Genomic DNA, 44,163 nt, shown 5'->3' on the forward strand with positions numbered 1-44,163 from the left:
CATGCGCCGACACGCCGCGTATGGCATGCGCCACATCGCAGCCGCACAGAAGGCCCGTCACGTCGACGTTTCCGCCGAAATACTCGTTTTTCACGAGCAGCGGAATCAAGCGGCCGGCAAGCTCGCTTTCGTCCATCATGGCCGCCATGCAATCGCGCTGCGCTTCGCCGAGGGCGTAATAGACATGCGCATCGTATTCCTCGAGCACCTTCGCCAAACGCGCGATGTCTTCGGCCGCGTCGTCCCATTCCATGATCTGGCTTCTCACGATGCCGATGCCGTCTTCGAACATGGAGAAATCGCCGTAATGAGACGCCGGCGGAATATGGGCCAGCACGTCGCCTGGATAGGCATTGCAGTAGAACTCGTCAGCCAGATGCACCCATGGATGGCCGCGCTCCTCCAAGGCATAGCGCTGGAAAGGCTCGACCGCGTCGACCACCGCACGGGCGTCGTCGGGATCGTTGAAGCTTTTCTCGAAACGCGTCTGGTGCTTGGTGAACCCGAGCGGCACGATGCCGACGTTTTCGATGCCCGGATGCGTATACGCCCATGCGAGCGTCTTTTTCAACTCGTCGCCGTCGTTGATGCCGGGAACGAGCACGATCTGGGCGTGCACCTCGATGCCGCCTTCCAGCAGGCGCTCGAGCATCGCGACTCCGTGCGGAGCGTGCTTGCCGATCATCTTCTTACGCAGCTCAGGCGTGATGGCATGCAGGGAAACGCGCAGGGGCGACACCTGGCGCTCGATGATGAGCTCGGCGTCTTCCTCACTTAAGTTGGTCAGCGTGACGAAGTTGCCTTGCAGAAAGCTCAGGCGCCAATCGTCGTCGCGCAGCACGAGCGTGTCGCGCGATTCCTCGGGAAGCTGGCGCATGAAACAGAACACGCACGCGTTGCGGCATGTGCGGATGCCGTCGAACACCGCGCCGTCGAACGTGATGCCCCAGTTCTCCCCCTCTTCGCGCTCGAGAACCACGGTGCCGCTTTCGCCGTCGAGATCGATATAGGAAAGCTCGATTTCGTCGTCGGCGCTATACCACTGCCAGTCGATGACGTCGCGCAGCGGATGGCCGTCGACCGCGCAGATCTTGCAGCCCGGCTCGAAACCCGCATCGTAGGCGGGAGAATCCTCTTCGACCTCGATGATCACCGCAGCGGTTCGCGCCGGATCGCCGGGATATTCCCGCACGCCGGCGCAAGCTTTGCATTCCATTGATGCTCCTATCGAAAAAGGGGCGGCCCGCATGAGGCCGCCCTCTGAGGTACGTAGTCGTTACCAGCCGAAATACGCCGTGGGATTGACCGCCGTGCCCGTGACTCCGTTCGGAGAGTTCACATTGATCTGGAAGTGCAGATGGGCGCCGGTGGAAAAACCCGTATTGCCGGAAACCATGATCTGCTGGCCCGCCGAGACCTTCTGGCCCACGCTGACCAGAAGCTGACTGCCATGCAGATACCAGCTCACGATGCCGCCGCCGTGGTTGACCGTGACGGCCTGGCCGCCCGTACCGAACCAACCGGACGTGGTCACCGTGCCGTCGGCCATGCAATAGACGGGCTCGTACTTGCAGCTCAAATCGACGCCTTGATGGTAATCGCCGATCGAAGCGCGCCATCCGAAACCGCTGGTGATGAACTTGCCGGGAGCAGGGTTCACCCAGCCCGACACGCTTGTCGAAGGCGTCGAAGAGGTTGACCCGCCGTTGGAAGGAGACGAGGGACGGGAAGCGGCGGCCTGCTGCTTGGCAAGCGCCTCTTCTGCGGCCTTCTTGGCGGCTTCCTCCTTCTCGCGCGCGGCGTCGGCATCCATGCGAATCTGCTCGATCTCGGCATGGATGGCGATGATGTCTTCGCTCATGCGGTCGTATTCCGCCTGAAGCGAAGCCTGAGCGCTTTCGAGCTCCTCTTTTGCGGCGCGCGCCTTCGAGAGCTCCTCGGCCGCGATCTGCTCCTGCTTCGAGTACTCTTCGCGGGCCGCTTCGGCCTCGGCCTTGGCGTCCTTGCTTTCCTGGACCAACTTGGCGTCCTGCTGGCCGATCTTTTCCATGGAATCCCAATTGGTCACGAAGTCTTCAAACGACTCCGAGCCGAAAAGCACGTCGATGAAAGACGGCTCGCCCTTGCGATAGATAGCCGTGGCGCGATCGCTCAGCTGTTCATGGAGCTGGGCGATACGCACGGTGGCCTCATCGATGCGGTCCTGGGCTTCGTTCATGGCGTCGACCGCGGCCTCATGGGCGTCGTTTGCCACATTATAACGTTCGAGCGCCTCATTGAACTGGGCCTGAAGCGCTTCGAGCTTCGCAGCCATTTCGTCTGCCTGGGCCTGCTTTTCGGCGGCGGAGGCTTCGAGATCGTTCGCCTTGGCGTCCAATTCATCGGATTCTGCAGCGTAGGCAAGCCACGGGAACAGCATCATGGCTCCGGCGGCGCCGGCTGCTTTAAGAAAATTACGGCGCGTCCAGCCGTGCAAGTGAGAGCTTGTTTCGGTCATAGTGTGATCGCTCCTGATCTGTCGAGCATTGCCGAGCAATGTCTTTGAACCCTATGATGATAGCAGGAGCGACACGCCCGCTTCCACTTTTACAATGTTTCCAAATAATCGACTACTGCACAGATCTGGTCATCAGGCGTCGAGGCGCCGGCGGTCACGCCCACCGTCTCGCAGCCTTCAAACCATGCGGAATCGATTTCATCGACGTGTTCGATGAAATACGAACGCTCGCAGTGGGCCTTGCAGATGTCGTAGAGATGCGTGGTGTTCGACGAGTTCTTTCCGCCGATAACCACAATGGCGTCCACTTCATCGGCCAAATCGGCCGCGGAATTCTGCCTCTGGCGCGTAGCGAAGCAGATCGTGTTCTTCACCACGGGTTCGATGCCGCGCGCGCGAATCGCCTCGACCACGGAATCGAGCTTCTCCTTGCTCTCCGTGGTCTGCACGACGATACCGACGGGTTCGATGAGCTCGTCGGGGAGCTCATCGACGTCGGCCACCACCACGGCACGCTCGCCCGCATGGCCGCACAGGCCTTTGACCTCAGGGTGCTCGGCGCGGCCGATCACGACTACCGTGCCGCCCGCATCGCGCAGCTCGCCTGCGGAACGCTGGGCCTTCGCCACATGGGGACATGTGGCGTCGATTACCGTCAAACCCTTGTCCTTGAGCTGCTGCAGCACGTGGGGCTCGACCCCGTGGCTGCGAATGACAACGATGCCGCTCTCGATATCGTCGACGCATTTCGCCGCCTTGACGCCCTGTTCTTCGAGCTGTTTGACAACGGTAGGATTATGAATCAGAGGGCCGAGCGTATAGGTATCGTCCTCGTCCATCATGGCTGCGACGGCCATATCGAGCGCACGCTCGACTCCGTAGCACACTCCTGCATGCTTCGCCCTGACAACGCGCATATCGGCTACTCCCCTTTTCGTGACATATCGCACCCCGCGAATGCGGAGGCGAAATCCTTCGCATCGGGGAAAAGCTCCCCCATATCGACCTGCTCGCGATCGATGTCGCGAGCAAGCGCATAGCACTCCCTCATGACATACCACGACGCGGCATCGAGCCTGTCTTCTTTGGGAAGAAAGTCGAAATCTTCCAAGAAAACCGGCGCCCCGAAAACCACCTCGATTTTCGGGAAATGAACGAGCTTGCTCCCCTTCGGCTTGATCTTCTCGACGTTGCGCACGCTCGACGGAACGATCGCGGCCTTGCCCATGCGCGCGATGAACGCCACGCCCGCATGCAGCTCGGGATCGGCCGTACCGCGTCCGCGGCGCGTGCCCTCGGGAAAGATTCCGACGACCTCGCCACGCTTGAGCATCGAGGAGGCGCGCTTGATAGCGGTCCTGTCGGCGCTCGAACGCTTGATGGGAAACGCCCCTACGCGCGAGATGACCTGGCCTGCCAGACCCTTCGCATTCGCGAACATGTTGTCGCGCGCCATGAACCTGATCCACTGGCTCGGGCGCGCCGACAACCACAGAAACACCGGATCGAGATACGACACGTGGTTCCCGGCGACGACGCATCCTTTTCCGTCGCGAAACGCGCGCACGTGCTCGACGCCTTCGACGGAGAACCTGAAGGCGACCTTGAACGCTGCGAACAAAACGCCGTAGACCACGTTGCCCACCAGATGAGGAATGGGCTTGACGCCCTTTCCTTCGCGCTCGGCCGAAGCCGCATCCATGGGCATGTCCCACATTTCCTTATATGCAAGCATCGGCGCCCCTAGAAGCCGCGTGCTGCGCGGGCGCGCCCGCAGATGTCGTCGATCACGTCTTCGATGGCGCGGCCCGTGGAATCCATCTGCACCGCATCTTCCGCGGCCGTCAGAGGAGCGGTCGCGCGGTTCGAATCGAGCTCGTCTCGACGCACGATGTCGGCGAGCACCTCGTCGAAGTCGACCGAGCCGACACCGCGAGCCTCGTTCTGCAGGACGCGACGACGGGCGCGCTCTTCGTTGCTCGCGGTCAAGAACACCTTGACCTCGGCATTCGGAAAAACCACCGTACCGATATCGCGGCCCTCGATGACGAAATCTCCCTCACGGCCGAGCCTGCGCTGCTGTTCGACGAGCGCTTCGCGCACGAGCGGATGCGCCGACACGATGCTGACCGAACGGTCGACCCGCGCGGTACGGATAGCATCGGTCACTTCGACGCCGTCGACGAAGACGCGCTTGGGAACGGGATCGCCTTCGACGTGGCCGAACGAGATGGCCTTTTCACGGGCGATGGTCGCGCAGCACTGCTCATCGGACAGGTCGAATCCTTCCTCAAGCGCGACCAGCGCGACGCAGCGATACATAGCACCGGTGTCGAGGCAGCTGAAGCCGAGGTTTTTCGCAACGGCCTTGGCGACCGTCGATTTTCCCGCCCCCGAAGGGCCGTCTATAGCAATAATCATGAAATGCCTTTCTTGAAAACCGTGCGCGCTATCGCAGACGCACTAGTATAAAGCGAAACGCGGAAATATGCCGCGGTCGCTTTCAGAAAGATGGCCGCATCAGGCGCGACGCGAGAGCGAGGCGATGTCGTCGAGGAAGCCGGGGTAACTTACCGATACCGCCTCGAAGCCGTCGACCTGTACCGGCACGGTTCCCGTCAGGCCGACAAGAGCCCAGGTCATGGCCAGGCGATGGTCGCCACCCGAGGAGAATCGGAGCCCTTCGGGCACCTTCAGGCCTGGATCGCCTTCGATATAAAGGTCGTTTCCATCCATCCATGCGTTGACGCCGAGCTTGGCGAGCCCGTCGATGATAGCCGCGATACGATCCGTCTCCTTCACGCGCAGCTCGCTCACTTCGCGGAATACCGTGATGCCGCGCGCATGCGCCGCCACGAGAGCGAGTACGGGAACCTCGTCGACGAGCGATGCGATCTTTTCCGCAGGAACCTCGCAGCCGTGCAGGTTCTCGCAATACTGGACCGAAATGATGCCCGAGAGCTCTTTGCCCGCCGACGCCACGCCACGACGAGACGCGTCGACGCCCATCTGCTCAAGCGTGCGCAGGAAGCCGATGCGAGCGGGATTGAGCGAAACGCCTTCGATCTGGATGGCGCTTCCGGGCATAAGGGCCGCGGCGCACGCAAGAAATGCCGCCGATGACGGATCGCCCGGAACATCGATTTCACAGGCCTGCATCGAGGCGGGGCCGCTCACCTGGGCCATGCCCGACGCCGCCGTGGTCTGCACGCCGAAACGCGGCAGCATGAGTTCGGTGTGATTGCGCGAAGGAGAAGGCTCGACGACGCGCGTGACGCCCTCCGCTCCGATACCTGCAAGCAAAACAGCCGTTTTCACCTGGGCGGACGCAACGGGAGAATCATAGTCGATCGCGCGCAGCGAACGCGTGCCGCGAACCGTCAAAGGAAGCGTTCCCCTGTCTTCGGGATAGAACCGCGCGCCCATCCTGGAAAGCGGGGCGGTCACGCGCAGCATAGGGCGGCGGCGCAGCGAATCATCGCCCGTCAGCTCGACTTCGATATCCCACGGCGCGAGGATGCCCATGAGCAGTCTGACGGTCGTTCCCGAATTGCCGCAGTCGATCGGCGCGTCGGGCGTTCGCGGACCCCGTGCGCCCCAGCCGGTGATCCCGCCCGCAAGGCTTCCATCCGCCATCTTCTCCAGCACGACACGAGCGCCGAGCTGCTGGACGGCGCGAACCGAGGAGCGCACGTCATCGGAATCGAGCACGCCGGAAAGGCGGGTCGTGCCTTCCGCCATGGCGGCGAACAGCACCGCCCTATGAGAAATGCTCTTGTCCCCCGGCACATGCGCGCTGCCCATCAGGGGGCCTTCGAGCGGTTCGATAGTCGTGGTTTTTGCCTGCGTATCCATAATCGCTCCTCGTCGTCGACCGACACGCGTCTAAGCGCGCCCTGAAGCGGATTCTACCACTGCGCCCTCGAGCCCGGCAGCACGACGAAGCGCCGCCACCTCATCCTCGTCCAAGACACGCCATGCGCCTTCCCCGAGGCCGCGGAGCCCGAGCGGGCCGAAGCTTTTCCTATGCAACTCGACCACTGGATGCCCTACGAAGGAACACATTCTTCTGACCTGGCGTTTCCTTCCTTCATGGATGGTGATGGAGACGAGCGAGCGACCATGCGACGCATCGAGCAGCTCTACTTCGGCCGGAAGCGTCATGCCGTCGTCGAGCAGCACGCCCTCGCGAAGACGGCGCGCTTCGTCAGGCGTCATGATGCCGTCGACCAGCGCCTCGTAGGTCTTGTCGACGTGCTTGCGCGGATGAAGCAGCCCGTTGCCAAGCTCCCCGTCCGTCGAGAACAGCAGCAACCCCGTGGTGTCGTAGTCGAGCCTGCCGATCGGGAAAAGCCCCGGATAGCGATCGTGCGGCACGAGGTCGGCGACCGTCGGGCGGCCTTGGGGGTCCGACATCGTGGTGATGTAGCCTGCAGGTTTATGCAGCATGATCGTCACGGCGCCGTCGGCCAGGCGCACCGTCATGCCGTCCACGGTCACCGTGTCCACGCGGGGGTCGACCTTGCTGCCCAGCTCGGTTGTCACCTTGCCGTTCACGCGAACGCGACCCGCAGTCATGAGGTTTTCGCTCCCCCGCCTGCTCGCAACGCCCGCACGGGCGAGAAACTTCTGCAAGCGCATCGGCACGATACGCGTCTTTTCGGTCTCATCGGACAAGGCCGTCCTCCTTTGCATCATAGGGCTCGAACTCGAACTCGTCGGCAAAATCCGATACGAAGCCCGCATCGAGCGCAGCATCTTCGTCATTGCAGGACGCAGCAGCCTCGTCGGCCTGCGCCCTGGTTATACCGAGCCTCTCCCCGATAAGCTCGCGTGTCCGTTCGTCGGGAGCGAACTGCTCGAGGTCGGGAAGGTCGGCCGGGCTGGCAAACCCGAATTTCTCGAGAAACGTGCGCGTGGTCGCATACAGCATCGGCTGCCCCGGGCTGTCCGCATCCTTGCCCGCCTCTCGAACCATCCCCTTTTCGACAAGCGAATTAAGGGGGCTATCAGAATTCACGCCGCGAATCGACGCCACCTGGGAGCGCGTGACCGGCTGACAGTACGCGACCACCGCGAGGGTCTCGAGCGCCGCCTGGGAAAGACGGCGCGTATCCCACGAGAGCACGTAACGCTCGACAAGAGCGTGATAACGCGGGTGGGTATACAGCCGCCAGCCGCCAGCCACCTCGCGCAGCTGGATGCCCGATTCGCCCGCCGCCAAACGGTCTTGCAGCGTTGCAAGCGCCGCAACGACTCGCATGCGGTCGATTTCGAGCATCTCGGCAAGCGTCGAAGCGGCAACGGGCTCGTCGCTGACGAACAGCAACGCCTCGATTGCTCCCGGGATGTCGGAATCGGGCAGGTCTTGAAACGTCATGACCACTCCTTTTCATCCTCTTCGCCGAAGACGAGCTCGCCGCTGTCCTCGATGAAGTCGATGGCTATATCGGCGAAAGGCCTGTCCTGACCAAGATCGACCATCGTGCGCTTGTAAAGCTCGAGCAGAGCGAGAAAGCTCGCCACCCGCACCGCAAGCGTCGGCGCATCGGCCAGAACCTCGCTGAACATCATATGCTTGCGTTCGCTGATACGGCGATGGATCGAGCGCACATGCGTCTCCACCGGAATAGGCTTGGCGGCGATATGCTCGCTTTCCAGCAGAAACACATCACGACGCGCGAGGGCGCGGGCCGCCAGGCGCCCGAGATCGTCGAGCGAGGTCTTCTTGAGATAATCCGGCGCCAAGTCGCGGAATTCCTCATCGGGCCCGAACAAGCGAGGATGCATCAGGCCTTCGTGCTCGAAGCGCGCACCGAGGGCCGCGGCCGCGTTTTTGAACTGCTTGTAGACGATAAGCCGCTCGACCAGCATGTCGCGCGCCTCGCTAGGCGAAAGGTCCTCCAACTCGTCGACGCCCTCCTCCTCTTCGCATGGCAGAAGCGCCGCCGCCTTGATTTCGAGCAGCGTCGACGCCACCAGGAGGAAATCGCTCGCGACGTCAAGATCGAGCTGCTGCATACGGTCGACGTAGGCCAGATACTGATCGACGATCCGCGCCACCGAAATGGAGCCGATATCGACCTTCTTACGGCTGACCAGGTAAAGCAGCAGATCGAACGGCCCCTCGAAGCTATCTATGCGCACGCGATAGGACATAGTCCCCCTATATCGCGAACGGGAAGAGCAGGCGCGCCAACGTACCTGCCGTGATGTCGAGATAAGCGCCGATCGGATTGACGTGAAGGATGTACGGAACAAGCAGCACCACGACCATGAACACCGGCAGCGCATATTGCTGGATACGGTAGTAGCGAATAAGCTGCTTGTCGCTGAGGAACAGCGCGATCACGCTGGAGCCGTCGAGCGGCGGCAGCGGAATCAGGTTAAAAAACATGAGATACAAGTTCACCAGCGCGAACATGGGCAGGAAGAACAGATAGAAATAGAAGAACAGCTCGCTTTCCGCCACGAGTTCGGGCGCCGAAGGATAGAACAGCCATGCGACGACGCCGGCAAGCAGCGCCATGACTAGATTGGCAGCAGGACCGGCGAGGCCGACGATGGCCTCGCCGGTCCTTTTGTTCTTGAAATACGACGGATTGTACGGCACAGGCTTCGCATAGCCGAAGATAGGGCCGCCAAGGGCCAACAGGAGCAACGGCATGAGCACGGTGCCGAACGGGTCGATGTGCTTGAGCGGATTAAGGCTCAGGCGTCCGCGGTTCTTCGCCGTCGGGTCGCCGAGCTTCGCCGCCGCGAACCCGTGGGCCACTTCGTGGAACACAATCGCAGGGATGAAGCTGAGTACGGAACAAATAAGGTAAGGAATAGAAGTCATGATCTCGCAGTCTATCGCAGGGGCGGTTCTTCCCGCATGGAGCGGGCATTTTCCTGTAACAAGCGGGGTACTTATTCGAGCCCCGCGAAGGATGTCTGGCGCATAGCCTCATACGCGCCGATGGCGACGGCGTTGCTCAGGTTGAGGCTTCGCAGGTCTCGGCGCATGGGAATGCGTACGCAGGCATCGCTGAAGCGCTCCAGGTATTCGAAGTCGAGCCCGCGGCTCTCCCTTCCGAACACGAGGTAGGCCCCCTCGCCGTAAGTCACATCGGAATACGAACGCAACGCGCTACCGGTGAACAAATGCAGCTCGTCGTTCGCGTGAGCCTCGAAAAACGCCTCGGCGCACGGCCATCGGATTATTTCGACTTTGTCCCAGTAATCGCAACCGGCGCGCTTGATATTGCGGTCGGTCAGGCGAAAGCCCATCGGCTCGACGAGATGCAACCGAGCGCCCAGACACGCGCACGTACGGGCGATATTGCCCGTATTCTGCGGAATCTCCGGCTCGACGAGCACGATGTTCAAAGGCTCCATTGCCTTCCTTTCTTACGATTGCGGTCAAATCCCGAAAGCGCGGACGCCTTAGGCATCCTGCTGGCGGGCCATCTCCTCCTCAAGTTCCTCCGTGAGCAGGAACCACTCCTCCTCGGCTTCGGCGAGGCGCTTCTTGAGGCGAGCATGCTCGGCCACGGCATCGGAGCTTGCCGATTCGTTGATATAGAAATCAGGATCGGCCATAAGCTCGAGAAGCTCCTTCATGCGCATGTTATCGCTTTCCATCTGTGCATCGAGTTCCGCAATACGCTTACGATGGTGCTTCAAGGCGGCATAGGCCCTGTTGCGAGCCTCGGCCTCGCGGCGCTTCTGTTCTTTGGACTTCGGTGCGCTGGCGCGCGGAGCGGTCAGCTCGACCTGTTTGCCGGAAACCGCAGGAGCAGGCTGGGCCGCCTTCGCTTTCGCACGCTTCTCCTTCGCGGCGCCGCGCTTGGCGCGGGAGCGCACATCGCCCTCAGGCTGATCGAGAAAGTCTTCGAGCGAAGATGCGGACAGGTCGCCGCCCTGTTCGAGCTGGCCCGACTTGAACAGGTAATAGTCGTAATCGCCGTCGTAGACGGTCATCTTGCCTGGAACGACCTCCACGATTTTGTTCGCAACGCTGCGGATAAGATGACGGTCGTGCGTAATCAAGACGATCGTGCCTTCGAAGCGGTTAAGAGCCTGTTCAAGGATGTCGGCGCTCGCGATATCCAAGTGATTGGTGGGCTCGTCGAGGCACAGAAGCGGCGCAGGGGCGACGAGCATCTTCGCCAAAGCGAGACGGCATTTCTCGCCGCCGGAAAGCACGCCGACCTTCTTGTCGACGGCATCGCCCTGGAAGAGGAATGCGCCCAGTAAGCTTCTGACTTGGCTGATCGTCCAGCCAGGAGCCACGCGGTCAAGCTCCTCGAACACCGTGTTGCCCGGATAGAGCTCTTCGAGCTGATGCTGAGCAAAATAGGTCTTGCTCACATGCACGCCGTATTCGACAGAACCCGTATCGGGTTCCAGCGCGCCCGCTATCATCTTGAGCAGCGTCGACTTGCCGGCTCCGTTCGGACCGACCAGGGCCACCTTGTCGCCGCGAAAAATCGAGAAATCGAGGTTTTCGTAAACGTGCTTTTCGCCGAAGCTCTTCGACACGCCTTCGAGCTGGACCACCATGTCGCCGGTGCGAGGCGGCTGCACGAAGTTGAAATGCACCGTTTTCTTCTCCTGGGGCACTTCGATGCGCTGGATCTTCTCGAGCTTTTTCACGCGGTCCTGGACCTGCTTGGCCTTGGTGGGCTTGTAGCGGAATTTCTCGATGAACGCCTCCATATGGGCGATTTCTTCGGCCTGCTTCTCCGCCTCCTGCTTCAGACGCTCGATATGCTCTTCGCGCTGGCGCAGGTACGACGAGTAGTTGCCCTTGTACAGCTGCAGACGGCCGCCGTCGATTTCCGCGACGCGATCGACCATGTTGTCCATGAAGGCGCGGTCATGCGAAACCACAACCACGGCGCCTTCGTAGCCGCGCAGGAAGCCCTCGAGCCATTTCACGCTCTCAAGGTCGAGGTGGTTGGTCGGCTCGTCGAGCAGCAGCACGTCGGGCTTGCGAATCAAAAGCTTGGCCAAGGCGATGCGCATCTGCCAGCCGCCCGAGAACTCGTTCGTCGAGCGAGACATATCCTCTTCTTTGAAACCGAGACCGAACATGACGCTTCTGACCTGGGATTCAAGAACGTAGCCACCTAGCGATTCGTAGACGTCGCGAGCGCGGCCGCACGCCTTGAGCGCTTCAGGCGTCGGATTGTCTCCGAGGCTCTCTTCAAGCTGTTGCAAACGACGTTCCGCATCGAGCACCTCGGACTGGCTGGAAATGACCTCCTCGAAAATGGAGCGGTCGTCCATCTCGATAGCCTCCTGCTCGAGGTAGCCCGCCACGGCACCGCGAGCGAATACGATCCGGCCTTCGTCCGCATCCTCATGGCCCGTGATGATATTGAGCAGCGTCGTCTTGCCGGCGCCGTTCGGACCGACCAGCGCAAGCCGGTCGTGCGCCTCGAGGCGGAAATTCACGTCGGAGAACAGAACGCGCCCGCCGAAGCTTTTGGACACGTGTTCTATCTGCATAATCATATTCGTTCACCCTCATACGCACGGAAGCGTCTGGCGGCATGGCCGTCAGACGCAACCGAGAAAATCAATTGCCTGGAAATCAATCGCCTAGTCTACACGATTTCGCATCCCCGCTTCTAGACGGAGCGAAACTCAGATCGAGCCGTTTCGACGGGGCGAGGCGCAACGCATCGGAAGGCAGATCCGAAAGGCGGCAAGCTACCAGTGCACGATCACCGCATCGCCCACCTTGATAAGGCCGAACAACGCAGCAGCCTTATCAACCGAAAGATTAATGCAGCCATGGCTTCCGTAGGTCTTATAAGCCTCGGAATCGCCGAAGACCTTGGCAGGCTGCCAAGGCGCATCGTGCAGACCGACCATATTGCCCACGAACGGCATCCAGTACGCGACCGGAGAATCCCATTCGGGCTTGTTGGTTTCGGGGTCGATCGGACCGCGCAGCGATACGTTCTGCTGAAGGTTTTTCAACGAGTAAACGCCCGTGGGCGTATCGTCGCTGCCGTTCGGCTTGCCCGTTACGACGGGGGCGTCCCAAACAAGAGCACCCGATGCATCATAATAATAGGCATGCTGCTCGGTCAGGTCGATGTCGCAGTACGCATCCCAATCGTGGCCGGGACCCGTATAACCGTTACCCGTCGAAGAACACGGGATGCATAAATCGCCCACGGTTCCGTTGCTCACCGCTTCTTGCACGGCGGCTATCAGCGCGGCCGAATCGACCTTCCAGCCGTAATCGCCGCCGCCGATTTCGACATGCTTGCCATCGGGACGAGTGTAAGACCGCGTCGTACCCACCGTGTCGAGCGAAGACGCAAGTTCGTTCGCCCACGCATCAAGAGCAGCGCTATCGAGCGTCGGTTCCATGCCCTCGTCGAACGTGATCCACTGCGAAATGATCGATCCGTCGATCTTGGAGATTTCCGTTCCATCGGTAGACGATTTCAGAACCACATCGCAGCCGATCATTGTATTCGCCTTCTCTGCAGCAGAGTTCAATCGATCGTCTCCGACAAGAATCTCGGGCCTGATCAGCACTTCGTCGGTCAGTTTCACCGAATCCTTCATGGAAGCGATGGCCTGAGCAGCGGCCTGGATCACATCGTCCGCAGAAACCTGCTTGCCGCACACCTCGTCCGCAACTACATAAGCGTTTTTATCCTCATCGAAAACCACATGGGCATCGGCGGACGGTTCGGCCGTCTCATTGAAGGCATCGACCGCCTCGTGCACAGCCGCACTGAGCGATTCGGTGTCGCTTGCCGCCGCCATGCGCTCGGTCTCGTCATGATTGCCGCCGATGCGCAGCGGCCATTTCCAAGGATCGGAATCGGCGAGCGCGGCTTCGATGATAGCGCGAGCATCGACACCGATGCCGGCCTGAACGGACGAGATGGTGAAATCGAGCCCCTGGCCTTCGACCTGCAGCGTGTAATCGCGCTCAGCGTCGGCCAGCATGGCCACCGCCTCGTCGGCGCCCTTCATAGACAAATCGAGCGTACCCATGACGGTGTTCGGATAGAAACGCCCTGTGAACGTGACGGCGCCCGCTACATAAACGACCGCAAGAAGCAAAGCGATAGCTCCCGCAACGATCGCAGCGATCTTTCCCTTGCGCGACTTCGGTGCCTGGTCGAATGACGCGCCGCCCGACGCAGGCCGCATAGGACCAGGCTGCTGAGAAGCGGCCTGGTGCTGGACCCCACGCCCGCGGCGGGAAACGTCGACGGGCATAACAGTCGTCGAGCCGGGAGCGACACCGGGCGTCACGCGGGCGTGCGCGCCCTGGCGCGCCTTCGCCGAAGCAGCGTCGGCAGGGCGATATACTGCCGTCACGTCGGGATCGAACGCCCCTGACGCGGGAGGTCGAACGCCATGCCGATCAGGAGAAAAGCTCTGATGCCCAGCCTGTTCGCGCGTCCCTCCCGGAAAAGACTGCTTCTTTGCTTCTTTTTTACCGCTCACGCCTGCCACCCTTTATTGGTAAATCCGTTCGGCTTGCTCATCTATGTAATTGGGATAGTATACCGGCCGCCTATTCCCAAAAGACAAATCGGACACAGCGTACACGCACTATCGACAAATGAGAACATATCGACGAAATTTCCCTCTCATCACCAAACTCGCGACAAGAAATACAGTACCGAAAAAAGGACTTATTAACACAATGGCACCTAGGCGACACGCCGCGGTAGCCACAAGCAAAATACGCCGCGGCTGCATGCGAATCGATTAGGCTTCAGCGCTTACAAAGACCACCGTAGAAAATACGAGGTCCAGGAAAAGCAACGAACCCGCGGACTTGATGCCTCGCAGGTTCGTAAGGAATTCGTATGGCTCCCCGGGTAGGATTCGAACCTACAACCTATCGGTTAACAGCCGAGTGCTCTGCCGTTGAGCTACCGAGGAATATAGAGAATACAAGACCCGCAGGTGCGGGTCTTGAAAGTATCAATGGCTCCCCGGGTAGGATTCGAACCTACAACCTATCGGTTAACAGCCGAGTGCTCTGCCGTTGAGCTACCGAGGAATGAAATGGTGGGCGTTACAAGATTTGAACTTGTGACCCCTTCCGTGTGAAGGAAGTGCTCTCCCCCTGAGCCAAACGCCCATTTCATTTGCTCTTTTTGCTTTGGAGTTGTTTCCTTAGCGCCAAGCGCAGGACAGTATATTACGCATATCGATAGGGCTTGGCAAGGCTTTTTTCTAACTTTTTTGAAAAAAGTAGCGGACTACGCCCGAGCTATCCGATGCGACCGGCGTCGTGCGCCTCCACGGCGCGAGCAATCAAATCGAAACAAGCATCCTGAATCAGCTTATTGCCCCTACGGCGATTTCCGGGGTCTTGAAGCACATCGTCCTTCAGACGCCTCAAAACCTCGGCCGAAACGGCTCCGGAAGATTCAGCCATCCAAAAAATCAATTCGCCGCACTGAATCGACCTCCCGAACGTCGCATCAGGCGCACTGGCAGCCGACCACGATTCCATGAGATGCCAGTACTGGGTGGGACGGTCGATGCCGCGTTCTCGCGCGCGATCTATGTATCCACCCCGTTTCTGAACGTAACCGCACGCGATTAGCTCGTCCGTTATAGGAGTTGCAACGTTCCCCTTGTCTATAAAGAACCTGCGAATCTGGTAGTTTTTCATCGCCACCACGCCTTTCTGAAAACCCGCCGTCCCTTTCCCGCTGCCAGGCGTCGTACGCCCCATAAATCCTGCACGAGAAAACCCCGCCAATATGCGTCGGCAGTGAAAACCCCTCGCCATCTGTGCGCCTTTTTGGCTCTATCAATTATTACAATATTATTGTATCGTACAGGCCAGTCTTGCTAAGATGAGTTCTTGGCCTTATCGAATACGACTATATCTATTATTATATAAGGTCACATATAACATATAGGCTCATAAAATCATAAGAGCCCTCAAGCAATCGATTCAAAACGTAGCAAAGACTTACGCCGAAGAAACCGATTCGTGCGTGATGGACTCTCCCATTCAATAGCATCCTTCGACGCACTGCGCATCTTCCCTCCCCTAGTTCTTCAGCGCATCGATGCTTGCGCTCTTTCCAGGGTACACGCTCAGCGGCTCGAAGTGAATCTTCGCGACGCCCACCAGGTCGGTGCCGTTCTGAACGTTGTAGTCATCCAGGTAAGGCTGGTGCTGGAAGTAGTTGGCATCCAGGTCGCCTTCGGAAAGCGCCACGTTAGGCTGCACGTAGTCGGTGAACTCGACCACTTCGAGCGTCCAGCCCTTCGCCGCAAGCACGTCTTTCACCTGAGCGAGGATTTCGGCATGAGGAGCGGGAGATGCGCCGACCTTGATGGTCGTATCGTCGCCCTCGGCCTGCGCAACATCGCCTGCGGCACCCGCTTCGAACACCGCCGTCACAGCGCCATCGTAGGTAGAAACGATGAACTCCTGCACTTCGCGGCTCTGCAGCGCCGCCAGAAGCGCCGCGGTCTTGGCCGTATCCCCGTCGCCCGCACGAACCGCGATCACGTTGCCGAACTCATCGGCGGCAGCCGATGCGCCATCTTCGGAAGCGAGCGCCGTAGAGGGGTCGAGTCCAGCGCCGATCGCGTAATTGCCGTTGATTACCGCCAGGTCGACGTCGGCCGCGACGCGCGGCAGCGAAGCCGCCTCGGTCTCGACTATTTCGACGCCGTAGGGATTTTCGACGATGTCGTTTTTCGTCGCCGCAAGGCCCGCGCCCTCGGTGAGCGTGATGATTCCCTGTTCCTCGAGCAACAGAAGAGCGCGCGCCTCGTTCGTAGCATCGGAGGGAACGGCTATCTGCTTAGCAGAGCCGCCGCATCCCGTGAGAGCGACCGCAAGGGTGAATGCCGCTGCGAAACCTGCGCAATACTGGGCGAATTTCTTGAATTTCATGGTTTCAACCTTTCTTTCGGGTGCACGAATCAAGCGCGTCCGTGCACGTTTCGATTTCGTCGATTCTTTTGTCGAGATTCAGATAAGAGATGATTTTCGTATCGCGACGCCATACCTGAGCAATGCCGCCGCACTTCTATCGGAACGCCCCTGCGAAACAGGAGGCGCGCCTTATCGCAAACGATGGTCCATTCCGCGCGCCGCCGCGTTGGCCAAGCTCTGCGCCAACTGCACGATCACCACGCACAGCACGATCGCCGCCACCATCACGTCGTCTTGATAGCGCTGGTATCCGTAACGGATCGCGATATCGCCCAGACCGCCCGCGCCGACCGTGCCCGCCATGGCCACGAAGCCGAACAGGGTGATGAACGTGATGGACAAACCCCTGATCAACGAGGGAACGCTTTCGGCCAACAGGACCTTGAACACGATATGGCCCGTCGACGCTCCGAAGCTCGAAGCCGCCTCGACCAGGCCCTCGTCTACCTCCGACAGGCTCTGCTCGACCATGCGGGCGACGAAAGGAATGGCGGCCGCGGAAAGCGGCACGATGGCTGCAGCCACGCCGAGCGACGTTCCCACAAGGGCGCGGGTCGCGGGGATCATGAACACGATCAGGATGATGAAGGGAATGGAGCGGCCGATATTGACCAGCCAACCCGCGACGCTGTTGAGCACACGATGGGGATGCAGGCCGCCCGGAGCCGTAAGCACGAGCAAAACGCCCAGCGGAATGCCGAACGCGTACGCGAACGCGGTGGAAAGCACGGTCATCACGACGCTGTCGAGCGTGCCCTGCGCCATAAGCGCGCCGTACTGATTGAAAAACGATACGATCGTATCCATCTACACCGCCTCCTTCGCGCAAGCCGCCGCGGCGGCGAAAGAACGATGGGGACGGATGACGTCGTCGGCTTCGACTAGAAGACGGGCCGCCTCGCTTCGAGGCGCGACGAGCACGTCTTCGACGGGACCGGCTTCGACGAGGCGTCCGCGGTCGATGACCGCAACCTTGTTGCACACCTGGCGCGCTACGGAAAGCGAATGCGTGATGACCACCACCGTCACGCCGAGCTGCTCGTTGATATCACGCAGAAGGCCCAGGATGGAATGCGTGGTCAGCGTATCCAAGGCGCTCGTCGCCTCGTCGCAAAGCAAGATCTTGGGGTCGTTGGCCAAAGCGCGGGCGATCGCCACGCGCTGCTGCTGGCCGCCCGAAAGCTGGCTGGGATAAAAGCCCGCCTTGTCAGCAAGGCCCACCAGCGAAAGCAGCTCGCGGGCGCGGGCGTCGGCCGATGCCTTGGAAATGCCCCGCAGCTCGAGCGGAAACGTCACGTTGCGCAGCACGTCGCGCTGCTGGAACAGGCTGAAGCCCTGGAAGATCATGCCGATCCGCGAACGCAGGGCGCGCAGGTCTTTGCCCTGATAACAGGTGACGTCGACGCCGTCGATGACCACCGAGCCGCTTGCGGGGCGCTCGAGCAGATTGATGCATCGAACCAGCGTCGACTTGCCCGCGCCCGATTGTCCGATGATGCCGAACACGTCGCCGCGTTCGATATGAAGCGTCACATCGTGTAGCGCGTCATGCGTGCCCGACCGACCTTCGTAGGTCTTGGAGAGATTCTTGAGATGTATCATGATTCCTCATACATACCATAGGGGGAAACAACGAGAATGCGGCACGACACGGCCGCCCGGAAGCTAGGCCTGAGTATCGGCCCATGCGCCGATAAACCCAGGCTTGGGCATGTGCATCGGCATGAAGCTCATGGTATGTACGGATACGAAAATCATGCGAATCACTATAGTGCGTTAAAGCGATTCGTCAAGAAGAATTATGAAAAAAGCCGCCCGTTTCGGTAACGGGCGGCTCATCGAACCGGTGTATCAGCGCTCTTAAGAAACCTTCGAGGGTTTCGACGCGTCATAGAGCTCGTCGAAGCGGGCAAGATGCTCCTTCGCGTTGCCCTGCGTATACACCGCCAGGATCTCGTCCTTGTGCGCAGAGGGTTTCTCGAATGTCACGTCGAGCGCCCAGGCATTCGTCATGGCGCTCACGCGGCCGATTTGGCACTCGTACAGCTCGACCACGTCTTTCGCCTGCTCGGCATAGGCCGATTGCTGAGGGATATGCATGGCTTCGAGACCCTCCAGGTCTTCCTGTAGGTCGGAAAGCACCTTGTCGGCGAATTCCTTGGAAGCGGTGCGCGCATCCATCGAATTGGCCAGGAAGTTCGCATTGAACTCCTCGACGCAGGTCGCGATGCGGTCGTCGTAGACGGACAGCTTGCCGTAGGCCGCGTCGAGCGAGTTGAATATCTCGGCTTCGGTCAACTTGACCTGCGACTTGTCGTCGATTTTGGCGGAAGACCCGTCGCTTTCGGCCTGCGACCCCTCGGCCTGATCCTTGCTGGCTTCAGGGGCGGAATCGTCGTTTTTCGACGCCTCTTCCGCAGGCGACTTGTCATCGACGCCCGACACGGCGATAGGCTCTTTGTCCTGACCGCCGCCCCAGCCGCCGAAATACACCGCGGCCAAGCCGCCCGCCGCGACGAGCAGCAGCGCGATTACCACGCCCGCCGCGATAAGGGCGGTCTTGCGCGGGCGCTTCACGCTATCGAGCGAGAAGCGCTTCTGCTTGTTGTCGGTGTTGACGACCACCGAATCGCGGTCGAGGCGCAGCGTGGCGTCGGCGGGAAGCTGACGGCCGTCCACGATGTCGAAGCCGCTCAAGGTGTCGTCCTGGCTCTTCGTGCCGTCGATCATCACGGTTTCGAGAATGCGGCCGCCGCATTCTCCGCAAAACCGCGCGCCGGGCTCCAAGGGGGCGCCGCACCATGTGCAGAACTTCGCCATGGCCTAGATGCCCTCTCCGTATCCGAAGCGGCGGATCTGATTCAGATCGCGACGCCAATTCTTCTTCACCTTGACTTGCAAGTCCAAAAATACCTTGCAGCCGAGAAGCTGCTCGAGGTCGTGGCGGGCCTCGATGCCGACCTTCTTGATGCATTCGCCGCCGCGGCCGATGATGATGCCCTTCTGGCTATCGCGCTCGACGTAGACCACCGCGTAGATGCGGTACATGTCCTTGGCGCGGTCGTATTCGATCTGGTCGGCCGACACGCCGATGGAATGAGGCACCTCGTCGCGGAAGCTGCGCAGGATCTTCTCGCGGATGAATTCGGCGACGAGCACCTCGAAAGGCTGGTCGGTGTCCATATCGTCGGGAAACCACTTCGGGCCCTCGGGAAGCCAGCGCGCCACCGCCGTTTCGAATCCCTCGACATTGAAGCCCGACTTGGAAGAAAGCACGACCTCGTCATCCCAGCGACCTAGAGCGCGCGCCGCCTCGAGCTGGGCGATGACCGTGTCTTTATCGACCAAGTCGGCTTTGCTGATTACCAGGATCTTGCGCGCATGACGCACGGCGCGGACCTGCGCCGCCACCCATTCGTCGCCGCGGCCGATAGGCTTGCTCGCGTCGACCAGGAACGCCACCACGTCGACGTCTTCCATTGCCTTGATCGCACTCGTATTGAGCTCTTCGCCCAGCGCGTCATGAGGCTTATGCAGACCCGGGGTGTCGACCATGATCATCTGGACGTCGTCGCGCGTCACGATGGCGCGGAAGCGATGCCTGGTGGTCTGGGCCGTATTGGACGTGATCGCCACTTTGTGGCCGACCACCGCATTGATCAACGTGGACTTGCCGGCGTTGGGGCGACCGACCAGCGTCACGAAACCGCTCTTGAACTTCTCTGCCATGAAATGGTCTCCTTTTGTTCGTCATCGACGGGCCCGAGGCCCGCGTCTTTCTTCGTTTCCGCCCTCGACGCGCGAGAGCGCGCCGCTACTACGGTCGGCTTTCGGACCCCCGCCCCTTCACCGCCGCGCGCTCGTATGCTTCGACGATACGTGCCACGAGGTTATGGCGCACCACATCGCGACCGGTCAGCGTGCAGAACGCGATGTCCTCGACGCCGCCCAGGACGCTTTGCACGCTCTTAAGGCCCGAAAGGCCGCGCGGCAGGTCGAGCTGGGTGATATCGCCCGTCACGACCATCTTCGAATTGAACCCGAGCCTGGTGAGGAACATCTTCATCTGCTCGGGCGTGGTATTTTGCGCCTCGTCGAGAATGATGAAGCTGTCGTTGAACGTGCGTCCGCGCATGAACGCGAGCGGGGCGATTTCGATCACACCGCGATCTATCAGGTCGCGGGCGCGCTCCATGTCGGTCATGTCGAACAGCGCGTCGTACAAAGGCCTGATGTAGGGATCGACCTTCTCGGTGAGCGTGCCGGGAAGAAAACCAAGGTTCTCCCCCGCCTCGACCACCGGGCGCGTGAGGATGATGCGGTTCACGTCTTTGCGCTTGAGCGCGGCCACGGCCATGGCCATGGCAAGATAGGTCTTGCCCGTACCCGCGGGGCCGATGCCGAACGTCACCGTATTGGAGCGGATGGCGTCGACATAGCGCTTCTGGCCGGCCGTCTTGGGACGGATGGCACGCCCGCGATACGTGAGCAGGATGTCCTCGCGCAGAATCGACGGGGCGAATTCGCCCTGGCGCAGCAGCTCGACGACGCGCAGCGCGTCGTCGACCGTCGGCGCCGTTCCCGACGCGGCCATCTTGATCAGGTCGCCGAACAGGGCGGTCAGGCTTTGGACCTCGAGCGAATCGCCCGAGAGGATGATGAGATTGCCGCGCACCGTGATGCGGGCGGCGAATGCATCCCCGATCGCATGAAGGACGGAGTCGGAGGGGCCGACGATATCCGTCATGTCGACGTGGTCGGGAACAGTGAGTGTTATGCGTGCTTCGTCATTCATGCGAGCATTGTAGCGGTTAAACGCGGCCAACACCAGCAAGCGCATGAACAGGCGTTATGATACGCGAGAATTACATTTTGCGAGGAAAACGCCGTCAAATACATCAATTCCGGCGCATTTGGGATATTCCCGGGATACGGAACGATGCCGTACAATGGCGCCGAAGAGTCCCCGCGACGGCACGTCCGGCGGGGGCAAGCGGGGGTCGCCTACCACGGCGGCCCCTTCGCGTTTCTCGGCTGCTTCGTCCACGCGGCGCGTATACGGCCGCCTGCCGCTCGCCGAAAACACCCCGGCGCGTCGAACGATGCGCGCGTAATACAATCGTCTTTATCAGAGAAAGGAAAAGGAGGAGGTCGCGTGCCATGACGACTATGGGTCTGCTTACGATCCCCGGCATGGACGGGAGCGAGAGGCTTCGCCGCATGAGGAAGGAGTCGCAGAAGAGGATGCGCGAAGCCGCGTTGAGCGGTGCGCTCGCGGCGGCGGTGATGAGCGCGAAGACGGGCTCGAACGGTTCGAGAAAGAAATCGTAGGCTCCGCGCTGGAGCAAGCGAGGGAATGCCTTACCGATGCTATTCCGAAGACCGCCGCAAATGGCGGTCTTTCGCGTTTTCATAGGCGAAAATACCAGGTCGATGCGGAGAAATATAGGGCATCCACTTGCATTATTATGGTACTTGCCCTATAATATAGACATCGAGTTGAGAAAGGAGGTGATGCAGGATGGAAGAGTTCATTATCGCGATCGTTTCCGCAGCGGTCGGCTCGGCTGTCGGCAAGGCAATCGAGTACATCGCGGAGGCGATTGCGAGCAGAAAGGCCCCCGAGCGCCGTGGAAAGCATGCAAGGAGGCCTTAGGGTCAAAGGGGCGCCGCTTCGGCGGCTCCCCTGCCGGAAACCATCTTACAACGAAAGGAGCCGAGCCGTGAAGACCGCCATCATCGCATTCACCGTCGGACTCGTCACCACCCTGGTCATAGACGCCGTGAAACGCCGTCGCAGAAGGAACGGAGAATAGCCATGGCCACCGAAGCCCAGAAGAAGGCCACCAACGCCTACCGCGCCGCCAACGTGAAGAACGTCACCGTGAAGTTCTTCCCCGCCGACCGCGAGGTCTACGACTGGATGCGCGAGAACGGCTACAGCGGCGCGTGGGTGCGCGAGCTGATACGCCGCGAATACGAGCGCGCGAAAGGCGAATAGCCCGCATCCGGGCATGAAAAAAAGCGGGGGACGCATAAGCGCCCCCCATGCTATTCCGCCTCGCCTTCGGCCGGCTTCGTCAACGCCGCCTCGATGCGTTCGAGCCGCGCGGCCATATCCGCTTGCTTCGCGGCCATCCATTTCACATGCTCGTGGGTGGTCAGCTCCATGCCGCGCCCCGTTGGATCATCGGTGCGAAGCACCTCTTGCACGGCCTTTTCGGCATCGTCCGCCGGCTCCTGCGCGGCGCTCTCGCCGCCCCTCTCGCCGCGCGCGATGCGCCCCCAGGCTTCGGGCGTGAGGTACGCGATATCGAGGTCGAGACGGCCGCTGTAGCCGCCCACGCGCCCGTTGTCGGTGTATTGATGCACCGTCACAGCGTCCCATGCTCCGAAGCCGCCGCTCGGCAGCCACGGCATGTCCTGCCAGCCTGTCGGCTGCGTGTCGGCGTACTGGGCGACCCACAGCGCACTATGCGGCGCGATCGCCGACCAATCCTCTTCCGTCAAGACGCTTCGCGACGTGTAAACCATGCACCGTACGCCAGTGCGCTCAAACACGCGGTCGAGGAACCTCTTGGCGCCGTCAGTGCCGATGCGGCCGTACATCTCGTAGTCAAGGACGGGGATGCCCTCTCCGAAGTAATTGAGACAGTTGTCCACGAACCAGTCCGCCTCCGCCACGGGGTCGCCGCCGGCGAGGAAGTGGTAGAAGCCCCAGCACCGGCCCAACGCTTTCGACTGCTGCACCCACGGGTCGCAGGTGTCGTGGACGATGGACGTCCCCTCCGTGGCTTTGAAGATGCCGAAGTCGCAGTCGATCGCGGCGAGGTCTAGCCCGCGCTGGTAGTTTGACACGTCGATGCCGCGCATCATTTCGCACCGTCCAGCAGGTTGCGGAACGCCTCGTAAAGCCCCGTGGACGCGAGGCCGCTCACAAGGCCCGTCGCCAGCACGTCGGGGGTAAACGCCCCCTGCGCCCACGCGGTGACGGCCACGCCGAGCGCGGCCATGCACAGCGGGATGAAGCGGTTGACCGCATCCGTAGGCACCAGGTTCTTGAGGACGTAGCCCGCGCAAAGGCACACGGCCACGGTCAGGGGCGCGACCCACGCGCCCAAGTCAGGCATATCCATATAAGTCTCCTTAGCTTGCAATGCCCGCCTGCAGCAGCGCCATGCCGACCAGCGCGGCCACGATCAGCCCGATGACCTGCGTCACCAGCGCGTCCCATCGCTGCGCCGGCTTGGCGGCGGTGTCGTCCAGCCGCGCGTCGATCTTGGCCACGGTGTCGTCGATGCGCGTGAGGATGGCCTCGTTGGCCGCGTTCTTCGCGCGGATCTCGTCCAGTTCGTCTCCGTGCCGCGTGACGCGGCGGTTGAGGCTTTCCACCTCGCCTTTGACCTGCTGGCAGTCGGCTTCAAGGCGGCTGATGCGCTTTTCAAAGTCCAGGGCGTTCTCCACGCCGCCTCCTTACAGAAAAGGCGGGGACACGCGCCCCCGCCCGTCGTTCGTCCACCGCCTACGCGGCCTGCTTGTCGGCCGCGAGCATGCGCTCGACCTCGGCCTTCCAGAGCGAGGGCACCTGCTCGATTTTCCACGTGCCAGCCTTAACGAGCGTGTAATACAGCTTTGCCATGTTTCCTCCTTCGTCGTTGTCTCTCTATGCCTTAGCGGCGGCTTCGAGCTGCTTCACGCGCTCCTCCAAAGCCGCCACGGTGGCTCCCAATTCGGCCACGCTCTCCATGCCCGTGGCCGTCATGACGCCAAGCTCGGCGGCGGCGTTCGCGACCGTGCCGGCCGTCTCGCCGAGGTCGGCGAGCGCGAGGGTCGCGGTGGTCGCCGACTCGTTGGCGCTGTCCGCAGCGGCCTGCGCGTCCTTAGCGGCCTTCTTCGCGTCCGCAGCGCACGCGGCGGCGGTGGACACGTTGACTTCGAGCGCGCGGATGGCGTCGGCCGTGGCCTCGTCCAGCTTTCGGACGCAGCGTAGCTTGACGTGCTCGCCCTGCATGGACACGCTCGCGGCGGCGTAGCCCTCGAAGCGCACCACTTCCTTGCCCCCGGCCGTCACCACCAGCGGGGACTTCGCCAGCTCGAGCGCGGCGTCCAGCGTCGTGCCCGAAAGCACGAACTCGCATTCGTCCACGCGCTCGGCGTAGCTGATTAGATTGGTTCCGTTCAGCAGCATGTTTTCCTCCTTAGATTCCAGCGGCCTGCTTGAACTGTTCGTATGTCGCGCCCCATGCTATTTCCGTCATGGGGCCGTCTGCGATGTCGGCATTCCATCCGTCGGGCTTCTTCGCGGCCTCGCAGAACACCTTTGCAGACGTGTTCGCCCTGCTCATAGACGTGGACACCAGCGGAGCCGTGCCGGTTCTCACCAGCGTGGACGGCACCCACATGTACAGCGTCCCCGCCGAATCGGTCATGTACGTCTTCGCGATCGAGCCCCCGCCCGACCACGACGAGCAGCCCGTCAGGTCGAAGGCCATGGACACGTTCGCGCGGCCGATGCCGACGACGACGCCGCTGTTGCATTTGACGTCGCCGGCGAAGCGCACTACCAGCTTCCCGCCGTTCTGGATGTTCTTCCCGAGCACGCCGTCGTTCGTCTGGTGCGCGAAATGCGTGACGCCGCCAGGCCCGCCGAACGATACCTCGCGAAGCCCGGGGCATTCGACGAAGATGTCCGACCCCTTGAACGTGCATCCGCCGGGGAACGACGCCGAGACGATGCCGGTGCATCCGCCGAAGCAGTTCGAATCGAACGTCGCTCCCGGCTCCGCCTCGACGCCGCTCATCGCGGTGCAGCCGCCGAAGGCGCGCGTTCCTACCGTCGCGGTCGCGGGGATGCGGGCGGACGCGAGCGTCGTGCATTCCGAAAACGCTTCCGTTCCGATCGACTCGACGTCCGGCATCTGCACCTCACGCAGCGTCGAGCATCCGCGAAACGCGCCCTCGGCTATCGCCTTGATGCCGGGGAGCACGGCCTTGACGGCTCCGTCGGAAACGCCGGCCGGCCACACCTCACGCTCGATGCGCTGTCCTACGCCCGCCGACGGCGACGTCGTGCCGGTGCCCCCGCACTCCGGCGGAAGCGCCCCCAGCGTGTCGCCCAGCCCCATGCGCCGCCTAATCATGCGCAGCACGTCGGCATCCTCCAGCATGGCCTTGATGTTCTGGGCAGACGCGATGAGACGCCCCCCCCCCGTGGCTTTTTCTGGCATGTTGACCTCCTTAAACAGACCGTATCGTTATAGCCGCGGATCTTATGTCCACGTCGTGCCTTGTCGTTTGGTAGCTGCCTGCCATCAGAATCCTCACGCGCACGCCTGCGTCGCCGACAACGATGTCCGCCGACCCGTGAGCGTCCAGCGCCCATGTGTCGCCCACTGTGCTTGTTGCCTTCGCGACCGTCGTTACGATGCCGCCGGACACCACGTCGACACTCCAAGACTTGATAGCGTTCGACTGGCGCCTGAGATATCCTGAGACGTCGACCGATACGTTGTACATCCCGCTTTTTCGCGGCGTGAACACGCCGTTTTTGTGCCTCATTCCACCGTACGTCGAAGCGTTTTTCCACGGGATCGTGTAGTCGAACGTCTTCGACGTGTTTTCGCCCTCGTAAGTCTCGCTGCCTTCGTACGATGCCATCGCCCCGCTCGACTGCGAGAAGGCTTCTAAGGCTGCTTTTAGATTCCCGGCCGAAACCGGCTCGTTCCCCGTGAGCATATGCGCCCCCTTCCCGAGGGCGCGCGGCCCTCTATTTCGTTCTCTCTATGTAGTACCCGGCCCTCAACTCGACCTCGGAGTAGTAAGAGCCGGATCCCGAAGACGTCTTGTAGAAATAGACGAACTCTATCTTGTCGCCTTTTTTGAGATGCGCTCTGTACAAGACGGAGGCCGTCTTCGTCTTGTTCGGCGTGCTGCCCTCCGCCTTGCTCGCGAAAATCGACGCGATGGGAATCTCCGCAACGACGGAGCCGCGGGTGATGCGCATCGTCGCGTCCGCCCTCGCGTTGCCGTCCGCGTTCCCAAGCAGGCCCAAGCAGACTGTCACAGATATCGAGTAATCGCCCTCGATATTGCAGGTCAGCGCGTTTTGAGACGCGGCGAAGTCAGACCCCCCCCCGAGGTTCGATATCGTTGAGGCGCCAGTCATCGTGCTGCTTTCTTTCTGGCTTCCCGCCGCGCTGCCCGACGTGATGGACAGCACGCGGCCCATGCCGCCGAGCGCGGCTTTCAGGTTCCCCGCGCTGATAGGCTCGTTTCCGGTCAACATACGCCCTCCTTATTTCAATCCCAGGTATTCCAGCAGCTCCGCGTCCGTCGGATACTGCAATACCAGCTTCTTTATCCCGTCAACGTCCGTGCAGCCTGTTCCGCCGTTGGCGACGGGCAACGCGCCCAGGGTGTCTCCCAGCCCCATGTTTTTCCGCACGAACTTCAGGCCCTCCGGCTGCGTCACCAGCGCCCTGACGTTGGACGCCGCCGACGGGCGCTTGTTTTCTCCGGCCACTACGCACCGCCTCCCGTCACGTACGCTATGAACTCCGTGTCGCTCATCCAGGCCGCGTCGTACTTGTCGTGGCTGACGAAGCCGCCCGGCTTGTCCTTCTTCCCTTCGAGGTACCCGTCGAAGATGGTTCCCAACTCGCCTTGCAACGCCTGATGCACCAGGTCGGCGGCATCGTTCGCGTTCTTCGCGGCGGCTTCGGCCTTAGCCACGGCCGCGTCGTTCTTGGCGGTGCGCTCTGCCTCGGCCTTGGCGAACTCGTCGCGGCACCACTCGAGCATGGCCTCGATCTCGGAGCTGTATGCGTCGGCGACGGCGTTCTCGTCGCCCTGCGCGTTCGGCAGGATGACGATGGCGAACGCCTGCGTCGTGGCGTAGAGCGTCGCGCTCGCCGCCCCTGCGCCGGCCTTGTCCTTCAGCGCGAAGTACGCGACGCCGGCCACGCCGGTCTCCGTGGCGGCGGCTTCGGGCAGGACGTATTCGAGCGACGCGCCCGAAGCGCCCGCCACCTCGTCGGACAAGAGAGCGCCCTTGGGGTGCCGCATCTCGAACATGACGCGGTATTTCGACAAGTCCACAGGCTCGCCGTTGTCGTACACGTCCACGTGCAGGGTGGTCGCGTTGCGCTCGCCTTGGCGGATATAGACGGCGCGGGTTTCCTCCGGCTCTTTCGACAGGTCTAGCTCTAGATAGATTTCATTCACGGCATCACCTCACGATAATCCGCATGTCGTTCGTACAGACCGTGGACGCATCGCCGACGATGCGCAGATACGCGCTCTCCACCTCGCCCGGCGCGTCGAACGCCGGCAGCGTCCACGCCGCGCGCGTGCCGTCCACAGCGGCCGCCACGGAGCCGCGCGCGCCCTTGTGCGCCCACTCGAAGGCGACGGCGCGCCCGGTCAAGTCCAGCAATTCGCCGCAGGATTCGATTGTCGCGGCGACCGTCACGCCGCACTCGCCGCGCGCCACGTGGACGGCATCGCGCGTGCGCGCGCTCTTGTCCAGCGTCAGCGACGCCGTTTCGTTACGCGGTTGCAATCGACACCTTCTTCCCGTTCCACAGCAGCGCGCCGGACGCGTCCACTGCTAGCGTGCCGACTGCTTTCTTGTCGGTCTTCTCGTCCTTCAGCACCAGAGTTTTCATCGTCGCGCCGTCGGTCAGATACCGCTCGTCCACGCGCTCCACGATTGCGTCCGGGTTGACGCTGGCCACCGCACTCATGGCGCGCACGCTGGCATCGTAGGCGCGCGAAAGCACGTCCGGCAGCACGCTAGCCACCGTGCCGAACGTGGCCGAGCTTGCTTCGCCGCGCAGCACGTCGCGTTCGAGCGAGCCGACGCGGGCTTTCAACCGAAGCTCCGGCGTGAAGTCGCGGTCAACGACGTGGACGGTATCGCCTAGGCGAACGTCTTTCAGCGGCGCGAAAGGTATGCGCGCGTCGTAGGTCACTTCGGGCTGCTTGTGCGCGTCGAGCCATGCACGCGCGGCGGCTTCGAGCGCGGCCTTGTCCGCGATGCCCGAATCCTCGAACACGCCTTCCGCATGCGTCGGCTCGCCGTCGGGGCCGGGGACGCCCCAAAGCTTGAGCGCGTCGGCGTCGGCCACGTAGCACCACAGGCTGTCTTTCCCGTATCCGTAGACGGCGGTGCATACCTCGGTGTCCAGCACCTCCTTGGAGATGCCTTGCAGGTCGTGGCCGTAGTCGAAGCGCGTTCCCCGGTCGGCACCCATGCGCGACACCAGAGACGCGCGGCGCGCGGTCACGCCCGCTTCGCCGACTTCGATGTCCTGCCGAAGCTCGAGGCCGAACGCGCCGCACACCTGAAGCAGGCACTCGTAGACGCTGGCGCGCTCGAACTCGAAAGCGGCCGTGGCCGCGGCCGTGGACACCTCGCCGGCCGTCCACGCGGTCAGCTTGAGCAGCTCGGCCACCGCGTCCGATGCGGACACGTTCGCCTTCCACTCGCGCACCTGCTTCGCGGATAGGTCGGCTTGCAGGGAGCGCACGCACGACGCGCCGAACGTCTCGCCGCCGTCGTGGCTCTGGCTCTCTGCGTCCACCACGTGCTCGTCCCACCTGCGGCCGTCCGTCCACAGCACGCGGTCGCCCTTGGCGAGCGGCTGCGTTATGTCGATGTCCAGGCGGTCTTCGCCGTTGATCTCTTGGCGATGGTGGGCGGCGAGAACGGGCAGCTCGCCTATCTGCTCGCCCCAGCGGCTGTATAGCAAAAACTTGGGCTTGTTCGTCATAGCCATCGCTCCGTCCACTCGACGCGGAACGGCTGCGCGCACTCGATTTCATGGCGTCCCGGTGCAAGCTCCGGGTAGTCGCTCTCGATGGCCACGGCAACGGGCCGGCCGTCGGCGGTCGCGACGTGCTCGGCGGCGTCCACCACCACGGCCGCGCCCATGCTCGTGCCCATGACCTTGAACGGGATGCCGTCGAACTTGAGCACGGACGGCCCGCCCGCGCTCTCGAAGGACACGACAGGCGCGGCGGGCGAGTTGCCGCCGATGTCCAGCAGCATCTTCCCGCCGGCCGGCTTGCGCTTGGAGCGTTTCGCGCCGTAGGCCACGGGGTCCGGACATTGGAACGTGAGCGACACCCCGGCCGCATGCGTGGACACCTCCAGCGGCGTTTCGCCGGTGAGCACCGCCCACCGCCACACGTCCGGCGCATCGTCCAGCACCAGCTTGCAAAGCCCGCGCTTGCCCAGAATGCCGGCAAGCTCGCGCCGTTTGGCCTCGATGGCCGCGCGGCGCTGCACGGTGCCGGACACGGGCGCGAAGAAGCGGCCGCGCACCGTGATTTCGAGCGCGTCGAAAGACGCCGACCCGAACGCCGAGCCGTCGGCGCCGCCCAACTCCGCGGACGAAACCGACACGCCCGGCAACAGGCCGCGCTCGATGCTTTCGACCTTGAGGATGTGGGACAGGTCGTGCCCGTCGTAGATCATCGAAGCCCCCTAGCTCTCATTTCGCGGCTCTGCAACGTGTTGATCTCCCGCGCCAGGCTGCGCACGTCCACGCTCTGCCCCGGCCGCGTGTTGACCGTGAAGCTCATGGACACCTGCGGCGCGGGCTGCGCCACCCTCGCCCGCTGCGTGGCCGCGAACCCGCGCGGCATCTGCGCCGCCATGAGGGCGCGGGGCGCGGTGGCCGAACGGGATGCCGAAGCCTGCGCTGCGGCGACTCCGGAGCCTGCGGCGGCGTGCGCTGCTGACAAGGCCGCGCTGACGGTGGCGGCGGCAGCCGACGCGATGGCCTGAATCTGCGACTGGATGCCTGCGGCTATCTCGCCTGCCAAGCCCACGCCTGCGGCCGTCCATTCGCCCTTCGTGGACAGGATGGCCTCGGTCGAGGTCTGCGACGTGAGCAGCATCACCTCGTCCATCTCGGGCTGTTTCGCAGTGATGCCAGCGATGATGGCGTTCGCCATTTCCTCGCCCGGGGACAACGCCTTGAACGCGTTGATGCCGTCGGCGCTCGCCTGCGCGATGGACTGGTTGTAGAGGTTGATGTAACGCGCGATCTCCTCGGTGGACTTGCCCGCCATGTCCGCGATTACCTGGCCCCACTGGCCGAAGCCGCCCTCCATGACGGCCTTGCGGAAGGCTTCGCTGTCAATGCTTTCCGGCACCTTCGCGAAGACCGCTTCCAGGTTGTCCGCCCACTTCTGGCTCTCGGCCATGTTGAGCTTGAGCGTTTCCTCCCACTCGGAAAGCCCGGTCTTGCCGTATTTGGTGAACTGCTGGAAGCCGTTGGACACCTGCGAGGTGTAGTCCGCCAGGCCGCTCGCGAAGTCGGCCATAGTGGTGTCCATCGCCATCAGTTCGGCCGCGAAGCCCTCGACCGACGCGCCCGCCTTGGCGAACGCCGCCGACAGCCCCGCGTCGGAGTAGATGGCCTCCTTCACGTCAAGGCACGTCTCGCGAAACGCGACCATTCGCTGCTTCGGCGTCTCGAACGTCATGTATTTCAGCGAGTTGACGTAAAGGCTGCGCTGGTCAAGTTCCTGCTGCTTCTGCGCGATGGACAAATCCTGGTAGCTGTCGATAATGCGCTGCGCGTCTTCGGCGGACATGTCCGCCATCTGCTCGACGGCGCGCAGGTAGTCGTCGCCGCCGTCCACGACGGCTTGCACGAACTCGCGATTAAAGGTCAGGCCCGTCTTGCTCGCCAGCCCGTTGAGCGCGTCGCTCCACCGCTGCGCGTTGTCGATGCCGGAAATGGCGGCGTCTTTCAGCGCATAGAGCGACTGGAAACGCTCCATGTCGCCGATGCTCGCGGTCAGCTTGCTCTGCATGGCCGCGAAGTTGTCGTATTCCGTCAGCCACTCGTTGTAGCTCGCCCAGTCGGTGTCCGACATGTCGCCGGCGAGCTTGCCGTCCCACTCGGCGCGCTTGTCAGCGAACTCGCCGACTTTATCGGCGTACTCGTCCAGGCTCATGCCGTACGATTCCAGCACCTTCATGGAGTCGTACACCGCGCCAGTGGCTGGCTTGCGGTAGGGGCTGCTCATGATGGACTGGTACAGCCCGCCCCACACGGCGTCGCCCACCGCCGTGGACGTCTCGCGCATTTCGTCTGCGCGGTCTTCCCAGCCGGCAATCATCTGGTCGATGTACGCCTGCATTTCCGCGTTCGCGTCTTCGAGCATGCCCGTGGCCGCGTCGCCCACCGCGCCGCCGCCGGCGTAAAGGCCGTCTGCGAAGTTGGTGGCGGCATGGTAGCCGTAAATCCACTCGCCGCCGCTAAGCGGCCCCTTGCGCGGCTGCGTGTGCGCCAGGTAGTCGGCCACGGTGGAAGCCAGCGCCGCCGACGCCTTGGCCACGTCGGGCGCGCCCGCACGCATGCCGTCGGCGATGTTCTGCGCGAGGTGCGCGCCCCACACGTCGTCACGTTTCAGCGGCCCGACGTCCGGGGTCGTGTGCTTCAGCGGCGCGGCGGCGGCTGCTGCCAGCGCGTTGGCGGCGGCGGCGACCTTGCCGATCTGCGACGTCAAGCCGCCGGCGAAGTTGGCGCCCATGTGTGCGCCCCACGACTGCGCCATGCTGGCGTACATGTTCATGAGGGCCACTTTGGCCGCAATCGCGCTCGCAGCGCGGTCGGTGGGGTCGATGCCCTCGCCCACGCCGCTCGCGAAACCGTTGCCCGCCTCGCTGCCCGCGTCGCCGGTCTCGCCCGCCGCGCCCCACAGCGGAGGCGTGAACGCGCTCGCGGTGTCGTTGGCGACGCCCTCGGCCATGCCCGGCATGGGAGCCAGGCCGGAGCCTAGGGAGTCCACGGCTCCCGCGCCTACCGCCGACGCGGCATCGGCCACGGGGCCGACCCCGCCGGACAGCGTGGACGCGGTTTCGCTGACGGCTTCTTGCGCCTTCGCGCCCATTTCGGCGGGCATCGGGTCCACGCCTGACACCGCCGCGCCCTTGAGGGCGAGCGACGCAGCCTGCGCGGGCGCATACCCGGCGGCGATGGCCATTGCGAACGCCGCCGTGGCATCGTTGCCGGCCACGCCGAACTCCTTGGCGGCGGCTTCGATTTCGCCGACCGTCATGTTCGCCATGTTCGAAGCAGCGATGACAGCGTTCTGCGTGCCTTGGCTGAATCCGGCCAGCCATGCATTCATCGCAGACGCGCCGGCCTGGCCCGCCGCCGCATCCGACTGCTCTTGCGCGCCGCGCATCGCTTCTGCGAATTTCGGGCCGAAGCCCGCGACGGTTTCCACGATCGACGTAAACGTTCCGTCGTAGTTGTCCACGAGGGCGGCGAGCTGGTCCGCGCTCATTTCGGACAGAAGCGAAGTGCCCACACCCGCCTGTTCGAGCGAGCCGGCGAAGTCAGCCGCGCTCTTGCCGGACGATTCCAACGCGCCCGAAAGCGTCTCGCTCGACGCGATGAAGCCGTCGATGTTCTCGCGGCTCGCCGACAGCGCGCCGGCCGTCTCTTCGAGCATGCCCGTGTAGTAGTCCACGGCTTCGCCGCTGGCCTTCTGCGCGGCTTCGAGGTCTTCGACCTTCTGCTTCTGCTCCTCGTAGGCGCGGCCGGCCTCGTCGGATGCGACTTCGATGTCGCCCCACTTGACCATGATGCCTTCCTCCATGGTCGCGAGGTCGGCTTTCGCCTTTTCGAGGTCGCGGCTGGCCTCCATCTGCGCCTTGACGGAATCGGTCAGCAGCTCTTGCGCCGCCGCCGCTTTCGCCTGCTCCAGGTAGGCGTCGCGCACGCGCAGGATAGCGTCGGCCTGCTCCGAAAGCTTGCCGTTCACGGGGTCTATGACAGACACGGATGCGCCGGTTATGTCGTTGAAGCCCTGCACCGCCGAGGTCAGCTCGGCCTGCTTGTCGGCGGTCAAGCCGCTTTGGCCGGCGAGGTCCTGGATGGTGCGCACGTAGCCGTCCAGCAAGGCGGCGTTCGTGCCGAATTCCGCCCAAGTATCCTGCGCCTTGTCGGCGAGTTCGGCCTGCGAGCGCAGAAGCTTGTCCACGCTTTCGCGGGTCACGTCGTAATCGCCCGCCGCCGCCGCGATGTCGGCCGACGTGGACGCGTAAGCGGAGCTAGCCGCCTTGGTCGCGTCGGTCAAATCGTCGGTGGCGGATTTCAGCAGGTCGGCATGGGTCTTCGCTTCGGCGAGGTCGCCGACGATGTTGCCGATGGCTTCAAGCGCGACGCCAACGCCGAGGGTCTTAAGCGCGGTGCCTAGCAGCGAGAACGCCACGCGGCCCGCCCTTGCGGCCTTTTCCGCCGCGCTTATGCCGGCCGCAGCCTTGGCGGATTCGTCGCCGGTCTTCTTGACGCCGGCCGACGCCGTTATCGAAGTCTCCGCCACGGTCGAAAAGTGGACGGCCAGATTGCGCAGAGCGCCGCCGAACGTCCCCATCGCGCCGGGCATGCGCCCGAACACGGACAGCAGAGGGCCGGCGGCGGCTGCGAGGGCCACGGCCTGCATGACGGCCTGCTGCTCGCCCTCGGACATTTCGTTAAAGGCCCTCGCGCCCGATTCGATGGCGTCGAACAGCGGCTGCGCCGCGTCGATGGCGTCCAGCAAGGCATCCGCGAGAGGCCCGCCGATCTGGTCGCCGACCGCTATGGCGCGGTTCTTGAGCATTTCGAACTTAGCAGCCAGCGACTCGTTGCGGTTCGCGACCTCGTTTGACAGCGCGGTGTTCTCGCTCCACGCGTCGTTAGCCGTCTTCACCGCGTCGCCGAGATAGCCTGCGTTGCCTGCCAGACGCTTCATCGCGTCGGTCTGGCGCAGCTCGCTGATGCCCAGCTCTTCGAGCATGAGCGACATGTTGCCGCCGCCCTCGGTCGCGGCCTCCATGCCTGCGAGCACCGCCGACAGGGCGTCCACGGGCGAGGACTTCCACGCGTTCGCGAACTGGTCCGCGCTCATGCCGGCGGCGGATGCCCACGCCTGCATATCGGCCGAGCCGGTGGCCACGGCCTTGTCGATGTTGGCCATGATGGTGGACACCGCCGAGCCGCCGGCTTCGGCCTCCATGCCCATCGAAGACAGCGCCGTCGCCAAGCCCAGGATGTCGGCCTGGCTCATGCCCACCTGCGTGCCGGCGGATGCCAGGCGCATGGCCATGTTCGAGATGTCGGATTCGGTCGTGGCGTATGAGTTGCCCAGGCCGACGAGCGCACTCGCGTAGTTGGATATTTCCGAGTGCGCCATCTTCGTGATGTTGGCGAACTGCGCCATGTTGGTGGACGCGGTTTCCGCATCCATGTTGGTCGCGATGTCCAGGCCTGACGCGACGCGGCCGAACTCTTCCAACTCTTCGACCGTGAAGCCCAGCTGCGCGCCGAGCGCCTGGATGTCGAGCACCTGAGACGCGCTGACCGCGTTGGTCTTCGAGAACTCCACCGCCGCGTCTTTGAGGGCGGCGTATTCGGCTTCGGTGCCGTCCACCGTCTTCTTGACGTTGGTCAGCGACGTATCGATGGACGTAGCCGCCGCGATGCTCGCCGCGCCCACGCCGACGATGGCGGGCGTGACCGTGCGGGTCATCGTGTCGCCGACCATGGAAACGCGCTGGCCGAGCTGGCCGTATTTCTCGCCGAAGTCCGTCAGCGCACCGCCGAAGCGGCCCATCACCGAGTTGGCGGCGTTCATGTCGATTCGCGCTTGCGCAAGCTGCGCGTTGAACGATTCGAGCTTGCCTTCGGCTGTGGCTATCTCTGCCTGCAGCTTCGTCCATTGATCCGACCGCATGCCGTCCTTGCCCAGCTGCGCTTCGGCGGCTTTGAGCACTTCGAGGCGCTTGCGGGTCTGGTCGGCCTTGTCTTGGACAAGCTCTAGCTGTCGCGCGAGCAGGCGGGTGGACGAAGGATTGAATTTGAGCGCGTTCTGGACCTGCTTCAGCTCGTTCTGCGTTTCCCTCGCGCCCTTGCTCGCGTCGCGCAGCGCGGAGGTCAGGCCCTTTGTGTCTGCTCCGATTTCGACGGTTAGACCCTTGTAAGTGGTCACATGACCTCCTTAGCCTAGCAATCTGTCAATGTCCGACTGGGTAGCCTTGCGCGCGGGCTTCGGCGCGTTTTCGTCCGGATAGGCGACGTCGCAGAACTCAAGCACTTCGGGAACCGTCAAACGCCGCACGTCGGCGGTCGTGAACCCCATCTTCAGCGCGGCGAGAATCTGCGATTCGACCACGCCGGAGCCGTCCGACGGAGCGTCTGCGCTACTGCTCTTCGCTTTCCGCCTGGTAGCGAAAGACCTCGGCGTTGATGAGCGCCATTACCTCCAGCTTCCACGGGGCATACGGCGACATGGACACGCCGTCCAGCGACTGCATCCACGGCTCGAAGCCGGGAACGGCATCGTCGGCGCATTTCGCGCACGCCCACAGGGTCTTAAGGCAAAAGAGCGGGTCCATGCCGCCGACCGCCTTGATGACGTCGGCCTGCTCGTCCCCGGTCGGCTCGAACTCGGCGCGGGCCTCGTCGTAATCCGCGTACCAGCTGCATTTTTCGTCGGGCGTGGAGAACTCGCGCTGGTACAAAAAAAGCGCCCAAGGCGAACCCTGGGCGCTCACTTCCACGCCGCCGAGATTGACGGCGCGCATGCTTAGCCCTGAACCGCGTTCGGCTCGTAGACCTTGGTGAAGAAGGTCTTGTAAATCGCGGTGTTCTCGGTGCTTTCCTCGATGATGGACTTCACGTAGTTCTTGCCATCTTTCGTGTAGGGGGTCGCCACGAACGGCAGCTTCATCGTGGTCGGGTCTGCGGTGTCCTCGGTGGTGGCGTGCTCCGAAGACGGGCGGCTCGCGGTGATCTTGTAATAGACGGCGGAGCGGGGGCGCTGGTCGCCCTGGACGTTGAAGAGCAGAGCGAACGGGGTGGGAACGCCGTCGGCGACTTCCACCAGCGCGCCGTTCTTGTCCACCTCCCATCCGAGCATCCACGCGAGCACCGCGTTGGGGATGAGGGCCATTTCGAGCTCGCCGCTATAGCCTGCGTTGGTGTTGGTCGTGTGGTACGCGATGTTGTCGGCGTGGAAGACGGACTGGTCGCCCTCGGGGTCGATGCTCATGTTCACCGCGCCGGGGATGGGCGTGGGGGCCTCCCACTTGCCCTCGCCGGTCATCTTGGCGACGTGGACGTTCGAAAGGCCGAAAAGAACCTTGTTTTCAGTCTGGCTTGCCATTAAGGCCTCCTTGCTAAATCGTCTTGAAATGAAAGAGGGAACGGACGTAATCCGCTCCCTCGTCGTTTATCTCGGTTTGCTTGAACCTGATTCGCGCCTTGGTCAGCGCGTCGCGCACTGCGTTCTCGTGGCGCTCGCTCTTCGCGTCGGTGATGAGGTCGAGCTGCCAGTTGTCCACGCGGTAGTAATTGACTCCGTCCGCGCCGAAGTCGGACGAATACAGCCACTGCAGCACCGCGTAAGGCCGCTTCGGCTCGGCTCCCGGCTTGTACCAGCCGTAGATGACCGGCACGCCGGCGGGCTTGAGCGCGGCGATAACTTCGCGTCTGTCCACTACTGCGTCACCGCCTTTGCAAGCTCGGCTTCGAACACTTTCACGCCTTCCTCGTACGCCGGCGCGATGTGGGGGTGGGCGGGCGCTGGGGCGGGGCCGCCGTGGCCCAGCTCGATGAGGTGCGCCAAGCCGGGGCGGTCGGCGTTGTAGACGGTGGCGACGTCGCCCGACAGCGCGCTGCCCTCGGTCTTCATGCGCCAACCCGCGCGGTATGCGCCGGATACGTCGCGGAACGCGCCCGATGCCTGTATCGACTTGATGACGGCCCGCCCGCCCTTCTGCGCCGCCGTCTTGCTGCCGGCCTTGATCTCGTCCAGGCGCTCTTCCACGATGTGCCGAAAGGCCGCGTCCATGCCCTCGACCGACACGACGATGCCGGAGCGCCCCATTACGCGCGCTCCTTCGCCTTGATCACGCAGTCGGCATTGCGGCTGGCCACGTTGTCCACGGCGACCACGTCGAACGCGCGGCCGCGATACGTCAGCGACAGCCCGACGGTGGACAGCCCCTCGAATACGGGCGACCATCGGCAATAGAACTTGGCTGTGGTCTCCATGCCCTGGGCGTGCGCGGCCCAGTACTCGGAGCCGGACATGTTGACCGCCTTGCACCAGCCCGCGTAAACGACCTTGCGTGTCTCCACCTGGTCGCCCCACTCGTCAACGTCCACCGCCACAGTGGACAGCTCGAACGGCTCGCGGTATTCGCTAGAGAGCATCGGCCATCCCCTCCACGAGGTTGCGGCTGTGATGCCCCAGGATGGCTTCGACCGTCCTGTTCGGCGCGATGCCGTCGTCCACGTAGGCCGAGCGGTTGTCGAACATGTCCCCGGCCAGCACCAGGACGGCCACGGCTATATCGTCGTGTTCGTCCATGTAGAGCGCGTCGATGCCGCAGTGGTCGCGGACGTAGGCTCGGGCGGCATCGAGACACGCGCCCGCAAACGCCGTGTCTTCGCTAGTCGCCCATTGCTGCGCTATCCGAAGATGCGCGAGCAGGTCGCTTGCTTGAAGCTCGCTTTGCCTTTTCACTCGCCACCTCCTTCACGGGATAGCGTTCGGCCAGCATGGCTTTGCCCACGGCGGCCGGCACCTCGAACTCCTGCCCCTCGCCCGCCGAGCCGCGCGTGCCGGCGAACGATTTGAGGGCGAGCAACTTCATTAAGCGCCCATTTCGAGCTTGGCGAGGCGCTGCGCGTCCTGGACGGCCGCGTCGAACTCAAGCCATGCGACGACGCCGACGGCGTGCTGGGTGGCGTAGGCCTCTTGCAAAACCTGGACGTTAGGATCCTCGACGGATTTGACGGCCAGGCCGCTGAAGTCGCCGTAATAGATAGCGGCCTTGGATGCGGCCATCTCGGGCATGGCGTCGGACACGTAGACGGGCTTGCCCAGCAGGGTGTGGCCGAACGGCGCGGTAACGTCATCCTGGAGCAGATAGCGGGCGTTGCCGTCCTTGAGCTGACGCAGCGCGGTGCGGGTCTTCGGGTTCATGACCCAAATGCAATTGCCCTGAAAAGCATCCTTGACCGTGTCCTGGAGCTGGATGAGTTCGTCGGCGGTGATGGCCGTCTGCGACGCGGCGGTCACCTTCGCGGTCACGCCCTTGAGGCCGTTCACCTTGTCGCCCTCGATGACGGCCTTTTCGACGAACTGGGCGACCTTCTCGGCCATGTCGGCGATGACGAAGGACACCAGGTCGAAGTCCTGGGAGTTGAGCAGGGAGCGGCTGATCTTGGTCAGCGCGCCGGCGAGATGGCCGGTCAGCTCGATGGTGGCGAACTTGCCGGACTTGGACTGCAACTCGGTGAACTCGTCAGACCATGCCACGGTAACCGCGCCGCTGGTCTCGTCGTAATACGGGATGGCGAGGGTGCCCTTAACGCTGTATTTCGTGGCGAAAGCGTAGATGGGCGAAATGTCATGGACCTTCTTGATGATCGCGGCGGCGATGGTCTTGGGGACGATCGCGCCGTTGTCGGTCTTGGTCAGCTCGCCAGCGCGCTCGGAGAGCTTGGCGTCGCGGATATAGCCGGCGAACTCGCGCACCTCGACCATATCCAGACCCTCGCGGATCTCGCGCTTCTCCTCGCCGGCGGCTGCAGGCTCTTCGACCGGGGCCATGCCCATGCCCTCGACGGCCTTTACGCGCTCGATCATGGCATCGAGGCTGCGCACCTCGGCTGCGAGGGCATTGAACGCGCCGTCTTCCTCGTCGGTCATGGCGCGGGTTTCCTCCACGGCCTTCGCGGTCATGGTCTTCATCTCGTCGAGCTTGGCGTTGCGCAGCTCGATCAATGCTTTGAGGTTCATGTGTCTCCTTACTGTTTCACGGCATGAAAAAAGCCGCTCGGCGGCGGCTTGATTCCGGTGTTCGTCCTACTTGGACAATTCTTCGATGATTGCCTGGTACCCGCTCAAATCGGGCGGCTCGGGCTTCGGCTCCTCGCGTTCGTCCACGAGTTCGGGCGCGTCGCCCATCTCGCGGACTTCGAGCGGCTCGCCGTCGTCGCGGGTCATGACGGACGTGGCGATGTACGCCGGCGTGCGCGTGTCGTCGAGAAGCGATACCTCGATGAGGTCAAGGCTGCGCACCGTCTTTCGGCGCATCCCGTTCGGCGCGTCGATTGCCTGCTCGCCCGGAACGAACCCGAACGACCAGCCGGACAGCCTGCCGGCGCGGGCCTTGTCCACGACCGCCGCGTCGGTCACGACGGCCTGGGCGTAAAGGCCCACCGCGTCCTCGCGCACGGTCAGGCCGTCGGCCACCGTGGACAGAACGCGGCCGTGGTCGTGGTTGAGCAGCATCACGGGGTCGTGCTTCGCGAGCGAGCGGGCGAACGCGCCCGGCTCGATGCGCTCCACGAAATAGCCTTCGGCGTCGCGCAACGGCTTCGACTCGCGGTCGGTCGCGTTGACGTATCCGGAGATTTCGACGCCGTCGTTACGCAATGTCACTTTCATGGCTTTTCACCTCCCTCGGGGCTTCGTCGGCTTTCGTTCCTGCGCCCTTCGGCGCGATGGATGTGTTCTGGTTGGACAAGACGTCCATGGTCTCGAGGTCGATGACCGTGCCCATGTTCGGGATGATGAGCTGCTTCTTGGCCACGTCGAAAAGGACGTCGTTAAGGCCCATGTTCACGTAGTCCATGCCCAGGGGCGCCATGTTCTCGGCGGCTCGGAACTCGTCCACCTGGACAAGGCCCTTGTCTTTAGCGACGGCCCAAGCCTCCCAGCGGTCGCGCATGTTAGCCTTGGAAAACTCACTCAGGTCGAAATCGAAGTAGTACGCCGCCTTTTCGGTTTCGAGCAGCAGCGCGGCGTTGAGCGCCGTGCTGAAGTCGTCCAGCAGGGGCATGAGGCAGTAGCGGACGAAGTTGTCTCGGTCGTTCTCGGTCGCGCCGCCGCAGATGATGGCGGGAGGAACCTTGAACATGGCGTAGACGTCGCGTCCGTTCGCGGCCTTGTTCTCGGACAGCTGCATTTCCAGGCTGGTTTCCGAAGCCTCTTTGAACTCGACGCCGTCGTTGAGCACGACGAAGTTCTGCGTCGCATCCGAATACAGGCGGTGGAACGCGGTGCGCAGCTTGGACAGCAGCTCCTCCGACAGGCGCTTGGTCGCCGTGAGGAAGCCGGGTTTGCGCCCGCCGCGCTTCATCTGCATGCGCTCGAATTGCAGCGTCTCCCACGCAACGCCCAGCACCGAAGCGCCCTGCTCGACCATGGACGTGCCGCGCATGCCGTCCTTCGTCTGACGAAGCAGCCGAACGAACTTCCACGGCTCGAAGCCGCGCCCGTCCACGAGCACGCGGTGGCGCTTGAAGATGGGGTCGGCGTTGGCCTCGAACCCGATGTGGCCCGGGTCCACGTAATGCAGGCCCGCCACCTCGTTGCCGACGCGTGCGACGTAGGCGAAGCCGCCTTTGCCGCAGTAATAGTCTCGCACCATCGCCGCTTTCATGGCGTGGGCGTTCAATGCGTCGCCGGTGTCCCCGTTGAGCATGCGGGCGCGGGCATCGTCCACAGCCGCCACGGTATCGCCGTCGCGGCGGTATAGCTTGACCGGCAACGACGCGACCGTTTCCGCGATGGTGTCGATGCATGCGGCGAACGCGGGGACCTCCATGGCGCGTTCGCGCGTTATCGCGTCGGGCTTGAGCAGCGCGGAAAGCAGCGGGTCGCCGATTTCCGGGGACACCGCCGGCGCTTCGGGCTGCGCGCGTCGGGTGAAAAGGCCCATGCGGCCTCCTTCCTAGAACTGGCAGACGAAGTCGTCGCCGAAGATGACGTCCTGCTGGAGCAGGTACACGGCGTCGATCAAGGCCATGACCATGTCGACCTTGCCGTTGGACTTCTTTTTATTCACGTAGCGATTCAAGTTCGTGTCGTACGTGCAGCGCGCGTTCGCGAAGTTGATTTCGAGCAGCTTGTTCTCACGCAGGCGCAGCTTTCCGCTCGCCGCCTTTTCTGCGAGCAGCTTGGTCGGCGGGTGCAGAACGCTGGAGTGCTGGCGGACTTCTACCGTGGTCAAGCCCTCCGATTCCCACTTTTGAGCACTGGACAGCGCGTTGTATCGGTCGTAGCCGACGGATACCACGGTGCCGCCGTATTTGTCTTCGATGGACGTAACGAAATCCTCGATGACCGAGTAGTCCACGGTCAGGTCGCCGCACGCCACGCACTCTCCGGCGTTGATGCGCGCGATGTAGTCGAGCTTCTCGAAGGCCGACTTCTCGGCCACGCGGTCGGCGGGCACGAACGCGGTGACGTCGGCGCAGATGCAGCCGTCCACCTCGCACGCCACGGCAACCGCGCAGTTGTCGTTGGTCATCGCGAGGTCGACGCCCACGTAGAGCTCGCGCCCCGCGAAGTCCACGGGCTGCTCCATTGCCGCGGCCACCTGGTCTGCGGGGATGTAGCTCTCGGTGCCCGCGCCCTGGTATACGATGTTGCAGTGCTTCGTGAGGAAGTTCTCGCGCAGGCTCTCGCGCTCGATGGCCTTCTCGCGCTTCTTCAGCAATTCCAGCCACACCGGCTCCAGCTCGAGCGCGAGCGGGTTGCCCTGCGCGAGCACCGCCGCGTCGTCGGCCCATCGGTCCGGCTCGTCGGGTTCGTAGAGCAAGGCGAACAGCGCATCGTCCTCTATGATGCCGTCGAGCACCTTCTTGGCGTAGGCGACTTCGTCTTCCAGCGGATTGTCCACGGTGGGGTACTTCGTGGATATGGCGAAGCCCAGCTTGTTCTTCACGAGCAGCTGGCCGGAGCGCATGGCCTCGAGCGCGTAGTTCGTGGGCAGCGCGCCGATCTCGTCGGCGATGAACACGTTCGGCTCGCGGCCGTCCATGCGGTTCGTCGAGTAGTTGAGCGGCACGTATCGCGTGGACCTCGGCTTGTTCAGGATGTAGTCGCGGGTGACCTTGAAGCAGCCGTCGAAGGCTTCCTCGTTCACCGCGATCAGCGGCTCGATGGCCTCCTTCAGCTCCTTGGCGAGCGCGCCGTCGGGCGCGACCGAGAAGAAGCGGCTGAACTTCGGTTCCGTGAAGAAGAGCACGAGGAACAGGATCGCCACCAGTAGAGTTTTTCCATTTTTGCGCGAGATCTCCAGCAGCGCCGACTCGTAGCGCCTTTTCTTCGGGTCGTCGCGATGGACGCAGCAGGTCAGCGCGGTGACTATGAGCCATTGAAAGCCTGCGAGCGAGCCGTAGAGCGTCTTGCCCGCGTTCGGCCCCTTGGCCATCTTCAGCAGCCGCAGCATCCGGCACACCTTCACAAGCTTTGTTTCGTCCACGAAGTACAGCGGATGCTCCCCGTCCCACATGCGAAGGAACTCGGCGCATTGCAGCTTGACGTATCGCGGGGCCATGCGTTTCCCGTCGATGCCGACGAAAGGCGCGGACAGATTGCCGTCGAGCACCGCTCGGCAGTACTCGGCGGCGTGGTCGTGCCTAATCGTCATCGTCGAATCCGATATCGTTCACGGTCTTTCCCTTCTGCGCTGCCTTGGCGGCGGCTTCCTGCGCCACCTTCGCGCGGGCGGTGGGCGTTAGGCCGAGGTCTGCCAGACGCTTGGCGGCGATGTCGGAAAACTTCTGATACAGCAGCGCCGCCTTGTTCTGGTCGGTGTTCGTCGCGCCGGCCTTGTTGGTGTACTCGACGAGCAGACCGTCGCGGGCGAGCGCGGCGCGGCACTCGCGCAGCTTGTCGATCGCGTCGGCGGCGGCTTCTACGGTGTAGCCGTCCACCTTGCACAGCACGCTTTCCGGTATCGCTTCGGCGAGTTCCGCGAATATCAGCATGCCCGAATCGGTCAGGCCGATGGGTTCGTAGTCGGCGAGCGCGCCGCGCCGCCATTCGGCTTCGGCGGCTTCGCGGGCGGCGCGTTCCTTCTTGGTCATTGCGTAAGAGGTCAGGCCGACCGGCTTGGACACGGATGGCAAGGCTACCCCCTTTTGGTTGAGGACAAAGAGCGATGGAAACGAAGCCGGGCGCGTTGGTCTAGCGCATAACCCCAGGTCAGAGGCCTAAAGCGGGGGATACCCCAAAACCCCAGGTCAGACGGCGCAAACGCCGCGAACGTGCGACGCGCCACGCGCACGGCCCATGCGGTGCCGCGCGACCTGGGCAGACGCAGCCGACGCGCTCATCCGTCGCGCCGCTCCGCGTCCACGGCCCACTGCCGCAGCCGGCCCCTCGGTATGTCGCCGCGCTCGGCGGCCTCGTGGCACGCGGGACACAGCGTCACGAGGTTCGCGGGATCCAGCCGCGCCTCCCACCGCTCGGCCACGGGGTCGATGTGGTGGACGGACAGGCGGGCGCTCACGTATCGCGGCGGCTCGGCGCGGGCGCACGCGGCGCACAGCCAACGGTCGCGCTCGCGGACGCGCAGGCTCATGGCCGTCCACGCCTGCGACGACCGGAAACGCCGCTGCTCGGTGCGCTCTGCGCGGCCCTGCGTCCGCTTGACCGGACACGCGCCGCGCTCGTGGACGCGGCCGCAGCGGGAGCACGAGACGAGCAAGGCTAGCGCCTGCCGTCCATCGGCGAGCCGTGGTTGGCCATGCAGGACCGAAGCCCCGCGTAGGCCTCGTGCTCCCACGAGCGCGCCGTGTACCTCGCGGGGTCGAGCCCCAGGGCGCGAAGGAACGCGCGGCCTACCGAGTGCGCGGCGTTGCGCTTGGCGGAACGGCGGATGTAGTCGAGGGACACCATGCGG

Annotated in this window: 52 protein-coding genes and 3 tRNA genes; 3 read left to right on the forward strand and 52 right to left on the reverse strand. The window is 63.1% G+C overall.

Annotation, left to right across the window (positions count from 1 at the left end; all coding sequences use genetic code 11):
* The 23 genes from Q6E04_RS06490 to Q6E04_RS06600 form a co-directional block, all read right to left on the reverse strand.
* On the reverse strand, positions 1 to 1,216 hold a 1,216-nt coding region (locus tag Q6E04_RS06490; RefSeq protein ID WP_303249981.1), incomplete at its 3' end, for a DUF512 domain-containing protein.
* Between the two features lie 60 nt (positions 1,217 to 1,276).
* A complete protein-coding gene (locus Q6E04_RS06495) occupies positions 1,277 to 2,497 on the reverse strand; it encodes a murein hydrolase activator EnvC (RefSeq protein ID WP_303249982.1) in 1,221 nt (406 codons plus the stop codon).
* A gap of 89 nt (positions 2,498 to 2,586) precedes the next feature.
* Positions 2,587 to 3,414, reverse strand: coding sequence for a 4-hydroxy-3-methylbut-2-enyl diphosphate reductase (ispH, locus tag Q6E04_RS06500; protein WP_303249983.1), 828 nt, complete (start codon positions 3,412 to 3,414; stop codon positions 2,587 to 2,589).
* Positions 3,415 to 3,419: 5 nt separating this feature from the next.
* On the reverse strand, positions 3,420 to 4,232 hold the full coding sequence (locus Q6E04_RS06505; RefSeq protein ID WP_303249984.1) for a lysophospholipid acyltransferase family protein: 813 nt from the start codon (positions 4,230 to 4,232) through the stop codon (positions 3,420 to 3,422).
* Between the two features lie 8 nt (positions 4,233 to 4,240).
* Positions 4,241 to 4,918 carry a (d)CMP kinase gene (gene cmk, locus Q6E04_RS06510; RefSeq protein WP_303249985.1) on the reverse strand — a complete coding sequence of 226 codons (678 nt, stop codon included), beginning with the start codon at positions 4,916 to 4,918 and terminating at the stop codon, positions 4,241 to 4,243.
* A 99-nt stretch (positions 4,919 to 5,017) separates the two neighbouring features.
* Positions 5,018 to 6,352, reverse strand: a complete 1,335-nt coding sequence (aroA, locus tag Q6E04_RS06515) for a 3-phosphoshikimate 1-carboxyvinyltransferase (RefSeq protein ID WP_303249986.1) — start codon at positions 6,350 to 6,352, stop codon at positions 5,018 to 5,020.
* A 30-nt stretch (positions 6,353 to 6,382) separates the two neighbouring features.
* A complete protein-coding gene (locus Q6E04_RS06520) occupies positions 6,383 to 7,192 on the reverse strand; it encodes a pseudouridine synthase (RefSeq protein ID WP_303250030.1) in 810 nt (269 codons plus the stop codon).
* Positions 7,164 to 7,877: an SMC-Scp complex subunit ScpB gene (scpB, locus tag Q6E04_RS06525; RefSeq protein ID WP_303249987.1), complete on the reverse strand. Its 714-nt coding sequence runs from the start codon at positions 7,875 to 7,877 to the stop codon at positions 7,164 to 7,166. Before scpB ends, Q6E04_RS06520 begins: the two co-directional genes overlap by 29 nt.
* Positions 7,874 to 8,656 (reverse strand): ScpA family protein, encoded by a 783-nt coding sequence (locus Q6E04_RS06530; RefSeq protein WP_303249988.1) that lies wholly within the window; start codon positions 8,654 to 8,656, stop codon positions 7,874 to 7,876. The genes scpB and Q6E04_RS06530 overlap by 4 nt, the downstream gene beginning before the upstream one ends.
* A gap of 7 nt (positions 8,657 to 8,663) precedes the next feature.
* On the reverse strand, positions 8,664 to 9,338 hold the full coding sequence (locus Q6E04_RS06535; protein WP_303249989.1) for a site-2 protease family protein: 675 nt from the start codon (positions 9,336 to 9,338) through the stop codon (positions 8,664 to 8,666).
* A 71-nt stretch (positions 9,339 to 9,409) separates the two neighbouring features.
* Positions 9,410 to 9,877, reverse strand: a complete 468-nt coding sequence (locus Q6E04_RS06540) for a tRNA (cytidine(34)-2'-O)-methyltransferase (protein ID WP_303249990.1) — start codon at positions 9,875 to 9,877, stop codon at positions 9,410 to 9,412.
* Positions 9,878 to 9,925: 48 nt separating this feature from the next.
* Positions 9,926 to 12,001 (reverse strand): ribosomal protection-like ABC-F family protein, encoded by a 2,076-nt coding sequence (abc-f, locus tag Q6E04_RS06545; RefSeq protein ID WP_303249991.1) that lies wholly within the window; start codon positions 11,999 to 12,001, stop codon positions 9,926 to 9,928.
* A gap of 198 nt (positions 12,002 to 12,199) precedes the next feature.
* Entirely contained in the window at positions 12,200 to 13,840 is a 1,641-nt protein-coding gene (locus Q6E04_RS06550) for a L,D-transpeptidase family protein (RefSeq protein ID WP_303249992.1), read from the reverse strand.
* A gap of 498 nt (positions 13,841 to 14,338) precedes the next feature.
* Positions 14,339 to 14,413 (reverse strand) — tRNA-Asn (locus Q6E04_RS06555).
* A 46-nt stretch (positions 14,414 to 14,459) separates the two neighbouring features.
* A tRNA-Asn gene (locus tag Q6E04_RS06560) sits at positions 14,460 to 14,534 on the reverse strand.
* A gap of 6 nt (positions 14,535 to 14,540) precedes the next feature.
* A tRNA-Val gene (locus Q6E04_RS06565) sits at positions 14,541 to 14,615 on the reverse strand.
* A 132-nt stretch (positions 14,616 to 14,747) separates the two neighbouring features.
* The gene (locus Q6E04_RS06570; RefSeq protein ID WP_303249993.1) at positions 14,748 to 15,155 is read right to left on the reverse strand and encodes a hypothetical protein; all 408 of its coding nucleotides are present in this window, start codon (positions 15,153 to 15,155) and stop codon (positions 14,748 to 14,750) included.
* A gap of 387 nt (positions 15,156 to 15,542) precedes the next feature.
* Positions 15,543 to 16,400, reverse strand: a complete 858-nt coding sequence (locus Q6E04_RS06575) for a MetQ/NlpA family ABC transporter substrate-binding protein (RefSeq protein ID WP_303249994.1) — start codon at positions 16,398 to 16,400, stop codon at positions 15,543 to 15,545.
* A 171-nt stretch (positions 16,401 to 16,571) separates the two neighbouring features.
* Complete coding sequence (locus Q6E04_RS06580) at positions 16,572 to 17,249, reverse strand: methionine ABC transporter permease (RefSeq protein WP_303249995.1); 678 nt, start codon at positions 17,247 to 17,249, stop codon at positions 16,572 to 16,574.
* A complete protein-coding gene (locus tag Q6E04_RS06585) occupies positions 17,250 to 18,044 on the reverse strand; it encodes a methionine ABC transporter ATP-binding protein (RefSeq protein WP_303249996.1) in 795 nt (264 codons plus the stop codon).
* Between the two features lie 258 nt (positions 18,045 to 18,302).
* On the reverse strand, positions 18,303 to 19,262 hold the full coding sequence (locus tag Q6E04_RS06590) for a zinc-ribbon domain-containing protein (protein WP_303249997.1): 960 nt from the start codon (positions 19,260 to 19,262) through the stop codon (positions 18,303 to 18,305).
* A gap of 3 nt (positions 19,263 to 19,265) precedes the next feature.
* The gene (gene era, locus Q6E04_RS06595; RefSeq protein ID WP_303249998.1) at positions 19,266 to 20,171 is read right to left on the reverse strand and encodes a GTPase Era; all 906 of its coding nucleotides are present in this window, start codon (positions 20,169 to 20,171) and stop codon (positions 19,266 to 19,268) included.
* Positions 20,172 to 20,259: 88 nt separating this feature from the next.
* Complete coding sequence (locus Q6E04_RS06600) at positions 20,260 to 21,237, reverse strand: PhoH family protein (RefSeq protein WP_303249999.1); 978 nt, start codon at positions 21,235 to 21,237, stop codon at positions 20,260 to 20,262.
* Positions 21,238 to 21,602: 365 nt separating this feature from the next.
* Between Q6E04_RS06600 and Q6E04_RS06605 the strand changes: the two genes are divergently transcribed.
* From Q6E04_RS06605 to Q6E04_RS06615, 3 genes are all read left to right on the forward strand, one after another.
* On the forward strand, positions 21,603 to 21,773 hold the full coding sequence (locus tag Q6E04_RS06605) for a hypothetical protein (protein WP_303250000.1): 171 nt from the start codon (positions 21,603 to 21,605) through the stop codon (positions 21,771 to 21,773).
* Positions 21,774 to 21,963: 190 nt separating this feature from the next.
* Positions 21,964 to 22,098, forward strand: coding sequence for a hypothetical protein (locus Q6E04_RS06610; RefSeq protein ID WP_303250001.1), 135 nt, complete (start codon positions 21,964 to 21,966; stop codon positions 22,096 to 22,098).
* Between the two features lie 162 nt (positions 22,099 to 22,260).
* Positions 22,261 to 22,443, forward strand: coding sequence for a hypothetical protein (locus Q6E04_RS06615; RefSeq protein WP_303249739.1), 183 nt, complete (start codon positions 22,261 to 22,263; stop codon positions 22,441 to 22,443).
* A gap of 50 nt (positions 22,444 to 22,493) precedes the next feature.
* Here Q6E04_RS06615 and Q6E04_RS06620 read toward each other — a convergent pair whose 3' ends face one another.
* From Q6E04_RS06620 to Q6E04_RS06760, 29 genes are all read right to left on the reverse strand, one after another.
* Entirely contained in the window at positions 22,494 to 23,300 is an 807-nt protein-coding gene (locus Q6E04_RS06620) for a GH25 family lysozyme (protein ID WP_303250002.1), read from the reverse strand.
* Positions 23,301 to 23,314: 14 nt separating this feature from the next.
* Entirely contained in the window at positions 23,315 to 23,578 is a 264-nt protein-coding gene (locus Q6E04_RS06625; RefSeq protein WP_303250003.1) for a phage holin family protein, read from the reverse strand.
* Between the two features lie 10 nt (positions 23,579 to 23,588).
* Positions 23,589 to 23,906, reverse strand: a complete 318-nt coding sequence (locus tag Q6E04_RS06630) for a hypothetical protein (RefSeq protein ID WP_303250004.1) — start codon at positions 23,904 to 23,906, stop codon at positions 23,589 to 23,591.
* Positions 23,907 to 23,964: 58 nt separating this feature from the next.
* Positions 23,965 to 24,081 (reverse strand): CD1375 family protein, encoded by a 117-nt coding sequence (locus Q6E04_RS06635; protein WP_303250005.1) that lies wholly within the window; start codon positions 24,079 to 24,081, stop codon positions 23,965 to 23,967.
* A gap of 24 nt (positions 24,082 to 24,105) precedes the next feature.
* Positions 24,106 to 24,630: a hypothetical protein gene (locus Q6E04_RS06640; protein ID WP_303250006.1), complete on the reverse strand. Its 525-nt coding sequence runs from the start codon at positions 24,628 to 24,630 to the stop codon at positions 24,106 to 24,108.
* Positions 24,631 to 24,640: 10 nt separating this feature from the next.
* The gene (locus Q6E04_RS06645; protein ID WP_303250007.1) at positions 24,641 to 25,669 is read right to left on the reverse strand and encodes a leucine-rich repeat domain-containing protein; all 1,029 of its coding nucleotides are present in this window, start codon (positions 25,667 to 25,669) and stop codon (positions 24,641 to 24,643) included.
* Positions 25,670 to 25,679: 10 nt separating this feature from the next.
* Positions 25,680 to 26,177, reverse strand: coding sequence for a hypothetical protein (locus Q6E04_RS06650; protein ID WP_303250008.1), 498 nt, complete (start codon positions 26,175 to 26,177; stop codon positions 25,680 to 25,682).
* A gap of 31 nt (positions 26,178 to 26,208) precedes the next feature.
* Positions 26,209 to 26,727, reverse strand: coding sequence for a hypothetical protein (locus tag Q6E04_RS06655; protein ID WP_303250009.1), 519 nt, complete (start codon positions 26,725 to 26,727; stop codon positions 26,209 to 26,211).
* Between the two features lie 9 nt (positions 26,728 to 26,736).
* A complete protein-coding gene (locus Q6E04_RS06660; protein ID WP_303250010.1) occupies positions 26,737 to 26,964 on the reverse strand; it encodes a hypothetical protein in 228 nt (75 codons plus the stop codon).
* Complete coding sequence (locus tag Q6E04_RS06665; RefSeq protein WP_303250011.1) at positions 26,964 to 27,665, reverse strand: BppU family phage baseplate upper protein; 702 nt, start codon at positions 27,663 to 27,665, stop codon at positions 26,964 to 26,966. Before Q6E04_RS06665 ends, Q6E04_RS06660 begins: the two co-directional genes overlap by 1 nt.
* Before the next feature lie 4 nt (positions 27,666 to 27,669).
* Positions 27,670 to 28,002 carry a hypothetical protein gene (locus Q6E04_RS06670; RefSeq protein WP_303250012.1) on the reverse strand — a complete coding sequence of 111 codons (333 nt, stop codon included), beginning with the start codon at positions 28,000 to 28,002 and terminating at the stop codon, positions 27,670 to 27,672.
* On the reverse strand, positions 27,989 to 29,215 hold the full coding sequence (locus Q6E04_RS06675) for a phage tail spike protein (protein ID WP_303250013.1): 1,227 nt from the start codon (positions 29,213 to 29,215) through the stop codon (positions 27,989 to 27,991). The genes Q6E04_RS06670 and Q6E04_RS06675 overlap by 14 nt, the downstream gene beginning before the upstream one ends.
* A complete protein-coding gene (locus Q6E04_RS06680) occupies positions 29,212 to 29,922 on the reverse strand; it encodes a distal tail protein Dit (RefSeq protein WP_303250014.1) in 711 nt (236 codons plus the stop codon). Before Q6E04_RS06680 ends, Q6E04_RS06675 begins: the two co-directional genes overlap by 4 nt.
* The gene (locus Q6E04_RS06685; RefSeq protein ID WP_303250015.1) at positions 29,919 to 35,441 is read right to left on the reverse strand and encodes a phage tail tape measure protein; all 5,523 of its coding nucleotides are present in this window, start codon (positions 35,439 to 35,441) and stop codon (positions 29,919 to 29,921) included. Before Q6E04_RS06685 ends, Q6E04_RS06680 begins: the two co-directional genes overlap by 4 nt.
* Before the next feature lie 9 nt (positions 35,442 to 35,450).
* Positions 35,451 to 35,624: a hypothetical protein gene (locus Q6E04_RS06690; RefSeq protein WP_303250016.1), complete on the reverse strand. Its 174-nt coding sequence runs from the start codon at positions 35,622 to 35,624 to the stop codon at positions 35,451 to 35,453.
* A gap of 28 nt (positions 35,625 to 35,652) precedes the next feature.
* Positions 35,653 to 36,036, reverse strand: coding sequence for a hypothetical protein (locus Q6E04_RS06695; protein ID WP_303250017.1), 384 nt, complete (start codon positions 36,034 to 36,036; stop codon positions 35,653 to 35,655).
* 2 nt (positions 36,037 to 36,038) lie between these two features.
* Positions 36,039 to 36,617 (reverse strand): major tail protein, encoded by a 579-nt coding sequence (locus tag Q6E04_RS06700; protein ID WP_303250018.1) that lies wholly within the window; start codon positions 36,615 to 36,617, stop codon positions 36,039 to 36,041.
* 13 nt (positions 36,618 to 36,630) lie between these two features.
* Positions 36,631 to 36,951 (reverse strand): hypothetical protein, encoded by a 321-nt coding sequence (locus tag Q6E04_RS06705; protein ID WP_303250019.1) that lies wholly within the window; start codon positions 36,949 to 36,951, stop codon positions 36,631 to 36,633.
* Entirely contained in the window at positions 36,951 to 37,340 is a 390-nt protein-coding gene (locus tag Q6E04_RS06710; RefSeq protein WP_303250020.1) for a hypothetical protein, read from the reverse strand. The genes Q6E04_RS06705 and Q6E04_RS06710 overlap by 1 nt, the downstream gene beginning before the upstream one ends.
* The gene (locus Q6E04_RS06715) at positions 37,340 to 37,669 is read right to left on the reverse strand and encodes a phage head closure protein (RefSeq protein ID WP_303250021.1); all 330 of its coding nucleotides are present in this window, start codon (positions 37,667 to 37,669) and stop codon (positions 37,340 to 37,342) included. The genes Q6E04_RS06710 and Q6E04_RS06715 overlap by 1 nt, the downstream gene beginning before the upstream one ends.
* Entirely contained in the window at positions 37,659 to 37,982 is a 324-nt protein-coding gene (locus tag Q6E04_RS06720) for a head-tail connector protein (RefSeq protein ID WP_303250022.1), read from the reverse strand. Before Q6E04_RS06720 ends, Q6E04_RS06715 begins: the two co-directional genes overlap by 11 nt.
* Positions 37,909 to 38,112 (reverse strand): hypothetical protein, encoded by a 204-nt coding sequence (locus tag Q6E04_RS06725; RefSeq protein WP_303250023.1) that lies wholly within the window; start codon positions 38,110 to 38,112, stop codon positions 37,909 to 37,911. Before Q6E04_RS06725 ends, Q6E04_RS06720 begins: the two co-directional genes overlap by 74 nt.
* Positions 38,112 to 39,263 (reverse strand): phage major capsid protein, encoded by a 1,152-nt coding sequence (locus Q6E04_RS06730; protein WP_303250024.1) that lies wholly within the window; start codon positions 39,261 to 39,263, stop codon positions 38,112 to 38,114. The genes Q6E04_RS06725 and Q6E04_RS06730 overlap by 1 nt, the downstream gene beginning before the upstream one ends.
* Positions 39,264 to 39,329: 66 nt before the next feature.
* Positions 39,330 to 39,914: an HK97 family phage prohead protease gene (locus Q6E04_RS06735; protein WP_303250025.1), complete on the reverse strand. Its 585-nt coding sequence runs from the start codon at positions 39,912 to 39,914 to the stop codon at positions 39,330 to 39,332.
* Positions 39,895 to 41,190, reverse strand: a complete 1,296-nt coding sequence (locus Q6E04_RS06740) for a phage portal protein (protein ID WP_303250026.1) — start codon at positions 41,188 to 41,190, stop codon at positions 39,895 to 39,897. The genes Q6E04_RS06735 and Q6E04_RS06740 overlap by 20 nt, the downstream gene beginning before the upstream one ends.
* A 12-nt stretch (positions 41,191 to 41,202) precedes the next feature.
* Positions 41,203 to 42,906 carry a terminase large subunit gene (locus Q6E04_RS06745; protein WP_303250027.1) on the reverse strand — a complete coding sequence of 568 codons (1,704 nt, stop codon included), beginning with the start codon at positions 42,904 to 42,906 and terminating at the stop codon, positions 41,203 to 41,205.
* Positions 42,896 to 43,378 (reverse strand): P27 family phage terminase small subunit, encoded by a 483-nt coding sequence (locus tag Q6E04_RS06750; protein ID WP_303250031.1) that lies wholly within the window; start codon positions 43,376 to 43,378, stop codon positions 42,896 to 42,898. Before Q6E04_RS06750 ends, Q6E04_RS06745 begins: the two co-directional genes overlap by 11 nt.
* Positions 43,379 to 43,590: 212 nt before the next feature.
* The gene (locus tag Q6E04_RS06755; protein WP_303250028.1) at positions 43,591 to 43,842 is read right to left on the reverse strand and encodes an HNH endonuclease; all 252 of its coding nucleotides are present in this window, start codon (positions 43,840 to 43,842) and stop codon (positions 43,591 to 43,593) included.
* Positions 43,843 to 43,970: 128 nt separating this feature from the next.
* Positions 43,971 to 44,163: hypothetical protein (locus Q6E04_RS06760; RefSeq protein WP_303250029.1), on the reverse strand; the 193-nt coding region annotated here is incomplete at its 5' end.

It is taken from the genome of uncultured Slackia sp., assembly GCF_959608125.1.
Taxonomy (GTDB): Bacteria; Actinomycetota; Coriobacteriia; order Coriobacteriales; family Eggerthellaceae; genus Slackia.

Coding starts and splice junctions, on each gene's coding strand:
- Q6E04_RS06495 (WP_303249982.1), bottom strand. CDS start 2,497: ATGACCGAAACAAGCTCTCACTTGCACGGCTGGACGCGCCGTAATTTT.
- ispH (WP_303249983.1), bottom strand. CDS start 3,414: ATGCGCGTTGTCAGGGCGAAGCATGCAGGAGTGTGCTACGGAGTCGAG.
- Q6E04_RS06505 (WP_303249984.1), bottom strand. CDS start 4,232: ATGCTTGCATATAAGGAAATGTGGGACATGCCCATGGATGCGGCTTCG.
- cmk (WP_303249985.1), bottom strand. CDS start 4,918: ATGATTATTGCTATAGACGGCCCTTCGGGGGCGGGAAAATCGACGGTC.
- aroA (WP_303249986.1), bottom strand. CDS start 6,352: ATGGATACGCAGGCAAAAACCACGACTATCGAACCGCTCGAAGGCCCC.
- Q6E04_RS06520 (WP_303250030.1), bottom strand. CDS start 7,192: ATGCAAAGGAGGACGGCCTTGTCCGATGAGACCGAAAAGACGCGTATC.
- scpB (WP_303249987.1), bottom strand. CDS start 7,877: ATGACGTTTCAAGACCTGCCCGATTCCGACATCCCGGGAGCAATCGAG.
- Q6E04_RS06530 (WP_303249988.1), bottom strand. CDS start 8,656: ATGTCCTATCGCGTGCGCATAGATAGCTTCGAGGGGCCGTTCGATCTG.
- Q6E04_RS06535 (WP_303249989.1), bottom strand. CDS start 9,338: ATGACTTCTATTCCTTACCTTATTTGTTCCGTACTCAGCTTCATCCCT.
- Q6E04_RS06540 (WP_303249990.1), bottom strand. CDS start 9,877: ATGGAGCCTTTGAACATCGTGCTCGTCGAGCCGGAGATTCCGCAGAAT.
- abc-f (WP_303249991.1), bottom strand. CDS start 12,001: ATGATTATGCAGATAGAACACGTGTCCAAAAGCTTCGGCGGGCGCGTT.
- Q6E04_RS06570 (WP_303249993.1), bottom strand. CDS start 15,155: ATGAAAAACTACCAGATTCGCAGGTTCTTTATAGACAAGGGGAACGTT.
- Q6E04_RS06575 (WP_303249994.1), bottom strand. CDS start 16,400: ATGAAATTCAAGAAATTCGCCCAGTATTGCGCAGGTTTCGCAGCGGCA.
- Q6E04_RS06580 (WP_303249995.1), bottom strand. CDS start 17,249: ATGGATACGATCGTATCGTTTTTCAATCAGTACGGCGCGCTTATGGCG.
- Q6E04_RS06585 (WP_303249996.1), bottom strand. CDS start 18,044: ATGATACATCTCAAGAATCTCTCCAAGACCTACGAAGGTCGGTCGGGC.
- Q6E04_RS06590 (WP_303249997.1), bottom strand. CDS start 19,262: ATGGCGAAGTTCTGCACATGGTGCGGCGCCCCCTTGGAGCCCGGCGCG.
- era (WP_303249998.1), bottom strand. CDS start 20,171: ATGGCAGAGAAGTTCAAGAGCGGTTTCGTGACGCTGGTCGGTCGCCCC.
- Q6E04_RS06600 (WP_303249999.1), bottom strand. CDS start 21,237: ATGAATGACGAAGCACGCATAACACTCACTGTTCCCGACCACGTCGAC.
- Q6E04_RS06605 (WP_303250000.1), top strand. CDS start 21,603: ATGACGACTATGGGTCTGCTTACGATCCCCGGCATGGACGGGAGCGAG.
- Q6E04_RS06610 (WP_303250001.1), top strand. CDS start 21,964: ATGGAAGAGTTCATTATCGCGATCGTTTCCGCAGCGGTCGGCTCGGCT.
- Q6E04_RS06615 (WP_303249739.1), top strand. CDS start 22,261: ATGGCCACCGAAGCCCAGAAGAAGGCCACCAACGCCTACCGCGCCGCC.
- Q6E04_RS06625 (WP_303250003.1), bottom strand. CDS start 23,578: ATGGATATGCCTGACTTGGGCGCGTGGGTCGCGCCCCTGACCGTGGCC.
- Q6E04_RS06635 (WP_303250005.1), bottom strand. CDS start 24,081: ATGGCAAAGCTGTATTACACGCTCGTTAAGGCTGGCACGTGGAAAATC.
- Q6E04_RS06640 (WP_303250006.1), bottom strand. CDS start 24,630: ATGCTGCTGAACGGAACCAATCTAATCAGCTACGCCGAGCGCGTGGAC.
- Q6E04_RS06645 (WP_303250007.1), bottom strand. CDS start 25,669: ATGCCAGAAAAAGCCACGGGGGGGGGGCGTCTCATCGCGTCTGCCCAG.
- Q6E04_RS06650 (WP_303250008.1), bottom strand. CDS start 26,177: ATGCTCACGGGGAACGAGCCGGTTTCGGCCGGGAATCTAAAAGCAGCC.
- Q6E04_RS06655 (WP_303250009.1), bottom strand. CDS start 26,727: ATGTTGACCGGAAACGAGCCTATCAGCGCGGGGAACCTGAAAGCCGCG.
- Q6E04_RS06675 (WP_303250013.1), bottom strand. CDS start 29,215: ATGACGAACAAGCCCAAGTTTTTGCTATACAGCCGCTGGGGCGAGCAG.
- Q6E04_RS06680 (WP_303250014.1), bottom strand. CDS start 29,922: ATGATCTACGACGGGCACGACCTGTCCCACATCCTCAAGGTCGAAAGC.
- Q6E04_RS06695 (WP_303250017.1), bottom strand. CDS start 36,036: ATGCGCGCCGTCAATCTCGGCGGCGTGGAAGTGAGCGCCCAGGGTTCG.
- Q6E04_RS06700 (WP_303250018.1), bottom strand. CDS start 36,617: ATGGCAAGCCAGACTGAAAACAAGGTTCTTTTCGGCCTTTCGAACGTC.
- Q6E04_RS06710 (WP_303250020.1), bottom strand. CDS start 37,340: ATGGGGCGCTCCGGCATCGTCGTGTCGGTCGAGGGCATGGACGCGGCC.
- Q6E04_RS06715 (WP_303250021.1), bottom strand. CDS start 37,669: ATGCTCTCTAGCGAATACCGCGAGCCGTTCGAGCTGTCCACTGTGGCG.
- Q6E04_RS06725 (WP_303250023.1), bottom strand. CDS start 38,112: ATGAAGTTGCTCGCCCTCAAATCGTTCGCCGGCACGCGCGGCTCGGCG.
- Q6E04_RS06730 (WP_303250024.1), bottom strand. CDS start 39,263: ATGAACCTCAAAGCATTGATCGAGCTGCGCAACGCCAAGCTCGACGAG.
- Q6E04_RS06735 (WP_303250025.1), bottom strand. CDS start 39,914: ATGAAAGTGACATTGCGTAACGACGGCGTCGAAATCTCCGGATACGTC.
- Q6E04_RS06740 (WP_303250026.1), bottom strand. CDS start 41,190: ATGGGCCTTTTCACCCGACGCGCGCAGCCCGAAGCGCCGGCGGTGTCC.
- Q6E04_RS06745 (WP_303250027.1), bottom strand. CDS start 42,906: ATGACGATTAGGCACGACCACGCCGCCGAGTACTGCCGAGCGGTGCTC.
- Q6E04_RS06755 (WP_303250028.1), bottom strand. CDS start 43,842: ATGAGCCTGCGCGTCCGCGAGCGCGACCGTTGGCTGTGCGCCGCGTGC.